Origin of the sequence: Skermanella rosea (assembly GCF_016806835.2) — a bacterium.
Lineage (GTDB): Bacteria > Pseudomonadota > Alphaproteobacteria > Azospirillales > Azospirillaceae > Skermanella > Skermanella rosea.
Genome location: NZ_CP086111.1, coordinates 5253177 through 5310031 on the forward strand (window position 1 = coordinate 5253177; position 56855 = coordinate 5310031).

The 56855-nt window shown below is 69.1% G+C and carries 51 protein-coding genes (2 of these 51 cut by a window edge); 15 read left to right on the top strand and 36 right to left on the bottom strand.

Annotation, left to right across the window (positions count from 1 at the left end; genetic code table 11):
• The 3 genes from JL101_RS24540 to JL101_RS24550 all read right to left on the bottom strand — a co-directional run.
• Positions 1-872: the 5' end (the start) of an SLC13 family permease gene (locus tag JL101_RS24540; RefSeq protein WP_203099633.1), read on the bottom strand. Its footprint begins 880 nt before the window's first position; 872 of the gene's 1752 nt are visible here — the first part of the coding sequence; the start codon lies at positions 870-872; its stop codon lies off the left edge, out of view.
• A 28-nt stretch (positions 873-900) separates the two neighbouring features.
• Positions 901-1350, bottom strand: a complete 450-nt coding sequence (locus tag JL101_RS24545) for an RrF2 family transcriptional regulator (protein ID WP_201075000.1) — start codon at positions 1348-1350, stop codon at positions 901-903.
• Positions 1351-1527: 177 nt separating this feature from the next.
• Positions 1528-2115, bottom strand: a complete 588-nt coding sequence (locus JL101_RS24550) for a LysE family translocator (RefSeq protein WP_203099634.1) — start codon at positions 2113-2115, stop codon at positions 1528-1530.
• Between the two features lie 180 nt (positions 2116-2295).
• On the opposite strand from JL101_RS24550, the gene JL101_RS24555 reads away from it, so the two are divergent.
• Positions 2296-2820: a septal ring lytic transglycosylase RlpA family protein gene (locus JL101_RS24555; protein ID WP_203099635.1), complete on the top strand. Its 525-nt coding sequence runs from the start codon at positions 2296-2298 to the stop codon at positions 2818-2820.
• A 25-nt stretch (positions 2821-2845) separates the two neighbouring features.
• Here JL101_RS24555 and JL101_RS24560 read toward each other — a convergent pair whose 3' ends face one another.
• From JL101_RS24560 to JL101_RS24570, 3 genes are read right to left on the bottom strand one after another with little or no spacing between them, the layout of a single operon-like run.
• Positions 2846-3778, bottom strand: a complete 933-nt coding sequence (locus JL101_RS24560) for a BKACE family enzyme (protein WP_201075013.1) — start codon at positions 3776-3778, stop codon at positions 2846-2848.
• Between the two features lie 12 nt (positions 3779-3790).
• Positions 3791-4741 (bottom strand): 3-hydroxyacyl-CoA dehydrogenase, encoded by a 951-nt coding sequence (locus tag JL101_RS24565; protein WP_203099636.1) that lies wholly within the window; start codon positions 4739-4741, stop codon positions 3791-3793.
• 10 nt (positions 4742-4751) lie between these two features.
• Positions 4752-5528, bottom strand: a complete 777-nt coding sequence (locus JL101_RS24570) for an SDR family oxidoreductase (RefSeq protein ID WP_203099637.1) — start codon at positions 5526-5528, stop codon at positions 4752-4754.
• A 135-nt stretch (positions 5529-5663) separates the two neighbouring features.
• On the opposite strand from JL101_RS24570, the gene JL101_RS24575 reads away from it, so the two are divergent.
• Together JL101_RS24575 and JL101_RS24580 are read left to right on the top strand one after the other, a co-directional pair.
• Positions 5664-6350: a GntR family transcriptional regulator gene (locus JL101_RS24575; RefSeq protein ID WP_203099638.1), complete on the top strand. Its 687-nt coding sequence runs from the start codon at positions 5664-5666 to the stop codon at positions 6348-6350.
• A gap of 66 nt (positions 6351-6416) precedes the next feature.
• Positions 6417-6773: a ComEA family DNA-binding protein gene (locus tag JL101_RS24580; protein WP_203099639.1), complete on the top strand. Its 357-nt coding sequence runs from the start codon at positions 6417-6419 to the stop codon at positions 6771-6773.
• A gap of 93 nt (positions 6774-6866) precedes the next feature.
• Here the strand turns inward: JL101_RS24580 and JL101_RS24585 are convergent, their stop codons facing one another.
• Positions 6867-10367 carry an FAD-dependent oxidoreductase gene (locus JL101_RS24585; RefSeq protein ID WP_203099640.1) on the bottom strand — a complete coding sequence of 1167 codons (3501 nt, stop codon included), beginning with the start codon at positions 10365-10367 and terminating at the stop codon, positions 6867-6869.
• 212 nt (positions 10368-10579) lie between these two features.
• Positions 10580-11089 (bottom strand): hypothetical protein, encoded by a 510-nt coding sequence (locus JL101_RS24590; protein ID WP_228435140.1) that lies wholly within the window; start codon positions 11087-11089, stop codon positions 10580-10582.
• A gap of 214 nt (positions 11090-11303) precedes the next feature.
• On the opposite strand from JL101_RS24590, the gene ispH reads away from it, so the two are divergent.
• Positions 11304-12254 carry a 4-hydroxy-3-methylbut-2-enyl diphosphate reductase gene (gene ispH, locus JL101_RS24595; RefSeq protein WP_203099641.1) on the top strand — a complete coding sequence of 317 codons (951 nt, stop codon included), beginning with the start codon at positions 11304-11306 and terminating at the stop codon, positions 12252-12254.
• Between the two features lie 31 nt (positions 12255-12285).
• Here ispH and JL101_RS24600 read toward each other — a convergent pair whose 3' ends face one another.
• The 4 genes from JL101_RS24600 to JL101_RS24615 all read right to left on the bottom strand — a co-directional run bounded on the left by JL101_RS24600 (position 12286) and on the right by JL101_RS24615 (position 15268).
• Entirely contained in the window at positions 12286-12651 is a 366-nt protein-coding gene (locus JL101_RS24600) for a hypothetical protein (protein WP_203099642.1), read from the bottom strand.
• A gap of 367 nt (positions 12652-13018) precedes the next feature.
• On the bottom strand, positions 13019-13759 hold the full coding sequence (locus JL101_RS24605) for a response regulator (protein WP_203099643.1): 741 nt from the start codon (positions 13757-13759) through the stop codon (positions 13019-13021).
• 131 nt (positions 13760-13890) lie between these two features.
• The gene (locus JL101_RS24610; RefSeq protein WP_203099644.1) at positions 13891-14388 is read right to left on the bottom strand and encodes a CBS domain-containing protein; all 498 of its coding nucleotides are present in this window, start codon (positions 14386-14388) and stop codon (positions 13891-13893) included.
• A 208-nt stretch (positions 14389-14596) separates the two neighbouring features.
• Positions 14597-15268, bottom strand: a complete 672-nt coding sequence (locus tag JL101_RS24615) for a DUF4351 domain-containing protein (protein ID WP_203099645.1) — start codon at positions 15266-15268, stop codon at positions 14597-14599.
• A 154-nt stretch (positions 15269-15422) separates the two neighbouring features.
• Here JL101_RS24615 and JL101_RS24620 point away from each other — a divergent pair, with 154 nt between their 5' ends.
• Together JL101_RS24620 and rnhA are read left to right on the top strand one after the other, a co-directional pair.
• Positions 15423-16400 carry a homoserine kinase gene (locus JL101_RS24620; protein ID WP_203099646.1) on the top strand — a complete coding sequence of 326 codons (978 nt, stop codon included), beginning with the start codon at positions 15423-15425 and terminating at the stop codon, positions 16398-16400.
• Positions 16401-16405: 5 nt separating this feature from the next.
• Positions 16406-16867 (top strand): ribonuclease HI, encoded by a 462-nt coding sequence (gene rnhA / locus JL101_RS24625; RefSeq protein ID WP_203099647.1) that lies wholly within the window; start codon positions 16406-16408, stop codon positions 16865-16867.
• A 16-nt stretch (positions 16868-16883) separates the two neighbouring features.
• Here rnhA and JL101_RS24630 read toward each other — a convergent pair whose 3' ends face one another.
• Together JL101_RS24630 and JL101_RS24635 are read right to left on the bottom strand one after the other, a co-directional pair.
• Positions 16884-17918: a porin gene (locus tag JL101_RS24630; RefSeq protein WP_203099648.1), complete on the bottom strand. Its 1035-nt coding sequence runs from the start codon at positions 17916-17918 to the stop codon at positions 16884-16886.
• 238 nt (positions 17919-18156) lie between these two features.
• Positions 18157-18366, bottom strand: a complete 210-nt coding sequence (locus tag JL101_RS24635; RefSeq protein WP_203099649.1) for a hypothetical protein — start codon at positions 18364-18366, stop codon at positions 18157-18159.
• Between the two features lie 232 nt (positions 18367-18598).
• On the opposite strand from JL101_RS24635, the gene JL101_RS24640 reads away from it, so the two are divergent.
• Positions 18599-19414: a peptidoglycan-binding domain-containing protein gene (locus tag JL101_RS24640; protein ID WP_203099650.1), complete on the top strand. Its 816-nt coding sequence runs from the start codon at positions 18599-18601 to the stop codon at positions 19412-19414.
• A gap of 140 nt (positions 19415-19554) precedes the next feature.
• Complete coding sequence (locus JL101_RS24645; RefSeq protein ID WP_203099651.1) at positions 19555-21234, top strand: putative transporter; 1680 nt, start codon at positions 19555-19557, stop codon at positions 21232-21234.
• Between the two features lie 3 nt (positions 21235-21237).
• On the opposite strand, the gene JL101_RS24650 is transcribed toward JL101_RS24645, so the two are convergent.
• Positions 21238-22092: an alpha/beta hydrolase family esterase gene (locus JL101_RS24650; RefSeq protein ID WP_203099652.1), complete on the bottom strand. Its 855-nt coding sequence runs from the start codon at positions 22090-22092 to the stop codon at positions 21238-21240.
• Between the two features lie 5 nt (positions 22093-22097).
• Positions 22098-22622 carry a DUF4142 domain-containing protein gene (locus JL101_RS24655; protein ID WP_203099653.1) on the bottom strand — a complete coding sequence of 175 codons (525 nt, stop codon included), beginning with the start codon at positions 22620-22622 and terminating at the stop codon, positions 22098-22100.
• Between the two features lie 188 nt (positions 22623-22810).
• Here JL101_RS24655 and JL101_RS24660 point away from each other — a divergent pair, with 188 nt between their 5' ends.
• Both JL101_RS24660 and JL101_RS24665 read left to right on the top strand, forming a co-directional pair.
• Positions 22811-24925: an ATP-binding protein gene (locus JL101_RS24660; RefSeq protein ID WP_203099654.1), complete on the top strand. Its 2115-nt coding sequence runs from the start codon at positions 22811-22813 to the stop codon at positions 24923-24925.
• 21 nt (positions 24926-24946) lie between these two features.
• Positions 24947-25381, top strand: coding sequence for a response regulator (locus JL101_RS24665; protein WP_211111238.1), 435 nt, complete (start codon positions 24947-24949; stop codon positions 25379-25381).
• Here JL101_RS24665 and choX read toward each other — a convergent pair.
• Together choX and betC are read right to left on the bottom strand one after the other, a co-directional pair.
• Positions 25356-26312: a choline ABC transporter substrate-binding protein gene (choX, locus tag JL101_RS24670; protein WP_203099655.1), complete on the bottom strand. Its 957-nt coding sequence runs from the start codon at positions 26310-26312 to the stop codon at positions 25356-25358. The genes JL101_RS24665 and choX overlap by 26 nt on opposite strands.
• A 37-nt stretch (positions 26313-26349) precedes the next feature.
• Positions 26350-27843, bottom strand: coding sequence for a choline-sulfatase (betC, locus tag JL101_RS24675; protein ID WP_407697354.1), 1494 nt, complete (start codon positions 27841-27843; stop codon positions 26350-26352).
• A 293-nt stretch (positions 27844-28136) separates the two neighbouring features.
• Between betC and JL101_RS24680 the strand changes: the two genes are divergently transcribed.
• Positions 28137-29087, top strand: coding sequence for a choline sulfate utilization transcriptional regulator (locus JL101_RS24680; RefSeq protein WP_203099657.1), 951 nt, complete (start codon positions 28137-28139; stop codon positions 29085-29087).
• Here the strand turns inward: JL101_RS24680 and JL101_RS24685 are convergent.
• The 3 genes from JL101_RS24685 to JL101_RS24695 form a co-directional block, all read right to left on the bottom strand.
• Positions 29069-30553 (bottom strand): DUF2264 domain-containing protein, encoded by a 1485-nt coding sequence (locus JL101_RS24685; protein WP_203099658.1) that lies wholly within the window; start codon positions 30551-30553, stop codon positions 29069-29071. The two genes, JL101_RS24680 and JL101_RS24685, sit on opposite strands and share 19 nt — an antisense overlap.
• Positions 30554-31428: 875 nt before the next feature.
• The gene (locus JL101_RS24690; RefSeq protein WP_203099659.1) at positions 31429-32571 is read right to left on the bottom strand and encodes a hybrid-cluster NAD(P)-dependent oxidoreductase; all 1143 of its coding nucleotides are present in this window, start codon (positions 32569-32571) and stop codon (positions 31429-31431) included.
• A gap of 27 nt (positions 32572-32598) precedes the next feature.
• The gene (locus JL101_RS24695; protein WP_203099660.1) at positions 32599-33882 is read right to left on the bottom strand and encodes an aromatic ring-hydroxylating oxygenase subunit alpha; all 1284 of its coding nucleotides are present in this window, start codon (positions 33880-33882) and stop codon (positions 32599-32601) included.
• 123 nt (positions 33883-34005) lie between these two features.
• On the opposite strand from JL101_RS24695, the gene pabB reads away from it, so the two are divergent.
• A complete protein-coding gene (pabB, locus tag JL101_RS24700) occupies positions 34006-35367 on the top strand; it encodes an aminodeoxychorismate synthase component I (RefSeq protein WP_203099661.1) in 1362 nt (453 codons plus the stop codon).
• On the top strand, positions 35364-36164 hold the full coding sequence (locus JL101_RS24705) for an aminotransferase class IV (protein WP_228435141.1): 801 nt from the start codon (positions 35364-35366) through the stop codon (positions 36162-36164). The genes pabB and JL101_RS24705 overlap by 4 nt, the downstream gene beginning before the upstream one ends.
• 128 nt (positions 36165-36292) lie before the next feature.
• Here JL101_RS24705 and JL101_RS24710 read toward each other — a convergent pair whose 3' ends face one another.
• From JL101_RS24710 to JL101_RS24740, 7 genes are all read right to left on the bottom strand, one after another.
• The gene (locus JL101_RS24710; RefSeq protein ID WP_203099663.1) at positions 36293-37189 is read right to left on the bottom strand and encodes a glycine betaine ABC transporter substrate-binding protein; all 897 of its coding nucleotides are present in this window, start codon (positions 37187-37189) and stop codon (positions 36293-36295) included.
• Between the two features lie 45 nt (positions 37190-37234).
• On the bottom strand, positions 37235-38143 hold the full coding sequence (locus JL101_RS24715; RefSeq protein ID WP_203099664.1) for an ABC transporter permease: 909 nt from the start codon (positions 38141-38143) through the stop codon (positions 37235-37237).
• 4 nt (positions 38144-38147) lie between these two features.
• Positions 38148-39386 (bottom strand): glycine betaine/L-proline ABC transporter ATP-binding protein ProV, encoded by a 1239-nt coding sequence (gene proV, locus JL101_RS24720; RefSeq protein WP_228435144.1) that lies wholly within the window; start codon positions 39384-39386, stop codon positions 38148-38150.
• Between the two features lie 160 nt (positions 39387-39546).
• Positions 39547-40320 carry an electron transfer flavoprotein subunit beta gene (locus tag JL101_RS24725; RefSeq protein ID WP_228435146.1) on the bottom strand — a complete coding sequence of 258 codons (774 nt, stop codon included), beginning with the start codon at positions 40318-40320 and terminating at the stop codon, positions 39547-39549.
• Complete coding sequence (locus tag JL101_RS24730; protein WP_203099667.1) at positions 40313-41530, bottom strand: electron transfer flavoprotein subunit alpha/FixB family protein; 1218 nt, start codon at positions 41528-41530, stop codon at positions 40313-40315. Before JL101_RS24730 ends, JL101_RS24725 begins: the two co-directional genes overlap by 8 nt.
• Positions 41527-43419, bottom strand: a complete 1893-nt coding sequence (locus JL101_RS24735; protein WP_203099668.1) for a DUF3483 domain-containing protein — start codon at positions 43417-43419, stop codon at positions 41527-41529. Before JL101_RS24735 ends, JL101_RS24730 begins: the two co-directional genes overlap by 4 nt.
• 8 nt (positions 43420-43427) lie before the next feature.
• Complete coding sequence (locus JL101_RS24740) at positions 43428-45464, bottom strand: NADH:flavin oxidoreductase (RefSeq protein WP_203099669.1); 2037 nt, start codon at positions 45462-45464, stop codon at positions 43428-43430.
• A gap of 187 nt (positions 45465-45651) precedes the next feature.
• Here JL101_RS24740 and JL101_RS24745 point away from each other — a divergent pair, with 187 nt between their 5' ends.
• Positions 45652-46206, top strand: coding sequence for a DUF4351 domain-containing protein (locus JL101_RS24745; protein WP_203099670.1), 555 nt, complete (start codon positions 45652-45654; stop codon positions 46204-46206).
• A 36-nt stretch (positions 46207-46242) separates the two neighbouring features.
• Here JL101_RS24745 and glyA read toward each other — a convergent pair whose 3' ends face one another.
• From glyA to JL101_RS24775, 6 genes are read right to left on the bottom strand one after another with little or no spacing between them, the layout of a single operon-like run.
• A complete protein-coding gene (gene glyA / locus JL101_RS24750) occupies positions 46243-47556 on the bottom strand; it encodes a serine hydroxymethyltransferase (RefSeq protein WP_203099671.1) in 1314 nt (437 codons plus the stop codon).
• Between the two features lie 11 nt (positions 47557-47567).
• Complete coding sequence (locus JL101_RS24755; RefSeq protein WP_203099672.1) at positions 47568-48947, bottom strand: L-serine ammonia-lyase; 1380 nt, start codon at positions 48945-48947, stop codon at positions 47568-47570.
• Positions 48948-48976: 29 nt separating this feature from the next.
• Complete coding sequence (locus tag JL101_RS24760; RefSeq protein WP_203099673.1) at positions 48977-49567, bottom strand: sarcosine oxidase subunit gamma; 591 nt, start codon at positions 49565-49567, stop codon at positions 48977-48979.
• A complete protein-coding gene (locus JL101_RS24765) occupies positions 49560-52583 on the bottom strand; it encodes a sarcosine oxidase subunit alpha (RefSeq protein WP_203099674.1) in 3024 nt (1007 codons plus the stop codon). Before JL101_RS24765 ends, JL101_RS24760 begins: the two co-directional genes overlap by 8 nt.
• On the bottom strand, positions 52580-52912 hold the full coding sequence (locus JL101_RS24770) for a sarcosine oxidase subunit delta (RefSeq protein WP_203099675.1): 333 nt from the start codon (positions 52910-52912) through the stop codon (positions 52580-52582). Before JL101_RS24770 ends, JL101_RS24765 begins: the two co-directional genes overlap by 4 nt.
• A gap of 17 nt (positions 52913-52929) precedes the next feature.
• On the bottom strand, positions 52930-54183 hold the full coding sequence (locus JL101_RS24775) for a sarcosine oxidase subunit beta family protein (RefSeq protein ID WP_203099676.1): 1254 nt from the start codon (positions 54181-54183) through the stop codon (positions 52930-52932).
• Between the two features lie 124 nt (positions 54184-54307).
• On the opposite strand from JL101_RS24775, the gene yddG reads away from it, so the two are divergent.
• Entirely contained in the window at positions 54308-55216 is a 909-nt protein-coding gene (yddG, locus tag JL101_RS24780; protein ID WP_203099677.1) for an aromatic amino acid exporter YddG, read from the top strand.
• 190 nt (positions 55217-55406) lie between these two features.
• Here the strand turns inward: yddG and JL101_RS24785 are convergent, their stop codons facing one another.
• Entirely contained in the window at positions 55407-56483 is a 1077-nt protein-coding gene (locus JL101_RS24785) for a GlxA family transcriptional regulator (protein WP_203099678.1), read from the bottom strand.
• Positions 56480-56855 carry the final stretch of a GlxA family transcriptional regulator gene (locus JL101_RS24790; protein ID WP_203099679.1) on the bottom strand. Its footprint extends 632 nt past the window's final position, so only the last 376 of its 1008 coding nucleotides appear in the window; its start codon lies off the right edge, out of view — the gene reads right to left on this strand; it ends in the stop codon at positions 56480-56482. Before JL101_RS24790 ends, JL101_RS24785 begins: the two co-directional genes overlap by 4 nt.

Genomic DNA, 56855 nt, shown 5'->3' on the forward strand with positions numbered 1-56855 from the left:
GCGAAGCCCTCAAGTTCGACCAGCTGCCGCAGGGTGGCGGTGTCGGTCTCCAGCAGCACCACGTCGCCGGATTGGAAGCTGACGGTCCCCGGCCGCGCGAACACCCGGCGGCGGTCGCGGATGATCCCGATCACGCTGGCGCCCCGCTCGGCCTCGAGCTGCTCGACCTTGCAACCGGCCCAGGGCGAGCCGGGGCGGACCAGGGCCTCGGTGACATAGTCGTTGACCCGGAACCGGTCGATGTCGTCGCGCGCCACGCCACGATCGCGCGGGATCAGCCGCCAGCCGGCCAGCGCCAGGTACGCCACGCCGGCGACGGCGAGGGCCAATCCCACCGGCAGGAAATCGAACATCAGGAAACGGGAGCCGGTGGCCTCCGCCCGGAAGGCGGAGATCAGGAGGTTCGGCGGGGTGCCGATCAGGGTGACCATGCCGCCCAGCAGGGTCGCGAAGGATAGCGGCATCAGCAGCATGCCGGCCGGATAGCCGTTCCGCCGGGTGGTGGACAGCGCGATCGGCATCAGCAGGGCCAGCGCCCCCACATTGTTCATGAAGGCCGACAGGCCGGCACCCAGGGTGCAGATCGCGGCGACATGCCCCATGGGGCCGCCGGCCAGCGCCGTGCAGCGGCGCGCCGCCTCGTCCACCACGCCGGTCCGGCCCAGCGTGCGGGTGATCACCAGGACCATCGCGACGGTGACGACCGCCGGGTTGCTGAATCCGGCGAAGGCATCCTCCGGCGCGATCAGGCCGGCCAGGACGCAGGTCATCAGGCTCGCCATGGCGACGATGTCGAAACGCCAGCGGTCGAGGATGAACACGCCGAGCGTCGCCCCCAGCACCGCCAGGAGCGTTCCCTGGTCCCACGTCATGGATGGGAAGTCCGTATGTCCGGGCCGGTTACCCGGCGCTGCGCAGCAGTTCCCGGACCTCTCCGGTGCCGCCCAGGGCACGCGCCAGGGTCATGCCGTCCAGGATCTCCGTGGTCGCGTCGTGCACCTTGGCGAAGACGCGCCGGACGGCGCACCGCTCCTCGTCCACGCATTCCTCGCAGCGGCGATAGGCCATGCGGCTGAGGCAGGGCAGCGGCGCCAGGGGACCGTCGATGATGCGGACGATCTCGCCGAAGGAGATCTTGTCCGCCGGCTTCAACAGGGCGTAGCCGCCATTCTTGCCGCGCCAACTCTGCACCACGCCCTGATGCTTGAGGTCCAGCAGGATCTGTTCGAGAAAGCGCTTGGGCAGGCGCTGCCGCTCGGCGATGTCGCCGATCATCAGGGACTCGCCCTCGTCCAGTTCGGCGAGCACCAGCAGGGCCTGCAAGGCGTACTTGGCTTTCTGGGACAGCAACTCCCGGTTCCTCTGACTTTGTCTGGACTGGCTGGGATCGGACGGAGACCGCCGCGACGTACGACATCCCTTTTTTCATTATGGAATATAGTGCAGTGCATGCAAGCCGGCAATTCCGGGAAACCTGCATTTTGCGTCGAAAGGATGCAGATGTGCCACGATGCCCGGGACCGGGGCTCATCCGGCGAAGGCGGATCCCGAGATGATGACGGCGAACAGGCCCAGGACGCCGGCGCTCACCCGTTGCACCCAGCGCTGCCGCGACCGGCCCGACGCTCCGGCGGTCAGCCGGGTCCCGACCGTGATCCAGCAGCTCGCGAGCAGGACGATCAGGCCGACCAGCCCCGCCAGGTAAGGAGCCGCCGCCGCGAAAGCGCCGCTTCCCAGGTGCGGGACGACGGTGAAGGCGAGCACCAGGGCCTTGGGGTTCAGCAGGGTCGTGACGTACACCCGCGCGAACGGGACGGGCCGTACCTCCATGCCGTCCATCACGGCGCTCCAGTGCCGCCAGGCCAGGTACGCCAGGTAGGCGCCGCACAGGATGCGCAGGGTCGCGTTGAACGACGGCCATGTCTGCGTGGCGGGTCCCAGCATCACCGCCAGCACCAGGATCGAGCAGAGATACCCCGCCGCCTCGGCGAGGATCAGGTGCAGCGAGCGCCGGAATCCTACCGCGGCGCCCGACGCGGCGAGCAGCGTGTTGGTCGGGCCGGGCGTGGCCAGCAGGCCGATGACCGCCAGGACGAAAGCGATCGGGTCCGTCATGCACCATACCTCTCCGGACGGTTGATTGTTCCCGCGGCGCAACATCCACGAATCCGGCTTTCCGGGCCAGGGGAATCGACAGGCGCCGGGCGGAGCGCCGACTACCCCCAAATCAAGTCGGAACCGCCGGTCGGGGCCGATGTTTATCTGCCACCCTTCATCAAAGGTCAGGACATCGGCATGCGGACGACTTTGGCTTCGCTTTTCGTTGCTTTCGGGATTACCGGGCCGCTGATCGGTGCCGCCCTATCCCCCGCCTTGGCCGAGGACAAGCCCGCGGACGGGGATTCGGTCGTGATCGAGGGCGAGGCGTCGTTCTACGGCGGCAAGTTCAACGGCCGCAAGACCGCCAACGGCGAGACCTTCAACGAGAACAAGATGACCGCCGCCTCCAAGGAGCTGCCGCTGGGATCCACGGCGACGGTGACCCACGAGGAGACCGGCAAGTCGGTCGACGTCAAGATCAACGACCGCGGACCCTATGTGGACGGACGGGTGCTCGACCTGTCCAAGGGGGCGGCGAAGAAGCTGGACATGATCGACGACGGCACCGCGCCCGTCCGGATCGAGGCCGACCCGGACAAGCAGCCCAACGACAAGGTCCGCGAGAAGGTCGAGGACCTGGCCGAGAAGAAGAACGGCCCCGGGGACAAGAAGACCGGGGACAAGGAAACCGGGGGCAAGGAAACCGCCAAGGCCGACTGATCGGCCGAGGCGGGTTCCCGCAGGGTCAGAACGCGACCTGGTCGCCGCCCTTGAGCGCCAGGATCTCGCGCGCCTCGGCGGCGGTCGCGACTTCCAGGCCAAGTCCCTCCAGGATGCCGCGGACACGGCGGACCTGGACGGCGTTGCTCTCCGCCAGCTTGCCCGGACCGTCCCACAGGCTGTCCTCCAGCCCGACCCGGACATTGGCCCCCATGGCGGCGGCCATCGCGGCGATGGGCATCTGGTTGCGCCCGGCGCCCAGCACCGACCAGCGGTAATCGTCGCCGAACAGCCGGTCCGCCGTCCGTTTCATGTGAAGCACGTCCTCGGGATGAGGCCCGATGCCGCCGAGCAGGCCGAATACGGTCTGGACGAACAGCGGCCCCTTGACCAGCCCCCGGTCCCGGAAATGGGCGAGGTTATAGAGGTGCGAGACGTCGTAGCACTCGAACTCGAACCGGGTGCCGTTCTCCATGCAGGTCCTCAGGACATACTCGATGTCGCTGAAGGTATTCTTGAACACCAGGTCGCGGCTGTTCTCCAGGTGCTGCCGCTCCCACTCGAACTTGAACTCCTTGAAGCGGTTCAGCATCGGGTACAGGCCGAAATTCATCGAGCCCATGTTGAGCGACGCCACCTCCGGCTGGAGCGTCGCCGCCGGCCGGACCCGCTCCTCCACCGTCATGTAGGGAGCGCCGCCGGTGGTCAGGTTGATCACGCAGTCGGTCCGCTGCTTGATCACCTTCAGGAAGGGCTGGAACGCCTCCGGACTCTGGTCGGGCTTGCCGGTCTCGGGGTTGCGGGCGTGCAGGTGGACGATCGCCGCCCCGGCCTCCGCCGCCCCGATCGCGGCATCGGCGATCTCCTCCGGCGTCACCGGCAGGTGCGGCGACATCGACGGGGTATGGATCGCGCCGGTGACGGCGCAGGTGATGATGACCTTGCGGGATTGTGCCATCTCGTTTCCTCCTCAGTTTCCGATGTCGGCCGCGGCCTTGCGCTTGTGCCGGCTCAACGCCATCAGGCGGCGGTCGCGCCAGCGCTGGCGGTCGGCCAGCTTGTCCGCGGGGGTCCGCTCGCGGCGCTGGCGTTCGACCGTGTCCAACACCTCGCCGGTCCAGTCGGCGCGGCGCTGCATCGACTTGTAGAGCCGTTCATAAAGCCCGCCGTAGCGGGAGACGTAGTCGCGCACGCCGCCGGGCGCGTTCAGGTCGATCGTCTCGAACGGCCCGATGAAGGACCAGCGCAGCGCCAGGCCCTCGCGCAGGCCGACATCGACGTCCTCGACCGTGCAGAAGCCGTCGGCGACCAGCCTGAACGCCTCCTCCAGAAGCGCGCCCTGGAGCCGGTTCATGACGAAGCCGTCCAGTTCGCGCGACATCACGATGGGCGACTGGCCGATCGCGCGCATGATCTCCTCGGCGCGCTTCATCGCCTCGGGCGTCGTCCAGGGGGCCGGCACCAGCTCGACCGCGGGGATCAGGTAGGGCGGGTTGATCGGGTGCGCGACCAGGCAACGGCCTCGCCCCTGCAGCGCCTCGGTGAAGGCCGACGGTACGATGCCGGAGGTCGAACTGGCGCAGACTGCCCCTTCAGGCGCCAGCGGATCGATGGTGGCCCAGACCTCGCGCTTGATCTCGACGATCTCGGGCGTGTTCTCCTGCACCCAGGAGGTGCCGTCGAGCGCCTCGGCCAGGGTCTTGGCGACGCCGACCCGCCCGCCGACCTCGGCGGCGGACTGGCCGTTCAGCAGGTCCTCGGACGCCAGGTCCTCCAGCAGGGCCAGGGTGGTGGCCCGGCTGGCCTCGGCGGCGCCATCGGCCTGGTCCCACAGGGCGACGTCCCAGCCGGCGCGGGCGAAGGCGATGGCCCAGGAACGGCCGATCAGGCCGGACCCGACGATGGATGCCCGTTGGTTCATCAGCTTGTCCTCACAGGTTTTCGACGTTGCCGCAGACGCTGAGCGACTGGCCTGAGACGTTGCGCCCCGCCGGCGACACCAGGAAGACGACCGTGGCGGCGATGTCCTCGGCCGTCACCATGCGGCGCAGCGAGACCTTCTGCAGGTACTCGTGCTCCATCTCGCCATAAGTCACGCCCAACTGGTCCGCCCGCGCGCCGATCACCTTCTCGATCCGCGGACCGGCGACGATGCCGGGCAGGATCGCGTTGACGGTGATGCCGGACGGCCCCAGCTCCTTGGCCAGGCTCTCGGTCAGCCCGATCACGCCCCACTTGGCGGCGGCGTAGGGGGTGCGGAACGCGTATCCCAGGCGCCCCGCGACCGAGGACATGTTGATGATGGCGCCGGATCCCGCCTGCTTCAGCATCGGCACGGCGCGCCGGGCGCACAGGAACTGGCCGGTCAGGTCGATGTCGATGCAGCGGCGCCAGTCCTGCGGGTCGATGTCCTCGATCGCGGCGGTCGGTCCGGCGATGCCGGCATTGTTGACCAGCACGTCCAGGCCGCCCAGGCCGGTCCGGATCTCGTCGAACAGCCGGTCCACGGCGGCCTCGTCCGACACGTCGGCGACCGTGGTCCCGACATCCGGCAGGGCCTCGCGGCAGCGGGCCAGCGCCGCCTCGTCCACGTCGCAGACATGGACCTTGGCCCCGGCCTCGACCAGCGCGCGGGCGATCGCCAGCCCGATGCCCGAAGCGCCGGCGGTGACCAGCGCCCTCCTTCCGTTGGCGCGGAAGTCCGTCATGTTTTTCCTCCCCAGGTTCGCGGCCGCGGGTGCGACCACGTCGACGGTTGACCGTCCGGTTCTTTTGATCATAAATCAAAGATCATGGATCGAGGCAAGGCCCTTCGAGGCGCCGAGGAAAAGAAAGCAACGCCGATGGCGGTCACGTCCAAGACCCTTCCCCTGCGTCCGGTACCCCGGGAAACCGTCCAGGACCATGTCTATCGCCAGCTCAAGGACCTGATCCTGAACGGCGGGATCGAGCCGGGCCGGACGGTGACGATCCAGAGCCTGGCCGACGCCTTCGGCGTCAGCGCCATGCCGGTGCGGGAGGCGCTTCACCGCCTCGTCGCGGAAAAGGCGCTGACCGTCGTCGCCGGACGCTCGGTCGGCATCCCGCCGCTAAGCGTCGAGCGGCTGGAGGATTTGAAGCGGGTCCGGATCGAGGTCGAGGGGGTGGCGACGGAATGGGCGGCGCGGTCGATCTCCACCGCCGACCTGGAACGGCTGGACGCCCTGATCGCCGAGATGGAAGCTGCCCACGCGGAGCGCGACGGCCGCCGCTACGTCCCGGCCAACCGGGAATTCCACTTCACGATCTACCGGGCCGCGGGGTCGGAGTCGATGCTGTCGATCATCGAGTCCCTGTGGCTGCGGATCGGCCCCTATTTCGACCTGCTGAACTCCGCCGGCAACCTGGGCGCCTCCAACGCCGAGCACAGGGCGATCCGCGACGCGCTGCTGCGCGGCGACGGCCCGGCGGCCCGGGCGGCGCTCAAGGCGGACATCGAGGGCGCGGCGAAGGCGCTGACCTGCATCCTGAAGCGGCAGACCCCGGTCTGACCTCGCGTACGGAACCCTGCCCGTTCCGGTCCCGTTATAGGATCGGAACCATCAGGAGACCCGAGAGTGGAATTGGACAAGAAGACCGTCGCCGGAACCGTCGCCGCGGTTGCGGCGGGCGCCGTCGGTGCCGCCGTCGCCTACAACGCCCTTGCCGGCAGCGCAGGAAACGCGGAGGCCAGGCAGCCGAAGCAACCCGGTCCCGAGGCCAAGCCGGCCGGACAGGACGAGGCCGCGCCGACCGGGGCGATCAACATCAACCAGGCTCCGCCCAGCCACCTGACGAGCCTGAAGCATATCGGGAAGGCGCGCGCCAAGCGCATCCTGGCGAACAGGCCCTTCAGGTCGGTGGACGAACTGGTCAGCCGCGGGCTGGTCCCGGAGGAGGTGCTGGCCCGGCACCGCGACCGGCTGACGGTCTGACATCAGGGCCGGGAAAACAGGGTTGCCGGCGCAGGTCGGCCTTGGCCCTGCGGGCCAAGGCCGACCTGCGAGACGCCGGTTTCGACATATGGCCTACCCCGCCCTCCGGCGGACCTGAAGGGCCTTGAGGCAGCGGTCGATCCACTGGGCCGTCAGCTTCTCCTGGACGCCGTTCTGGCGCAGGCGCTCGTTGAGGCTCGGGAAATCGACGCGGTCGAGGTCCTGGTCCTGGTCGAAGCAGGAGAAGACCACAGTCTCGGCGCCGGTCTCCGGGTCCTTGTGGGCCTGGAGGCACTGGGCGCAGATCTCCTTCATCATGCATTGCATGGGGCTGTTGATCGAGCCGATCGCCACGTGCCCTGGCTTCAGGTACGGCGCCAGGACGGTGTGCCGGGCCAGCGCCACCGCGTGCATCATCCGGTCCGAGCCGATCGCGACGATGCGGTCCACCTGGTCCAGGGGAATGGCGGGTTCGCCCAGCTCGCCGTCGGCATAGGCCTGCATCGCGCGGACGATGTTGCCGACGAAGCGGCGGTCGCCGGGCCGGCCCGGCTCGAAGCCGGGCGCCTCGTCGGAGCACCAGACCACCAGGTCGGCCGCCGCCTCGATCTGGTCGACCTTGTAGCGGTCGATCAGCTTCTTGTAGCCGGCGAAATAGACCACCCGGTTGCCCCTGGCCCGGCACGCCTGCCCGATCGAGAACAGCACGGCGTTGCCCAGGCCGCCGCCGACCAGGCAGACGGTCTCGCCCTCCGGAATCTCGGTCGCGGTCCCGGTCGGCCCCATCAGGACCACCGGATCGCCCGCCTTCAGCAGTGCGCAGAGGTCCGACGAGCCGCCCATCTCCAGCACGATGGTGGACAGCAGCCCCTGCTTCCGGTCGACCGACGCGCCGGTCAGGGCCAGCCCCTCCATCGCGAGGGTGGTGCCGTCCACCTGATGGGCCAGGGTCTCGAAATTCTGCAGACGGTAGAACTGGCCGGGCCGGAACCGCCCGGCGGCGCGCGGCGCCTTGACGACGACCTCCACGATGTTGGGGGTCAGCCGGACCACGTGGTGGACCGTGGCCCTCAGGTCGTGGTTCGCCATGTCGATCACGGCGTCCGCCGGCACCGCCGTGGGCTGGCGGCGGGCGAGCACGCGCGAGACGACCGGATAGCCCTGCTTCGCCCCGCCCATGGCCTTGACCACGTTGCCGGCGAAGGACGGGTGCAGGTCGCCGAAGAACGAGACCGAGCGTCCGTCGGAATGGCGGCTCATCAGCACATGGACCGCCTCCGGCTTGCACAGCCGCTCCGGCACGGCGGGGTCGCCGTTCTCGTCCAGCGCGCGGAAATAGCGGCCGTCCAACTCGACCCACTCCGGCTCCTCGCGCGCCAGGACCGTGTTGGGCTGGGTGCCCGCCGCGATCAGGATCGTGCGGGCGGGCAGCAGCACGTCCTCGGCGGCCGGCGCCACCACGCCGTCCGGCCCGGCCGCCTCGTGGCGGAGATGCAATCCCGAGGCATGGCCGAACCGGTCCACCTCGACCGCGCGCGGGCTGACGCCCTCGACGAAGCGGATGCCCTCGGCCAGGCCGTGCTCGACCTCCTCGTGGTTCAGGGTATAGCTCGGCGAGTCGATCAGGCGGCGCCGGTAGGCGATCGTCGCCCCACCCCACCCGTCGAGCAGTCGCTGGAGCTTCGGCGGATGGCCTTCGACCCGCGCCCGCTCGCGCTCCGCCCGGATCGCCCGGGCGTGTGCGATGAACTCGTCGGCGACCAGGGCTTCCTCCTCCGACCAGGCCCGGCGGACCGCCTCCTCGCCCCGCTCGGCCGACAGGATCTCGTAGCGGCGCAGGAACTTCTCGACCTGGACCGGGTAATAGGCCAGCGACTCGGTCGCCGTGTCGATCGCGGTCAGGCCGCCGCCGACCACCACGATGGGCAGGCGGACCTCCAGGTTCGCGACCGACTCCTCCTTCGCGGCGCCGGTGAGCTGGAGCCCCATCAGGAAGTCCGACGCCTGCCGGACGCCGCGCGCCAAGCCGTTGCGCATCGGGATCACGGTCGGTTTCCCGGCGCCGGCGCACAGCGCGATATGGTCGAAGCCGGCGTCGAAGGCGTCCTCGATGGTCAGGGTGCCGCCGAAGCGCACGCCGCCGACCATCACGAACCGGCGCCGCCGCTCCAGCAGCAGGCGGATCAGCTTCAGGAAGTTCTTGTCCCAGCGGACGGTGATGCCGTACTCGGCGACGCCGCCGAACCCGGCCATGATCCGCTCGTCCAGATGGTCGCGCAGGTCGGCGATCTGGCGGATCGGCCGGAAAGGGACCCGCCGGCCCATGGGCAGGACGCCCGACAGGTCGGCCGGCAGCGGCTCGATCTTCAGCCCGTCGATCGCGACGACCGTGTGCCCGTCGTTCAGCAGATGGTGCGCCAGGGTGAACCCCGCCGGCCCCAGCCCGACCACCAGCACCTTGTAGCCGCTGTCGGGCCGCGCCAGCGGGCGCCTTATGTCCAGCGGGTTCCAGCGGGTCAGCAGGCTGTAGATCTCGAACCCCCAGGGCAGTTCGAGCACGTCCTTCAGGGTGCGCGTCTCGGCCTGCGGGATGTCCACCGGCTCCTGCTTCTGGTAGATGCAGGCCTTCATGCAGTCGTTGCAGATACGGTGGCCGGTCGCGGCGCACATGGGATTGTCGGTGACGATCATCGCGAGCGCCCCCACGGCATGGCCCTGGGCCTTGACCGTGTGCATCTCCGAGATCTTCTCCTCCAGCGGGCAACCGGCCAGCGTCACGCCGAACGGGCTCTTCTGGTACCGGCCGGTCTTGCGGTCGCGCAGGCCCTTGGAGCAGCTGTCCTTGCCCTGGTGATGGCACCAGATGCAGTAGTTCGCCTCGTCCAGCGCGCCGATCAGGTCGGTGCCCGGATCGGTCAGGCCGAACCCCTGGCGCAGCCGGCGCCGGTCCTCGGGCAGCCGCATCATGGTGACGCCGGCTGTCTCCACCGTTTCCAGCGGCACCAGATGCTCGGGATCGGACTTGTGCGGCACCTGGAACAGCACGCCATGCCCGTGCCGCGCCTGTCCGGGTCCGGAGTGGAGCGCCCAGGCGGCGTAGCGGACGGCCAGGTCGAGTTCGGCGGCATGGGCCGCCTCGTCCTCGCCCCAGGCGAGGACCGCACCGGCGAAGGTCAGCTCGTCGAACTGGATGCCGAGATGCGCTTCGAGCGCCGCCGTCAGCGCGTCGCCGTCAAGCCCGGCGGCCTGCTCCGGCCGATAGGCCTTGGCGGCCCGGCGCTGGACGAACAGGCGCTTGGCGGCGTAGAGCGGCGCCAGCTGGTGATGGCGCGCGGCGAGGTCGCGCAACGCCCCGCCGATGCCGAACAGCAGGCCGACGAAATCGTCGAGATGGGGCGCCAGCTCGATCAGGACGGCGCTTTCGGCCGCGGCGTCCAGCGCCCCGGGCTCCGCCCGGGCGGCCAGCAGCCGGTCCGCCAGGGCGGCGTCGGCCTGACGGAGATGGTCCGTGAACCGGCGGTCGAGCCCGGAAAGCCCGGCATGTTCGTACAGGTCGGTGAACGCGAGGCCGAAGCCGAGACTGAGTTCCGTCATGACAGGCGTGGCGCCCCTGTGCTGGCCTTCACTCGCCGGCCGGCACTCACCGGCCGGTTTCCGGATCGGGCTGCCGGCGGTCTCCAGGGCAGGCCCGCGTCGTCAATAAACCGATACCTGGATTTGTAACACGCCCCCGCCATCACGCCACGCCGAAACCCCGGCCGCCGGGAACCCCGCGACCAGCGGACGCACCCCCGGAAATTCCGTCGTCAGAAGCTCCTCTGCGGATTCCGGTTGAATTCCAGTTCGGCCGGGTCGAGTTGGAAGCCCACGACCACGCCGTAGTTGGCCGCGCTGACGCCTTCGGCCAGGGGGATCTGCTGCTGCAGCTCCTCGATCGAGCCGCCGCGGCCCACGTTGGGCGAGAAGTCGATCGTGGTGTCGAACTCGCGCTTCGCGATGATCCGGCCGGCCGGATCGGTGATGGCGACGAAGTAGCGGTACGCTCCCTGGGTATCGCGGGTCGCCGGTCCGCGCTCGGCCCCCAGGACCAGATTGAGGTTGACGGTCACGCCGTCGCGGCCATATTCGCACCCGCCGGTATAGTCCAGCACCGCGGCCCGCGACGTGACGTCCGTCAGGTCGCGGCCGCCGCTGGCGCGGAAGCGGGTCACCTCGCGGGTCTCCTCCGGAATCGTCACGCGGGGGCAGGCCAGCGGGACGGCGTTCGCTTCCGCCGCCGCGGGAGGCTGGCCGCCGGCGCCGGAGCAGGCAGCCATCAGGGGTATGACGGCTGCCAGCGATGCGCCGCGGGCTTTCCTGCCAAGCGTTCCTATATTACGGTCGGGTCCGAAAAACATCGCCACTTGATGACTCGCTTGTAGGTTCGTGCGGTGCGACTGTAGAGCAAGGTATCGGCACCGCACAAGCCGGCCACACCATCCCTACCCCGGCGGGACGCCCCGCCGGGGGTACCAAGTGCAAGGTTGAACTATGTCCAGGCCTCTGACCATCCTGCTGGCCAGCCCGCGGGGCTTCTGCGCCGGGGTTGACCGCGCGATCCAGATCGTCGAAGTCGCGTTGGAAAAGTACGGCGCACCGGTCTATGTCCGCCACGAGATCGTCCACAACCGTTTCGTCGTCGAGGGATTGGAGGCCAAGGGCGCCGTCTTCGTCGACGAGCTGGACGAGATTCCCGACGACGTTCCGGTCGTCTTCTCCGCCCACGGCGTGCCCAAGGCGGTCCCGGCCGAGGCCGAGCGGCGCCGGATGTTCTATCTGGACGCCACCTGCCCGCTGGTCAGCAAGGTCCACATCGAGGCGGAACGCCACCACGAGCAGGGCAGGCAGGTGATCCTGATCGGCCATGCCGGGCATCCGGAGGTGGTCGGCACCATGGGCCAGCTTCCCGAAGGAAGCGTGGTGCTGGTCGAGAGCGTCGGCGATGTCTCCAGGATCGAGGTCGAGGATCCGGAAAACCTGGCCTTCGTGACCCAGACGACCCTGTCGGTGGACGACACCGCCGCCATCGTGGCAGCGCTCCAGGCCCGCTTCCCGGCGATCGAGAAGCCGCGCAAGGAGGATATCTGCTATGCCACGACCAACAGGCAGCAGGCCGTCAAGGCGATAGCGCCGCGCGCCGACATGGTGCTGGTGGTGGGGGCGCCCAATTCGTCCAACTCCATGCGTCTGGTCGAGGTCGCCCGGACCCATGGCTGCGAGCGCGCCATGCTGGTCCAGCGCGCGACGGACATCGACTGGAGCGCGCTGGAGGACGTCCGGACGCTGGGGGTCACCGCCGGCGCCTCCGCCCCCGACGTCCTGATCCAGGAAGTCATCCAGGGCGCCCGCGACCGGTTCGACGTCACCATCGAGGAGGTGACGCTGACCCGGGAGGACGTCGTGTTCAAGCTGCCGAGGGTTCTGACGACGGCGGCGGAATAGCGCCGCGGACCGGGGTCCCTGGCCCTGGGATTCAGGGGCCGGCGCCCTTCTCGGCGCTGCGGCGGAACAGGCGCGCCAGCCCGATGGCCTCGCCGATCCCCGCAAACCCGAACCGGAACCCCGGTTCGGGCGGACGGCCGTTGGGAAACTCCGCCGCCTCCGCCCAGAGGTCGCCGACATAGGCGGCGTAATCCAGGGGCATCCGCCCGATCAGGCCGGACAGCACGCCGGCGGGGACGTCGGGTCCGGTCGCCAGGGTGATCCGCCGGCCCAGCCCCATGATGAAGTCGTGGTTCTCGTCCGTGTCGAAATCCGCCATCCGCCCGATCTCCAGCAGCCTGGCGATCTGGTCGGTGATGTCGAGTTCGACACCCGTGTCTTCGTTGACGAGAATCATGCTTCGTGGCTCCGGAGTTGAACGGCAAACAATGCTGACGATTTCACGTACCCGTGCGGGGTGTATCCCGCACTTGAGGTCGCCACAAAGTAATCGTCGGATTGTGACATTTCTCCGTGCCTTTTTGTGCATCGCAAAGGCAAGCGGCATTGAGGTGATGATAGCCGCGAGCGGAGTGGGAATCCCGGATTAGTGCCTCGGCATGGTGTTTTCGATTGATTTGTCGTAGGTCGGCCTCGGCCGAAGGCCGACGCCGACAGCTTGGCTGGAGCGTCGATGCAGGGTGTCGGCGTTCGCCCTGACGGGCGAAGGCCGGCCTGCGGCACTCCGCTCCGCCGAACGTCATCAAGAACACTGTGCGGGACCGCTATTCCCGGATCCAGACATGTTCTAGCACGATACTGAGATCCGCCAGGTCCTTCAGCCGCTGGATCAGCCTCTTGCTCATCAACGTTCCCTTGCCGACGATGACCAGGCCGGACGGGATGATCACGTCCTGGGCCGGCACGCTTCCCGGGGGCACGTCGGCCAGCGCCCTCCTGACCATCCCGGCGTCCGGCGCCTCGGGAGGAACCGGCAGCGGCCGGGTCGGCAGCCCGGCCTTCTCCGGGGACCCGGCCCGTTCCGCCGGCGGCTCGCCGAAGCCAAGCCGCACGTCCACCTTGGCGTATTCGGTCCCGGAGCGGATAGTGCGGATCTCCTCGCCGAAAACCCGGGCCAGCCGCGAGGCAAGGGCGCCCTGGGATACCGGCTTGACGATGAAACCGTTGATGTCCAGCGCCATGGCGCGGCTGACCAGTTCCATGTCGGAATGTCCGGTCAGCATGATCACGGGCAGGTCGCGGCGGCAGCCGTTGGCTCCCGAGCGGATCGCCTTCAGCATCTCCAGGCCGTTGATCCGCGGCATGTTCAGGTCGGCGATGACCGCGTCGAACTCCATCCTGCCGCCTTCCAGCATCCACAGCGCGTCGGCCCCGTTTTCCGCCTGGTGGACGCCCTTGGCGCCGAGATATCCCAGCAGACGGCCGCCCAGGGCGCGCGTGAAGCGCTCGTCGTCGACGACCAGGATGGAGCGTTCCGCCAGCAGCGTGTCGGGTTTGGGCTGCATGGCATCTACGCCGCGTGGATGTAGCGGAATATGAAGTCCTGGACAGCGTAGGCCGCATCGCGGAGATCGGCACCGATCCGGCGTCACCGCGTCGTCGGTCACGACCAGCACCCGCAAGCCTTCGGTGTCGGTCAGTTCCGGCAGCACGGGCGGGGCCAGGATCTCGACCGGGATGGTGAACCAGAAGCACGCGCCCTCTCCCGGCACGCCGCGCGGAGCGCCATGTCCAGGTCGCGCCCGCGGCGCTGGGCCTGCTCGACGTGCCGCTTCATGTAGTCGATCGCGGTGCCGAGCCCGGCATGGCGGCCCGCCTCCGCGATGACGAAGCCGTTGACCAGCGCGTCCGGCGCCTCGTTCGCGATGCACAGGCCGATCTCGTCCAGGCTGGCCCCGGCATCGACCACCAGCGGCGTCCGATGCATCAGCGACTCGATCGGCCGGCGCTGATAGAGGTCGCGCATGAAGGGCTTGGCCAGGATGGAGAGCAGGTCGGTCCGGCTGACCAGTCCGACGACCCGGTCGTCGTCGCCGACCACAGCCAGGGCCGGCCACTCCGCATGGTCGACCAGATGCTGGACGACCGCCTCGCAGGCGGTCTGGAAATGGATCGGCGTCAGCGGCACCAGCATGTCCGCCGCGCGGAGATCGCGCCCGCGGGCGACCGGCTCCGGGAATGGCTTCGTCGGGGGCGGCGGTCCGGAGGTCTGGCACGATCATTCTCTGGTAGTAGCGCAGATGCACTTTTAGACAAAAGCGCTGCGTCTGCGTGACGCCAGCGTGAATTTCTTTCGTGCCGGACCGAGGCTCGGCGCGTGCCCTCGTATGCCGCCGGCGAGCCTAGCGGCAATCCCCCAGCATCGCCTCGAGCGACGGCGCGTCGAAGATATCGTCGGCCAAACGGTCGAGTTCCGCGAGGGAGGCCCCGCGCACCCGCCGGACCGCCCCCTCCGGGAGCGGACCGAACCGGCGCCCCAGCTGCCGGAGCAGCATCTCCGCCATGGCTTCGGCCCGGCCCTCGACCAATGCAGCGGCACGTGCCTCCGCCCTCGCCTCGTCCAGATATTCGCGGAGCGCCATCGACGCCACTTTCTCATCCTCCTTCGGCACGACACGGCCCAGCATGGCCTTCAACCGCTCCCGGTCCAGGGCTTCGGCCGCCCCGAACAGATACCTGACCACCGACACGATCACCGTCAAGCCGGCGCCCGCCGCGACGGACAGCAGGCGCTCCAGCGTCTCCTGCGGGTCGGCGTCGCGGCCGGCGTATTTCAGCACCAGCAACCCGGCCTGCAACTCGGGATGCCGGGACAGCTCATGGTCGGCGATCGCCCCCAGGTCGACCAGGACATAACCGAAATCCAGCAGCCCGGCGTCCACCAGCCCGGCCGGCAACCGTTCCCGAAGGAACGCGTCGGCCACCCCGGGCTGGTCGAGCAGCTGCCTGGCGAACTGGTCGTGCTGCCGGATCAGACGCCGGCCGCCGCCTCCATCGTCGCTCCCATCGGTCATTCGGGCACCACCTCGGTCGGACGGCTGTCCACACTTTCGTATGACGGTACCTGCGCCCGCTCAAGGACGGCGATGTCGCAGGCGGAAGGCTCGATGCCCCGCCCCCAAGCGGAGCTTGACCCCCGATCCGAAAAGGGTTAGTTGCCGAACCGCCATGGCCGTCTATACAGAAGTTTCCGACGAGGACCTGAACGCCTTCACCGCCCAGTATCCGCTGGGCGCGGTGCTGTCGTGCAAGGGCATCGCGGAAGGGGTGGAGAACTCCAACTACCTGCTGGTGACGGAATCGGGCCCGTACATCCTGACCCTGTACGAGAAGCGGGTGAACCGCGCCGACCTGCCGTTCTTCCTGGGCCTGATGGAGCATCTGGCGGCCAAGGGCGTCGGCTGCCCCGTGCCGCTGCACGGCCATGACGGGGAGGCGCTCCGGGAGCTGTGCGGCCGGCCCGCCGTGCTGGTGACCTTCCTGAACGGCATGTGGCCCCGGCGGATCGACCCGTACCATTGCGCGGCGCTGGGCGAGGCGATGGCCGCCATGCACCTGGCCGGGGCCGATTTCGCGATGAGCCGGGCCAACAACCTGTCCGTCTCCGGCTGGCGGCCCCTGTTCGAGGCCTGCGCCGACCGCGCGCACGAGGTCAAGCCGGGCCTGGCGGAAGCCCTGGCGGCGGAACTGGACCTGCTGGAGGTGCGCTGGCCCACGGCCGAGGGGCCGGACGCCCTGCCCTCCGGCGTGATCCATGCCGACCTTTTCCCCGACAACGTGTTCTTCCGCGGGCGCGACCTGTCGGGACTGATCGACTTCTATTTCGCCTGCACCGACCTGCTGGCCTACGACGTGGCGATCTGCCTGAACGCCTGGTGCTTCGAGCCCGACGGCGCGTTCAACGCGACCAAGGCGCGGCTGCTGCTGTCGAGCTATCGCAAGGTCCGGCCGCTGTCAGACGCTGAACTGGCGGCCCTGCCGCTGCTGGCCCGCGGCAGCGCCCTGCGGTTCCTGCTGACCCGCCTGTACGACCTGCTGAACCACCCCGCCGGGGCCTTCGTCAAGCCCAAGAACCCGCTGGAATACTGGAACAAGCTGCGCTTCCACCAGCAGGTGCGCGGCCCCGGCGACTACGGGCTGGAGTGACCGGAATGGGCACCGAATCGAATGGCCCCAAGGTCGTCGACATCTATACCGACGGTGCCTGCAGCGGCAATCCGGGGCCGGGCGGCTGGGGCGCCATCCTGCGCTACGGCGCCGTCGAGAAGGAAATGTGCGGCGGCGAGCCGAACACGACCAACAACCGGATGGAGCTGATGGCGGCGATCCAGGCCCTGGAGGCGCTGAAGCGCCCGGTCAAGGTCAGGCTCCACACCGACAGCCAGTACGTCAAGGACGGGATCACCAAGTGGATCCATGGCTGGAAATCCCGCGGCTGGCAGACCGCCGACAAGAAGCCGGTCAAGAACGTCGAGCTGTGGCAGCGCTTGGACGCCGCCAAGGCCGGCCACGAGATCGAGTTCCACTGGGTCCGCGGCCATGCCGGCCACCCGGAGAACGAGCGCGCCGACGAGCTGGCGCGCAAGGGTCTCCAGGAGGCGCGGCGTCGGTGAACCGCGCCCGCCCGAGTCAGAATTCCAGGTTGACCGCGATCAGGGCCACGTAGCCGTCCCCGACCTCCGGATCCTCGTCGTCGAAGAAGATCAGGTCGGGGCCGACGGTCAGGCCGGAAGCGACCTGGTAGGCAGCACCCACGGCATAGATGTCGATGCCCCGGCCGGGCAGGTCGACCTTCTGGTACTGCGCCGCCACGCCCCAGGCATCCGCCTCGTAGCTGACGCCGACGTTCCAGGACTTGGCGTCCGGGTCGTCGGTCTCGATCAGGCTGTCGCCGTTGTCGTTGTAGGCGCCGCCGACCTTGAAGCCCTGGTAGCCGACCTGGGCGCCGACGCCCCAGGCGTCGAAATCCTCCGCCTCGGTCCCATCGTTGGCGTCGCCGTGGACATAGCCGGCGCCGATCTCCAGCGAGAAGCCGGCGACCTCCCGCTCGTAGCCGATGCCGGCCTCGATCAGGTCCTTGTAAAGGTTGTCCGTGTCAGGGTCCGTCGGATCCAGGCCGACGACGTTCTGGCCTTCGCTGTCGAGCTGCGGCGTGTAGGAGACGCCGGCCCGCAGGCCGCCGATCTCCGGGGTCATGTAGGTGACCTTGGTCGAGTCGGAGGTGTCGGTCGGCAGCAGCAGGTCGTCGGTATCGATGTCCGGCCCGGCGAAGTCGAACCAGTCCTCGTCGATCTGGCCGTTGCCCACGGTGGGCGCGAAGACGAACAGCTGGTCGGCGGCGCCGTCCTGGTCGCCGAATTCCAGCCGCCCCCAGGCGCCGCCGAGATAGACCGACGCCTCGTCGGTGACGATGCCGCCGCCGGCGCCCTCGTTCTCCAGCTCGATCCGCGCGCCGTAGAGCAGGCCGTTGTCGGCCTTGCCGTCGGCGGCGACATGGATCTCGACCTCGTTCTGGAACTCCCGGGTGGTCGCGCCGGGGGCGTCGCCGTCGAAGGTGGCACCCCGGAAGGTCGTGAAACCACCGAGCTTCACCGTGAGCTGCGCCTCGGCCGGCTGGGGCTGCATCACCGCCAGTGCCGCTCCGGCAAGCAAGGCAGCACTCAAGGACCTCGATCTGGACAACATCGAACCGCTCCGAAACACATGAACCCTGGAGCGGATTTCTAAGGATAAATCAATGCATCACAAAAAGAGCAAAGGTCTAATTCCGACCGAATCCTCTTGCTGTGCCATATAGGTGACACCTTCATTGCAGGAAGAATCCATTACTCCTTGCATGATGGAGATCTTTGCGAAACATGACTGCAACGATACTGAAACATCAAATTATATGCTTCGACATTCAATCCGGACTGCCGAAGCGTTCAACGGCCGGAGAACCTCCGAGCGGATCGGCAGGCTTGTCGGCCTCCCGGGTCTTCCGCATCTTGAGATTGGCTTCCTGCGCCTCCTGCCCCGATTCGTCGTCGAACAGTCTCTCGACAGTCCGAGCGTTCTCCGCGGGATCGCTCTTCAGGGCATCGGAAAGATCGGGAACCGGCTTCCTTTCCACGGCGCTGCTCCTTGGATGGATCGCAGCGTGAACACCCCGGCGGGGGCTCGGGTTCCAGGCCGCCCCTCCGTTATCCGCTACTGATTGTTGCGCCAACGTATCACACCCGAACTTCCCGGCGGCGGGTGCCAAAAAAACTGCGGCGCGCCCGGGGCATGGCCTGATATGAAAGATAGGGTTACTCTGCCAGGGAGTTTTTGGAATGGGGTTCCGGGGGCATTGGCTCGCGGTATTGAGCGTTGCGGTCTGCCTGTCGGTATCGGCTCCCGGGGCCGGTCCGGCCCGTGCCGCCGATCCGAAGAGCGCCGACGTGCAGTGGGCGCAGACGATCCTGAAGGACAAGGGTTTCTTCAAGGGCCGTCCCAACGGCGACATGAACGATCCGACCCGCACGGCCCTGCGCGCCTATCAGAAATCGGCCGGGCTGAAGCAGACGGGAGAACTCGACCAAGCGACCACCAACCATATGCTCGCGGCACGCCAGGCCGCGGCGGCGCCGACCATGGGCAATCTCGCCGGGCCGAACGGCCGTCCCCAGCCGAGCCAGGCCCCCCGCGGCGAAGCGCCCAAGCCGATGGCGGCGCCGAGGACCCAGGTCGACTCCCACGGCGCGCCCGAGGGCGTGCAGGCCCTCGGCGTGGTCGGCCGGTCCTCCGGCCAGTCCGAGACCGCCGGGAACTCCAGCTACACCGCGCCCGCTCCGGCGAGGCGCGCCGCGGCGCCCGGTGAACCGGTTCCCCAGGCCGCCCCCCGCACCGCCGTCGACTCCGTCGGGCAAGCCCCGCCGGAAGGCATGCGCGAAGCGCCGGACCCGGCGGGCAGCGGGATCATCGTGCCGGAATGGGTGCGGACCGGCGTGATCGGCATCCTGGCCGGGACCTTCGGCATCGCCGGCCTGACCTTCTGGCTGAGCGGACGGCGGCCGTCGCGCAGGCGCACCGCCGCCGGTGCGGCCGACCCGGCGACCCAGCGGCGGGAACCCAGCTTCGACGGCGGCAAAGCGGCGGCGGGCGGCGCTCCGGTGCTGCGCGCGAGCCGGCCCTCCTGACCGGATCGCAGCCCGAAACGGTTCGGCGTCGGGACAAATTGTTGCATTGCAGCAAAAGCTGTGGGCAGGGATGGCCGTCCCGGCGTAGCATCCCTGCCGCCGTACGTACCCTCCCCTGACCGACCGGGATATCCCCGCCCATGGAACTTCTGACCGGCCTGATCGGCGACTTGCCGGCCGTCGCCCAGGTCATGCTGATGCTGTGCCTCGTCGCCGTGCTGGGTCTGGCCCTGGGCGAGATCAGGTTGGGCGGCGTCGGACTCGGGATCGGCGGCGTCCTGTTCGCCGGGATCGCGGTCGGGCACGCCGCCAAGCTGGCGGGGGTGTCGCTTGACCACGCCATGCTCGACTTCGCGCGGGAGTTCGGGCTGATCCTGTTCGTCTACAGCATCGGCATCCAGGTCGGCCCCGGCTTCTTCTCCGCGCTGAAGCGGTCCGGCCTGGCGCTCAACCTGATGGCGGCGGCGATGGTCGGGCTCGGCGCCGCGACGGCGGTCGCGATCCATCTGGCGGGCGGGCTGCCGCTGCCGGTCGTGCTGGGCCTGTTCTCCGGCGCCGTGACCAACACGCCGTCGCTGGGCGCCGCGCAGCAAGTGCTGAAGGAGGTCGGCGCCGCGCCGGAGATGCTGGCCCTGCCCAGCCTGGGCTACGCCATGGCCTATCCCTTCGGCATCGCCGGCATCCTGATCACCATGCTGGCGGTGAAGGCCCTGTTCCGGCTCGACCCGGCCGAAGCGGCCCGAGCCTTCGAGGAGCGGCGGCGGTCGGAGGTGGCGGCGCTGGAGACCATGAACGTGGCGGTCCGAAACGAGGCGCTGGGCGGCCGGGCGATCGGCGACCTGCCCGGACTGGCGGGCTGCGGCGTGATCGTCTCGCGCATGATGCGGGACGGCAGGCTGCGGGTGCCCCACGACGGCACCCTGCTCCAGGCGGGCGACGTGCTGCACCTCGTCGGGCCGAAGCCCGGCCTGCTCAGAATGCGGTCGGTGCTGGGGCCGGAGAGCGACCTCGAGCTCACCACCAAGGGAACCGACCTCGCCTGGGCGCGGGTGGTGGTGACCAACTCCCAGGTGCTGGGCAGGTCGATCGCGGCCTTGAACGTCCAGGACACCTACGACGTCCGCATCTCGCGCGTGGTCCGGTCGGGGGTCGAGCTGGTGCCCGATCCCGCCTTCAGGCTCCAGTTCGGCGACATCGTCAACGTCATCGGCACGCCGGAGCATATCCGGCAGGTCGCGGGCGTGCTGGGCAATTCGGAACGCCGGCTCCAGCAGGTCCATCTGGTGCCGATGTTCCTCGGCATCCTGCTGGGGCTGCTGCTGGGCAGCGTGCCCCTGGCGGTGCCGGGACTGCCCGCGCCGCTGAAGCTGGGGCTCGCCGGCGGGCCGCTGATCGCGGCGATCCTGCTGGCCCGCGTGGGCCATGTCGGGCCGCTGGTCTGGTTCATGCCGCCGGTCGCCAACACGGCGCTGCGCGAGCTGGGCATCGTGCTGTTCCTGGCTGTCGTGGGGTTCCGGTCGGGGGACCGCTTCGTCGATACCCTGGTCCACGGCGACGGGCTGGCCTGGATGGCCTGCGGCGCGCTGATCACCATCGTCCCGCTCATGGCCGTGGCGCTGTTCGCCCATCTGGCGATGCGGCTCAATTATCTGAGCCTGTGCGGCCTGCTGGCGGGATCCATGACCGACCCGCCCGCTCTGGCCTTCGCCGGTGCCATGGCCCGGAGCGAGGCGCCCGCCCTCGCCTACGCGACCGTCTACCCCCTGGTGATGTGCCTGCGCATCCTGGCGCCCCAGGTGATGGTGCTGCTCCTCGCCTGACGCTCAGCGGAGACCCTGGAAGAAGTCCATGATCGCCTCCGCGGTCCCCGGCGGCCACTGGTGCGGATAATAGCGTCCGCGGGCATTGAGGTCGCGGTCGTGCGGGCACCACAGCACCGGGTTGGCGGGATCGCGGTCGGCGAACCGCTCGCACCGGAAGGCGCCGGCCCCGGCCGGCTCCGGGGAGGCCGCGTCCTGGCCGTTCTGGGCCACCAGCGTGTCGCGGGCCCGCTCGCCTTCGGAGATCGGGACCAGCTCGTCCGCCGGGTTGTGCAGCATCAGCGCCGCGACGCTGCCCCGGCAGCGGGACGGCACGATCCCCCCGGCGACGCTGCCGACGCCGCGGATCCGGTCGCCGCGGGCGCAGGCCAGGCTGTTGACGAACGACGCCCCAAGCGAATGCCCGACCACGAAGATGCGGTCGGGATCGACGCAGTAGCTCCCGGCGAAGCGGGCCACGACGGCGTCGAACAGGGCATAGTCCCGCAGGCTCCCCGACCGGTCTCCGGGATCGGACCAGCTGAAGGTGCCGTCGGCCTGCCGCAGGGCCTGGGGATAGACGAACAGGGTCGGCTCGCGGGCCGCCTTGTCCAGGCCGTAATAGCCCCTGACCTGGGCATTGTCGTTGGTCCGCCCGTGGAAGGCCACGACCAGCCGGTGCGGCCGGCCCGGCTCGTAGCCGGCCGGGATATCGGCGATCAGCGCGCGCTCCCGCCCGTCCACCACGACGCTGTCCGGCGGCGTGGCCGGCGGCGGGCGGCCGCAGCCGACCGACGACCCCGCCCCTTCCGCGGTGGCGCAGGCCGACAGCAGGAACAGCGGGACCGGCAGCAGGGCGAGCCATCGGGCGGCGGTCATGACGCCTATTCCCCGGCCGCCGCGGGCGGCAGCTCGTCGCCGAGCGAGCGGGCGATCTCCAGGTGGTCGCGCAGCGACAGCAGGTGGTTCGCCGCGAAAGTGCGGAGCGCCGGATCGGCGCCCTCCCGCGACTGCCGGTCGAACAGGTCGATCAGCGTCTCCTGCGTCGCCGTCTCGGTCTCCAGGTAGGCCCGGTCGAAGGCGGCACCCGTCAGGTCCAGCAGGCCGTTCGGCGCCGGGTCCGGCGATGCCCCGGCGGGTGCCGGAGCGATCCCCGCGTCACCGGCGAGCACGGTGAGTTCCTGGTTGATCGGCCCCTGGTCCTCGACGACCCGCTCCGCCAGGGTCCGGACCCGCCCGTCATGGGCCTTGGCCAGCGCCTGCTCCGCGGTTTCCAGCCGGACGAGGCCGGCGCGCGACGCCTGCTCGACGAACCGGCGGTCCTGCGCCGCGGGTTCGGCGGCAGGGGCGGGAACGGGATGTCCCACCGCCCAGGCGAGCAGGAGAAGAACGGCGGCTGGCAGCTTCATCGCGTCTGGTCCATGGCATTGCGCCCCGGGTATCGGGGCTTCCAGCTTGCTGAACAACATTGATGCCCGGTTGCTCCGGACCGGGCGCTTCAGCATACCGGGCCGCGCATAAAATATTAATACTTACTGAGCATACAATCCTTTCTGTCCGCAGGGACATCCTACCGCCAGACAGGGAATACTTCCGCATGGGACCGCGCGACAGGTCCGGAGGATTGCGCAGGTCCGACCGAAAGCGCTGGGCCGCCCAGGCATTCGGCCTCGGGATCGTCAGCTTGCTCAGCTTCATGCTGCTGCTCCAGCTGCGGCAGGACCGGGCCGCGGCCCTGGCCAGCGCGACGGCGACCGCCGACCGGCTTTCCCGGGTGCTCGAGGCGCACACGCGGGAGACCGCCTCCGCCGTCGGGGCCGTGCTGGCCGCCACCGCCTTCCACCTGCGCATGAGCACCCGGGCCGACACGCTGCAGCCGGACCGGGTACGCCGGGTGCTGCTGGAGAACGCGAACAGCCTGCCCTACCTGGGCGCCCTGTCGTTCATCGGGGCCGACGGGCTGCTGGTCGCCTCGACGCGAAGGGAACTGCCCCCCTCGGCCGACATCTCGTCCCGCGACTATTTCCGCCGCCACGCCGCCGGCGAAACCGGCCTGCTGATGGGATCGGCGGTGCCGAGCCTGGTTTCCCAGAACGTGGTCCTGCCGATCAGCCAGCGGGTCGAGACGGTCGAGGGTGCCTTTGCCGGCGTGCTCGTGGCGGTGATCGACTTCCGGCACTTCCAGGCGTTCTACCGGACCCTCAGGATCGGGGACCTGGGGCTCGTGGCACTCTATTCCGGCGAGCGCGTGATGACGCTCGAACTTCCGGACGGCCGGTCCGGCGCCTATGGCGACGTATCGACCGGGATGCTGTTCCGCGACGTCCTGCCCGACGCCGGGGTCGGAACATTCCACGCGGAAACGCCGCTCGACGGCGTCGACCGGATCATGGGCATCCGCACCATCGACGGCCTGTCGCTCGGCGCCGTGGTCGGCGTCTCGGTCGAGGAGGCGCTGGCCGACTGGCGCCTCGGCGCCCGCAGCCACGCCCTGGTCTGGCTGGCGGCGGGGCTGGGCGTGGTCGGGCTGACCGTCATGCTTCTGGGCCAGATGCACCGCCGGGACCGGGCGACCGAGGCCCTGCGCGCGGCGGGAGAGCGGCTCTGCCGCGACGAGCAGCACCTGACCCGGGCCCAGACCGTGTCGCGCATGGGCAGCTGGGAGCTGGACCTGGTATCCGGCCGGGTCCTCTGGTCGCCCATGATGTACCGGATCTTCGGCCAGCCGATGGCGTACCGTCCGACGGTCGCCAACATCTTCGAACTGGTGGGCGAGGAGATCCGCGGCGACCTGCGGCGCTTCCTGGACGAGGCGGTCGCCGGCTCGTCGCCCCCCGGCATCGAGTTCGACATCACCCGGCCGGACGGCGGTACGCGGCGCTGCCGCTGCAAGTGCGAGCCCGTCCTGTCCGGCGGCCGGACCGTCGCGATCATCGGGACCCTGCAGGACGTCACCGAGCAGCGCCGGGCCGAGGCCAAGCGGCTGGAGCTCGAACGGCAGCTGCAGCAGGCGATGAAGATGGAAGCGCTGGGCACCCTGGCCGGCGGCATCGCCCACGACCTGAACAACGCCCTGGTGCCCGTACTCGGCTTGACCGAATGCGTGCTGGAAAGCCTTCCCCCCGGCAGCGCGGAGCGCGCCGACCTGGAGGTGGTGGTCCATGGCGCCGCCCGGGCCCGCGACCTGGTGCGCCAGATCCTCGCCTTCAGCCGCAAGGAAACGCCGGAGCGCAGGCCCGTCGATGTCGGGGCCCTGCTCGGCTCCGCCTGGGAACTGCTGCGCCACGCGCTGCCGCCCACCGTCACGGTCGACTTCCGCTGCGCTTCCGGAGCGCAGGTCATGGCCGATCCGTCGCAGCTCCACCAGGTGGTCGTCAACCTGGTGACCAACGCCGCGCAGGCGATCGGGGACCGTGCCGGAACCGTCACCGTGACCGTGGCCGCCGCCGGCGGAGAGGTCCGCCTGAGCGTCGCCGACACCGGATCCGGCATGGACGAGGCGGTCCTGGCGCGCGTCTTCGAACCCTTCTTCACGACCAAGCCGGTCGGCGAAGGCACGGGCCTCGGCCTTGCCGTCGTCCACGGCATCGTGACCGGCCATGGCGGCCGCATCGAGTGCCGGAGCCGGCCCGGCGAAGGCACGGTGTTCGATATCCACCTGCCCGCCCTCGAGGCGGCCGGCCTGGAACCCGTCCCCTGCGACTTCATCTGACGAACAGCGACAGGTATTCGAATGGATTCCCTTCCCGACCCCGCCCAGGCGAAGACGATCGTCGTGATCGACGACGAGAAGCTGGTCCGGCTGACACTGTCCCGCATCCTGACCCGGGCCGGCTACCGCGTCGCCGAGGCCGCCAACGGCGAGGAAGGACTCGGCGAGGTCGCCCGCTGCCGGCCGGACCTCGTGATCTGCGACATCCTGATGCCGACCAAGGAGGGGATCGAGACGATCCGGGAACTGCGGCGCATTCTCCCGGACCTGCCGATCATGGCGATCTCGGGCGGCGGACGGCTCGGCAGCTGCGATTTCCTGCGACATGCCGAACAGTTCGGCGCCCGGGCGACGCTCCGGAAGCCGTTCCTGCCGGAAGAGGTGATCCGGACGGTGGGCCGGCTGCTTCCCGGACCGGCCCTGCCGTCGGTCAGTCCAGCTTCAGCGCCTGCCTGACCGCCGGGAGCGCCGGCTCGCCGCCCAGGGTGGTGACGCCGTCGAGCCAGGCGGCGATCGGCTCGGGATCGGCCTTCAGGACTTCCGCCGCGGCCACGGTGGGATCCTGCCGCTTGTCCTCGATCCCCTGCATGATCGCGTTCTCCATGTCGGTGGTGAAGGCGAGCTGGCTGAACAGCTTGCCGGCGTTCGGGCAGTCCTGGGCATAGCCGCGGCGCGCCAGGGTGTTGATCGTGGTGCCGCCGTAGTTGGCCCCGAAATACTCGTCGCCGCCGCTGAGATAGGTGATGTCGAACTTCTCGTTCATCGGATGCGGCTCCCAGGCGAGGAACACGATCCAGTCGTCCCGCCGGGCCTTGCGGTTGACCTGGGCCAGCATGCCCTGCTCGCTCGACGGCACAAGCGACCAGTCGCCCAGCCCGAAGGCGTCGGCCCCGATCATCCGGTCGATGTTCTGGTTGGCGGGAGCCCCGGGATCGATGCCGTAAATCTTGCTTTCGAACTTGTCGGCGAACTTGTCCAGGTCGGCGAAGCTGCGGACGCCGGCCTCCGCGACATAGTTGGGCACCGCCAGCGTGAACTTGGCGTTCTCCAGGTTGGCGCGCAGCAGGTCGGCCTCCTTGTTCTCCAGCAGGGGGCCGGCGAGGTGGCTCTGGGCCGGCATCCAGTTGCCGAGGAAGACGTCGATCTGGCCGGTCTTCAGGCCCTGGAAGGTGATCGGCACCGCCACCGTCTCGACCTTCTGCTCGTAGCCCAGCGCCTTCAGCAGGATGCCGGCGACCGCGTTGGTCGCGGTGATGTCGGTCCAGCCCGGATCGGACATGCGGACCAGCTTGCAGGAGGCCGGGTCCGCCGCCTCGGCCCGGGCCACCGGCAGCGCCGCCAGGAAGCCGGCAAGCGCCATGCCTGCCGCCACGCTCATTGCCTTCATCGTCGGTCCTTTCGCATCTGTTCCCAAGATCGGCGGCTCAGGGTCGTTGAACCGCCGGGAAGCGGGCCATCGCCTCCAGCTCGTCGAGATCGATATGGTTGCGCATGTATTTCCGCGAGGCGTCGTTCGGCGGATGGTGGTCCCAGGACCGGCGCTCGCCGTGGCAGAGCGCGTCATAGACCAGGTGCCGCCGCCGCTGGCTTTCCAGCACCCGGGCGTGCAGCGCCGGCAGGTCCCAGCGCCGGGCGACCTCCGCCCGGTAGGCGGCGACGGTGTCGGCCGCCTCAGGCCGCTCCGCCAGGTTGACCAGCTCGTCCGGATCGTCGGCCAGGTCGTAGAGCTGGTCGGGGTCGGCCGGGCAGTGGACGAACTTCTCGGTCCCGCGCCGGATCATGACGACAGGCGCCACGGCACCCTCCGCAAGGTATTCGCCGATCGCCTCGTCGTGGCCGCCGGTCCCCTGGAGGTGGGGAAGCAGGCTGCGGCCCTCGATCGGCGTAGCAAAGGACGGGGCGGCGCCGTCATGGGCGATCTCCGTCAGGGTGGGCAGAAGGTCGACGGAGGAGACGGAGGACGCCACCCGCCGCGCCTGGAAGCGCCCGGGCGCATGGACGATCAGCGGGATGCGGCAGGACGGCTCGAAGAAGCTCATCTTGTACCAGAGCCCGCGCTCGCCCAGCATCTCGCCATGGTCGGACAGCAGCACGACGATGGTGTTCTCCGCTTGGCCGCTGTCGCGCAGGGACCGCATCACCAGCCCGATCTGGTCGTCGATGAAGGAGACGGACCCGTAATAGGCCCGCCGCGCGTTGCGGACGTGCCGCTCCGTGATCTCCGCGTTGTCCATGTCATAGACATGCCGCAGCCGGCGGGAATGGGGATCGAGCCGGTCGGGCGGGATCGTGATGCGCGGCGGCGCGATCTCGTCGTCGCGGTACCGGTTCCAGTACTCCTCGGTGATCGCGTAGGGATCATGGGGATGGGTCATCGACACGACCATGCAGAACGGCCGGTCGTCGCGCCCGCGGGCGATGTCGAACAGCTTGCGCCGCGCCTCGAACACCACCTCCTCGTCGAAATCGAGCTGGTTGGTCCGCACGCACAGCCCGGCGTCGATGACGGAGCCCATGTTGTGGTACCAGGACGGCCGGTGGTCGAAATCGCTCCAGTCCGGAGTCCAGCCGAAATCGGCGGGATAGATGTCGGTGGTCAGACGCTGCTCGAACCCGTGGAGCTGGTCCGGCCCGCAGAAATGCATCTTGCCGGACAGGATGGTCTGGTACCCGGCATGGCGCAGGTAATGGGCGAAGGTCGGGACGTCGGACGGGAACTCCGCCGAATTGTCGTAGGCGCCGATCGCCGACGGCAGCCGGCCGGACATGAAGACGTAGCGCGACGGCGCGCACAGGGGGCTGTTGCAATAGGCGGATTCGAAGGTGACCCCGCCGGCCGCCAGCGCGTCGATATGCGGCGTCTTCGCCGGTCCGCCGCCATAGGCCGCCAGCACCCCCGGTGTCAGTTGATCGGCCATGAGGATCAGTATGTTCGGCCGGCCCGCAGTGCGCCCTGACATTCAATCCACCCTTCTCTGCTGTGCCTGCTCACCGCACGTCGGACGATGACCGGGTCAAGCCCGGTCATCGTCCGACGTCGAGGTAAGTCCCCGGCCGGGCGAAACGTTCCATCCGGCGATGCCATTCCGCCCGATGATCCGCGCCCGCGCATCCCCTGGAATTCCGTTCCGGAACTTCCTGTGCGTAGAATTCCAGGCGAATGCGGTCGATGTGAAGCCGCTCGTTGATCATGATGGTATGAGGACCGCTCATGTCGAACCGCCGCCCGCCGCTCCAGCCCCTGGCCTTCTTCGAGGCCGCCGGACGCCACCTGAACTTCAGCGCGGCGGCGCGCGAATTGGGCGTGACCCAATCGGCGGTCAGCCATCAGGTCGCCTGGCTCGAAGCGGACCTGGGCGTGCCGCTGTTCCGTCGGCTCCACCGGGGCGTGGCCCTGACCGCCGAGGGCGGCCGCCTTTTCGAAGTGGTGCGCCGGGGACTGGACGAGATCGGCGCCGTGCTGGCCGCGATCCGGGCCGGGCGCGGCCGCCGGGTCCTGAACGTGGCGACCGATTTCGGTTTCGCGGCGTGGTGGCTGATGCCCCGCTTGGCGGAACTGCGCGAACGGATGCCCGACCTGGACGTCCGCATCGTCACCTCGCAGGACGCGATCGACATCCGGCGTGAGGCGATCGACGTGGCCGTGAGTTTCGGCACCGGCGCCTGGCCCGGCTGCACCGCCCGCCGCCTGTTCCCGGAGATCGTGGTCCCGATCTGCAGCCCGGGCTTCCTCGACGGATCAGGCCTTTCCGCCCCCCCGGAACTGCTGGCGTCCCTGCCCCTCCTCCACCTGGAAAGCTCGGATGCGGCGCCCTGGCTGTCCTGGCGCGACTGGTTCGAGCTTCGCGGGGTGGCGGGCCGCCGGCCGGCCGGCCTAGACCTGACCTTCAACAACTATCCCCTGGTGCTGCAGGCGGCGCTGATGGGCCAGGGCGTGGCGCTGGGCTGGTCGCCGCTGATCGACTCGCTGGTGAAGGGCGGCCAGCTGGCCACGCTCGGCGCCCCAGTCGAGCGCGCCGACCGCGGCTACTTCATCGTCGAGGCGGGAGAAGGCGCGCCGGTTCCGGGACCGGCCGGCGAAAGCCGCGAGGTGTTCAGGAAGTGGATCCTGGAGGAGGCGGGAAGCCAGCCGGTCGCCCTCTCCTACTGCCGCGTCGGATAGGGTTCGGCGGTCGAGTAGAACCTGCCGTCGTACTTGACCGCGTGGTTGTAGGGCCGGTACAGGCGCATCGTGAGGTGCTCCATCGTCCGGCGCAGCAGCGTGTGGCCGCCGACCGGATGCTCGACGTCCGGGTTGGCGGGGATCTCGATCGTGATGTCGCCGGTCGCCTGCCGCCCGGAGACCTTCCAGCCGATCTTCTCCAGATCCAGGTCGTAGTCGGCGACCTCGACGGGCAGGGGCTGCTCAGGCTCGGTCCAGAAGGGCGAGCCGGGCGGCTGGAGGAAGGCCATGACGAGCGACCGCAAGCCCCAGTGGCAGCTTCCGGTGCCGGTATAGGGCTCGACGAAGCGGAGATCCTGGCCGTAATAGCCCTGGGTCAGCTGCCCGCCCCGGAGGGCGCCCCGCTCCACGAAGTGCCGCCACACCGCGTCCAGCGCCCGGCGCGCCCGTCCCGGCGCCACGTTCTCGGGCGCTGCGGCGGCCTCCGCCACGACGGCGGCCGGGATCGCCGTACGGTAGCAGATGCTGCGCCCCATGATCGGAACGCCTTTGGGGCTGATCAGGTGGAGGATGTTGGAGGTGGACGCCTGGAGGGCATCCGCGTTGAAGTCGGCGTCGAAGTCGGGATCGACCATCCGGATCCAGGCCAGTTCGTAGCTGATGCCCCACGCATTGTAGAAGTCGATGCCTTCCGGGTTGTCGAAGAACCAGCCATGCCCGCGGTAATGCCCCATGAAGGTCTTGTAGTGGTGCAGCGGAACCTCGGCGCCAGGGACGCCGAGGTCCTTCAGCACGATGCCGACCATCAGGGGGAAGAAGTGCCAATTGTTGTCGCGGACCTTCACGGTCAGGGCCGGGGACAGCCAAGCGCCGATCCGGTCCCGCTCGGCGGGGGTCAGGCGGTCCCAGATGCGCTCCCGGGTCATCCACAGGATGCGGGCGACATCGGCGGCCTCGACGGTGCGCTGGTTGTAATCCCGCAGGTCGCCCCAGTAGGCGTCGCCTTCCCTGTCCGTCCCGGCCAGCACCCCGGCCCGCAGGACCTCGACCAGATCCACCTCGCCGATGCCGCCGCCGAGCCGGACCACGGGATCGCGGCCGGAATGGATCCAGGCCGCCGCGAGGACCGCCGTCCTGGCGAACCCTTCGAAACCGTTGATCGCATACCCCGCCCCGCTCGGCGCGCCGGGGTACTGGACCCGTTCGCCCCCGGGCGAGCGGTACGTCATGTATCCTTCCATGAAGTAGGTGAACAAAGCCTCGTACCGCTCCTCCACCCCGGCCGCGGGATCGAGAAACGCCGACCGGAGCGCCTCGTCCCGCCGCGTCGGCTCGGATTCGGCCGCCTCGTAGCTCAACCAGCCCGGAATGCCGCGCATCTTGAGATAACCTGCATAGACGCCGCCGAGAAGGAACAGACCTGTGACGAGGAAAAGGAACCACTTACGCGAAAAACGCGACTTCATTCAGAGCCAAACCTCAACGTGCCAGACAAACAAAAGCCGCGGCATCCGGTGCGGACGCGAGTTGCCGAGGCCACGAACCCGGATTGTCTATGCTCCGGGCCGGAATATCTGTGAGTTGTATCTCAGGGATGGCACGAAGGCGAAGCTTTAGGTTGAGAAAATACGGATGCCTTCAAAGTTTTCATGACAATCCCGGGGCTCTCCATAAGCCAGGAAAAGGGGTCGGAGTGGATATGCCGGGGCAACCAGATCCTTGCCCGCCTGATTGGATCGCCCCGGCACCGGCGAATGGCCGGGCGGCAATCAACCTGACGGTTTCACGCCGGAAGAAACCCCACCCCGATGAACGGGATGGAAATCTCATGATAATAGGTGTAAAAGCCTATCATCCAACTCTCCCGAAGGGTCCCGCCATGCCCGACACCGCCGTCCCGGCACACGCCCGCCACCCGGAAACTTCCGGCCGGGCATGCCAGCGATCCGGGCCTGCTTGGCCTTCCCAGGCGTACCCGCGAGAAAACCGGAAGACGGATGGGGCATCGTGCCGGGTTCGGCGACGGACGGCGGCCGATGGAGGAGCCGGGCCCGGGTGCTCGCAGGAGGTTACGGCGAGTGATGACGGATCATGACATTCACGGCCTTACCCCAGGGGTGCCGACGATCGCGCCGGCGGACTCCGAAACCGTGCTTCATGTCCACGCAGCCCGCGGCCAGCCGCCCGTGCCGGTGCCGCGCGACCCACCGGCACGGGAAGAAGTGGGACCCACGCCCGCGCCCCGAACTCGCCGACGGAGCCGCGGTGCATGACGACAGATGATGACGTTTCCGGCCTTACCCCGGGGCGACAGCACCCGATCCGCCGACCGGTTCCCCGCCTACCGGTCCACCACCACGTCGCTGGTCGGCTTGGAGCAGCACAGCAGCACCTGCCCGGCGTCGATCTCGCGCTGGCGGATGCCGCCGCCGTGCTGCATGTCCACGGTGCCGGCGACCAGCTTGCTCTTGCAGGTGCCGCACAATCCCTTGGTGCAGGAGGACGGCAGGCGCATGCCCGCCATCCGCGCGGCGCTCAGGATGGACGTCCCGGCATCACACTCGATCACCCGCCCGGTCTTGGCGAACTCCACCCGGAAGGTGCGCGCGACCGCCTCGGGGGGCGGCACCGGCACCACAGCAGAAGCCGCCGCCGCATCAGGCTGGACCTCGGCCAGGGTCGCGAAGTCGAAGCTCTCCTCGTGATAGCGCCGCATGTCGAAGCCGGCCTCGGCCAGCATCGCCCGTACCGCCGCCATGTAGGGCGCCGGGCCGCAGGTGAAGACGGTGCGTTCCTCCAGGTCCGGCGCGATCAGCCGCAGCATCGGCAGGGTCAGCCGCCCCCGGAAGCCGCTCCAGGCGCGCTCGGTGCCCGTCGTCTCGCAGACATAGGCGGTCGAGAACCGGGGCAGGTTGCGCGCCATCAGGTCCAGCTCGGTCCGGAAGATGATGTCGGCCGGGCTGCGGGCGCTGTGGACGAACACGATGTCCCGGTCCTGGGCAAGGTCGTGGTACGTCCGCGCCATCGACATCAGCGGCGTGATTCCGCTGCCGCCGGACAGGAACAGGTATTTCGGTGCCGGATGGTCGATCGCCGTGAAGTCCCCCAGCGGGCCGACCGCGCGCAGCTCCATCCCCGGCTTAAGGGTGTCGTGCAGCCAGTTGGAGACGGGGCCGCCCGGCACCCGCTTGACCGTGATGGAGATCAGGTGGCCGCGGGTCGGCGCGGAGGAGATCGTGTAGCAGCGGTTGATCACCTGCCCGCCGATCGGCAGGTCCAGGGTGATGAACTGGCCGGGCTTGTAGCGGAACAGGCGCGGCTCCCGCGCCGAGAAGACGAAGGTCCTGACGTCATGGGTCTCGTCCCGGACCTGCCGGCAGACCAGGACGTCGTCGATCTCCGGGTCCCATCCCGGCAGCTCCCGGGTGACCTGGGAGGCCAGGGCGTCTTCCGCGGAGGTCTCCAGGACAGGTGCGTCACTCATCAGCATCACCGGTTTCCTGCTCTCATCTCAGCGTGCGCCGTCGCCCGGACCGCGGGCGGCGTTATGGGCCGACATGCGGCCGACATACCAGTTGGTGAATTTCTCGACGAGCATCTCGGTATGGACCGAATAGGGGCCGGGCTCGTAGGCCGGGCTGCGGGCACCCGCCTGGGCATAGCCGACCAGCTCGCCGTCCTGGTTGTTGGTCGCGGCCCAGACCGAGATCAGGTTGCGCAGGTCGTAGTCCACGCCCTCGACCGCGTCCTTGTGGACCAGCCACTTGGTGCGCAGCAGCGTGCGCTCCGGGCTGAGCGGCAGCACCGAGAAGGTCACGATGTGGTCGCTCATGAAATGGTGCCAGGAGTTCGGCTGGGTCCAGACCGACAGCCCGCCGAGCTTGGCGTCGTTCAACCCGCCCAGCAGCTTCTTGCAGGCCACCTGCGTGTTCATGGTCTGGGACTCGCCGTGCTGGTCGATCGGCAGGCGCTGGGCGCGGTAGCCGGTCACCCGGTCGTCCAGATGGTCCACCTCCCGCGCGCCGATGCCCCGCGCCTCGCACCGGGCCTCCAGGTCGCGGACCAAGCCGTCGTAGCGGGCGATCTGCTCGCGCCCCACGTCGTCCACCTCGTCCGGCGCAAAGCCGAAGCCGTAGGCGAACAGCGGGATCGTCAGTTCGGGATGATTGACCGAGCAGTGGTAGCATTCACGGTTGTTCTCCATCGTGAGCTTCCAATTGCCCTCCTCGATGAGGTCGATCTGCTGCACCACCTTCGCGTTGGCGATGTCGTGGGGTGCGATGTAGGGCTCCAGGTCGCGCGCCATGTCCTCGATGTCGGCCGGCGGCTCGGCGGCCAGGCAGATGAAGATCAGGCCGGCGACGTTGCGCAGATGGACCTTCTTCAGGCCATGGCACGCGGTGTCGAAGCCCGGCCCCATGTGCTCGGCGAACAGCAGCGAGCCGTCCAGGCCGTAGGTCCATTGATGGTAGCGGCAGACGATGTTGCCGACCGTCGTCTTCTCGTCCAGCACCAGCCGGGCGCCCCGATGCCGGCAGACATTGTGGAAGGCCCGCAGGCCCATGTCGTCGTCGCGGGCGATGATGACCGAGGCGGCGCCGATATCCACCACCATGCAGTCGCCCGGCTCCGGCACGTCGGGCTCGACGCCCACATAGATCCAGTGCCGCCGGAAGATGATGTCGAGGTCCGCTTCGAAGATCTCGCCGCTGGTATAGAACGGCGCTTCCAGGCTATAGCCCGGCTTGCGCCGCCGGAGCAGGCTTTCCAAAGAGGATGCAACCATCGTCGACATGCAAAGGCTCTCCCGCGGCAATCGGGCGCTCGTCCCGCCCGAAGCCGATGGTGCGACGGACGGACTGGCCGGGCCTCCGCAAATGCGTCATTTTTCTCTCAAAGCGCGACATCGTCCGAGACCATGATCATCCGAGAGATCGACTGGCGCGACCCCGTCCCGGCCTTCGCCCCCTGGGCGTCGGACTCCTTCGCCGTGCTGTTCGACAGCGCCGCGGACGGGGATGCCCGCAGCCGATGGAGCTACCTCGCGGTCGAGCCCTTCCGCACGATCCTGGCCGGCCCGGGCGGCGTCGATGTGGACGGGCTGCCGGCAACGGGCGATCCCTTCGCCGTGCTGGAGGCCGAGCTGGGGCGGACCCCGATGGCTCCCGGCGCTGGGCCGGCGCCCTGGTGCGGCGGCGCGGCCGGCTTCCTGGGCTACGGCCTGGGCCGCCATCTGGAGCGCCTGCCCTGCCGCCACGGCGACGACCTCGGCATCCCGGACATGGCGATCGGCCTCTACGACGTGGTCGTCGCCTTCGACCACCGGGAGCGGCGCTGCTGGATCACCTCGATCGGCGGGACCGGAAAGCTGGACGCGGTGGCCGCCCGGCTTGAAGCCGCACCTCCCGCCCCGGCGGAGCCGTCCCCTTCCGCCGGGCCGTGGCGGGCGGAGCTGACGCGGGCCGAATACGAGCGGCGGGTCGGCCGGGTGCTGGACTATATCCGGGCCGGCGACATCTTCCAGGCGAACTTCACCGGCCGCTTCACCGCCGGCCGGCCGGCGGCACTGGGCGGTTTCGACCTCTACCGGCGCCTGCGCGCCTTGAGTCCCGCGCCGTTCGCGGCCTATGCCGCCTGCGGCTCCCGGCTCGGCCTCGCGAGCGCGTCGCCGGAACGGTTCCTGAAGCTGTCGGCCGATGGCCATGTCGAGACCCGGCCGATCAAGGGCACCCTGCCGCGCGGCGCCACGGCCGAGGAGGACGCGCGCAATGCCCGCACCCTCGCCGCCAGCGCCAAGGACCGCGCCGAGAACCTGATGATCGTGGACCTGATGCGCAACGACCTGGGGCGCGTCGCCCGGACCGGCAGCGTCACGGTGCCCAGCCTGTACGCGCTGGAGAGCTTCGCCAGCGTCCATCACCTGGTCTCGGTGGTGGAGGCGGAGCTTCGCCCCGGCGTCGGCCCGGTCGGCCTGCTGCGCGCCACCTTTCCCGGCGGATCGGTCACCGGCGCGCCGAAGATCCGCGCCATGGAGATCATCGACGAGCTGGAGGCCTGCCGACGCGGCCCCTATTGCGGCGCGCTGGCCTGGATCGGGTTCGACGGCGCCATGGACAGCAGCATCCTGATCCGCACTCTGATGGTGATGCCGGACCGCATCGCCGCCCATGCCGGCGGCGGCATCGTCTCCGACAGCGACCCGGCGCGGGAGTACGAGGAAATGCTGGTCAAGATCACGCCGCTGCTGCGCGCGGCGGATCCGGAATGGAGGGCGGAGTGAAAATCTGGCTGAACGGTGCGCTGACCGAAGCGGATGTGGCGCGGATCGACCCGGCCGACCGGGGCTTCACGCTGGGCGACGGTCTGTTCGAGACGATCCGGGTCGCGGCCGGGCGCCCCTGCCACCTGGATCGCCACTTGGCGCGGCTGGCCGACGGGGCGGCGGTGTTGGGCATTCCGCTGCCGATGGAGACACCGGAAATCGCCGCCGGGATCGCTTCCCTGCTGGCGGAGACGGAATGGGCGGAAGCGGCGGTACGGCTGACCCTGACGCGGGGACCGGCGCCGCGCGGCCTGCCGCCGCCCGACACGCCCCGGCCGACGCTGCTGGCGACGGCGGCTCCGGCCTCCCCGCCCCCGGCGCCGGCCCGCGCGGTGATCGCCCGCTCGACCTGCCGGAACGAGCTGTCACCGCTCTCCCGGCTCAAGAGCCTGAACTATCTCGACGGCATCCTGGCCCGGCGCGAGGCGGTCGACCGCCGCGCCGACGACGCGCTGCTTCTGAACACCCGCGGCCGCCTGGCCGAGGCCACCGTCGGCAACGTCTTCGCCGTGATCGACGGCGTGCTGATGACTCCGCCCGCCACCGAGGGAGCGCTGCCGGGCATCGCGCGCGGCTTGGCGATCGAGCGCCTGGCGGTGGTCGAGCGCCCCGTGACGGTCGAGGAACTGCTGCATGCCACGGAGATCGCCGTCACCAACAGCCTGGGCGTCAGGCCGGTAGCCACTCTGGAAGGCCGGCCTCTGGAGAGCCGCACCGCGGCCTCCGAACTGGCCCGCGTGATTTTTTCTGCGTAGGTCGGCCTTCGCCCGCAGGGCGAACGCCGACACCATGCGGGAACGTCGGAGTCCGCCGTCGGCGTTCGCCCTGCGGGCGAAAGCCGACCTACGGTGTTTCGAACTCGGCGATCGATGTCAGTGGCCGCTCAGCCGGCCTTCAACTGGCCGGTGACCCAGTATTCGATCCGCTCCGGGTTCTTCTTGATGTAGTTGTCAACCGCCTGCTCGTAGCTGCTGCTCTGGGCCTCGAACATGATCGCCTCGACGTCAGCCAGCGGCAGCACCATGCGGCCCAGGAACTCGTAGGCCTCCGGCTGGTCCTGGTAGAACCCCTTGCGGACCAGCTTGTTGACGCTCTCCAGCCCGCCCAGCGATCCCTTGGGATCGTCCAGGTAGCGCAGCTCGTGCTTGGCGAACATCCAATGCGGGCTCCAGCTGGTGGCCACGATCCAGTCCTTGCGGCGCTCCGCCCGTTCGACGCCGGCGAGCATAGCGGCGTCGCTGGCCGAGATCAGCTGGTAGTCCGTCAGGCCGTAGTCCTTCAGCGCCTGTTCGGACGCCTGCATCAGCCCCGCGCCGGGGTCGATGCCCTGGATCTTGCTGCCGAGCTTCTGCTTCACCTCGGGCTTGCTCAGGTCCTCGATGCTCTTCAGCTCGGACTCCGGGATGTAGGCCGGAACCACCCAGCCCAGCTTGGCGCGGGTATACATCGGGCCGAGATCGTCCACGTCCTGACCGACCTTGTCCAGGTAGGGCTTGTGGGTCAGCGGTTGCCACGACATCAGCATGGCGTCGAGGTTGCCCGACGCGATGCCCTGGTACTGGATGCCGATATCGGCCATGGTCAGCTGGACCGTGTAGCCCATGCGGTCTTCCATGACCTTCTTCGCCAGCTTGGTCACCGCCTCGGCGTCGGACCAAGCCGTCCAGCCGATGTTGATCTTCTTCTCGGCGGCCAGCGCGGGACCGGCCAGTGCGGCCACCATCACGGCGGCGGCGGCCGAGGTTGCGGCGACGCTCAAAGCCCTGGAAAAAATTCCCATCTTCTGTTAGCCTCCTGTATCATCATTCTGATTTTTGCCCGACGCTTAATGCGTCGGGTTCGAACGGGCCGGCGACGGCATCAGCCGTTGCAGGAATGCCGGCATCACGAAGCGGCCCTTGGAGGGTGCCGCGGCCTTGGCCCCGAAGCTCTGGGTGATGCGGTCAAGGATGATCGCGAGTAGCACGACGGCCAGGCCGCTCTTGAAGCCCAGCCCGATGTCGAGCCGCTGGATGCCCTGGAGCACCACGTTGCCGAGCCCGCCGGCGCCGATCATCGAGGCGATCACGACCATCGACAGCGCCAGCATCATGGTCTGGTTGATGCCGGCCATGATCGACGGCCGGGCGTTGGGAAGCTGGACCCGGAACAGCAGCTGGCGGTCGGTGCAGCCGAAGGCGCGGGCGGCCTCCACGATCTCGACCGGGACCTGCTGGATGCCCAGCGCGGTCAGGCGGACCGCCGGGGGCATCGCGAAGATCACGGTGGCGATGATGCCCGGGACCCGGCCCAGGCCGAAGAACATGACGGCCGGGATCAGGTACACGAAGGCCGGCATGGTCTGCATGAAGTCCAGCGTCGTCTTGGAGATGCCCTCGACCAGCTTGCTCCGCGCCATCCAGACGCCGAGCGGCACGCCCAGGATCAGGCTGAGCATGGTAGCCGCCAGCACAAGGCCCAGCGTCGAGATCGTCTCGGTCCACAGGCCCATGGAGACGATCAGCAACAGCGCCACCAGCGTGAACAGCCCGAAGCGCAGGCTGACCCGCCAGCCGGAGAAGGCGGTCAGCAGGGCGATCATCAGCCAGACCGGCAGGGCCAGCAGCGCCCCGTCGATCGTGGCGCCGAATCCGTCCACCACGGCGGCGATGCCGTCCAGGAACGGCTGGAAATTGTCGAGGATATAGTTGACGAGGTCTTCGACCCAGATGTCGAGCGGGATCTGGAAATCCATCGGGTCAGCCCTCCCGGTCCAGGGTCTTCAGCAGGGACGAGGGCGAGATCGAGCCGACCAGCTTGTTCTCGCCGTCCACCACGGGGACCGGGCATTCGGTCGAGGCGACGGTGCGCATCACCTCGTGCAGCGGAGTCTCGGCCGAGATCGGATCGACGTCGGGCAGAAAGGCGTGGACGAAGCGGGGCTGGTCCTCCGCCGCCAGCGCGCGCTCCAGCGAGCTGCGCGACACGGTGCCCTGGTAGCGCTGGTCCTGGTCGTGGACATAGCCGTATTCCTGGTTGCCCCCGGCCAGCTTCTCCAGCGCCGGCTGGAGCACGCCCGGCGTGCGGACGACGGCCGTCGCCTCCTGGAAATGCGCCACGTCGCCGGCGCGCAGCACGCGCGACACGTCCACGTTGCGGAAGAAGGAGCGGACATAATCGTCGGCCGGGTTGCGCAGGATCTCGAAGGGCGTGCCGACCTGGACGATGCTGCCGCCCTCCATGATCGCGATCCGGTCGCCGATCCGCATGGCCTCGTCAAGGTCGTGGGAGATGAAGATGATGGTCCGCTTGTGCTCGCGCTGGAGGCGCAGCAGCTCGTCCTGCATCTCGGTCCGGATCAGCGGGTCGAGGGCGGAGAAGGCCTCGTCCATCAGCATGATGGTCGGGTTGTTGGCGAGCGCCCGGGCAAGGCCGACACGCTGCTGCATGCCGCCCGACATCTCGCGCGGATAGCGCTGGGCGTACTGGCCCAGCCCGACCTGCTCCAGCGCCTCCAGGGCAGCCTCGTGGCGCTTCTGCTTGGGCACGCCTGCGATCTCGAGCCCGAAGGCGGCATTGTCCAGCGCGGTCAGGTGGGGCATCAGCGCGAAGGACTGGAACACCATGCTCATGTCCTTGCGGCGGACGCCGATCAGTTCCTTCTTCGACATCTGCACGAGGTCGCGCCCGTCGAACACGATCTTGCCGGCGCTCGGCTCGATCAGGCGGTTGAGCAGGCGGATCATGGTAGACTTGCCCGAGCCGGACAGGCCCATGATCACGAAGATCTCGCCGCTGCGGACCTGGAAGCTCGCATCCTTGACGCCGACGGTGACGCCCAGCTTCTTGAACACCTCGTCCTTGGTGGCGCCCGCGTTCAGCATGTCGAGCGCCGGCTTCGGATCGTCGGCGAAGATCTTGTAGACGTTGGAGACGTCGAGCCGGACATCGCCGGCGGCATCCTTGGATTTCGTGCCGGCCGGTCGAGCTACGGCCACAGGCGCCGATGCCGCGCCGGAGGCCGCCGGAAATGAGCGCAGCGGAGCCGATTGAACGGAGTCTTTGCTCGTTATGCCCTCGAACGCTGCTTTCATCTCATGGTCCTCTTCCCTGTTTTTACATCGGTTACCTGCAACTGTACCCGCATGCTTATTTCATTCAACGAATCATTCCCTGTTCGATCAGGCATTCGTAGATCGCCGACGCCGCGTCTTCAGGCGACGGACGGACCATCAGCCTGCCCTGTCCGGTCCTGGTCTCGGTCGCCGCCTTCAGGCGGTCGAGCGCCGAGCCGCCCCGCCGGGACACCATCAGCCTGGGCTTGGCCCGCCACGGCCGGACGGTGCAATCCGCGAGGAAGTCATCGGCGACGCCCTCGGCCGGCAGGACGTCGACGACGCCGCGCCGGGCGCGGGCGAATGCGCTCTGGCGCGCCGCCGGCGCCGATCCATGCAAAGTCGCGACCAGTGGCAGCCCGGCACCGACCAGCCGGCGCCGTCCGCGCGGCAGTGCCTGGGTCAGTTCGGCGCCGCCGCCGGAAAGCTCCAGCGCGACAACGTCCGGAACGAGCGGACGTTCCAGCGATCGTGCCACCAGATAAGGCACCATGCCGCTGTCTTCGCCACCTTCGGCGACCGCCCCGGCCAGGACGAGCGCCGGCGCCAGCGCCCGCAGGCGGGTCGCGAGGGCCGGGACCGGGTCGGCGCCGGACGCCAGTTCCAGCACCTCCAGCCGGTCCAGGCCCATGCCGAGGTAATCGCGGAGCGCCGGGTTCGCCGGGTCCCCGGCATGGAGCGCATGGACGCGGGCGGCATGGCCGCCTTCGACCAGCCGAAGCGCCAGTTCCAGCGCCTGGGCGTCGAGCGGCGCGCGCCTGGGGCGGCCCGACGCCGGATGGCGCCCGACGGAGAGCAGGACGGCCACGTCAATCATGACCACCCCGCTCGCGGCGGCGTTCGCGCGCATGCCGGATCAGGGCCGGCATGACCGCCTGGGCGTCGGCCACGATCGCGAGGTCGGCGCGCTTGATCATCTCGGCGTGAAGGTCGGTGTTGACGGCGATGACGTGCTTTACCTCCGATATGCCTTGCAGATGCTGGGGCGCTCCCGCGATCCCCAGCGCGAAATAGCAGCGCGCCGTCACCAGCGTTCCGGACGCGCCGATCTGGCGGTCCCTGGGCAGATGCCCGGCGTCGCAGACGACGCGGCTGCCGCCGCGCGTGGCCCCCAGCACCTCCGCCAGTTCGGCGAACGACACCCAGTCGGTCAGGCCGTTGCCGGCGCTGACGATGAAATCCGCTTCGGCCAGCGAGAGCCGGTCAGGGTCGGTCTCCAGCAGGCGCGCGAAGCGGATGCCCGCCGATACCGGGAAGGCCGGATCCGGAGCCGGGATCGGCCGCGCCTCGTGGCGGACATCGTCGAGCGGCGGAACGGCATCGGGAGCGATGCTCATCAGCCGCGCCGGGGCACGGCTCAGTTCCGATGAGCCACCGCAGGCACGCCGGCCCGCCTGGGTCGGTGTCAGTGTCTGGACACCCGGAAACAGCCGTTCGCCGGTTGCCGCCGCGACGCGGCGCGCCAGATCGGCACCGCCGGAAGCACTTTCGGCAAACAGCACGTGTCGCGGCTTCAGACTGTCCACCGCGGCGAGCACCAGGGCGGTGCGTCGCTCCGGGCAATAGCCGGCAAATAGTTCGAAGTCAACCTTCATAACCCGATCGATACCGGCGGCGCCAAGGTCCGGCGCGGCGGCAAGCGCCACCACGGCCCCCCCGCCGGCATCGGCGAGGACGCGTCCGGCGGCGATTACCTGGCGGTCATGGTCGGTGATCTCGCCATCGGGCTGGTCCAGGACGACCAGCACCAGGAACGCCGGGTCGTCGATGATCCGGACGGAAGGCCCGGCCGCGGCTGCGGTCTCTAGGCGACCCTGCTGCCCCGGATGGGCCAGGGCGGCGCCGCTCCAGTCGAAGCGGCGCCGCGCTCCGACCTGGACGGCGGCCCCGGCGCGCTCGGCCCGGGGATCGCGGCGCCGCCGGCCGCCCGGTGCCGGTACGGCTCCCCGGGCGATGCGCCGGCGCGGCTGCTCCGACACCGTCAGGGCCAGCAGTTCGGCCCGGGGATCGCGCCGCTTGCGGGTCATGGCCGCGGCTCCGTGGCGGCCAGGACCAGTTCGGCGATCTCGGCGACCTGCGGCCTCGGTCCGACCACGCCTTCCAGCATCAGCGCGCAGTTGGGACAGGCCACCGCCACCGTCGCGGCGCCGGTCGCGCGGGCATGGTCCATGCGGACGTCGGGAATGCGCCGCTCGCCCGCCACGTCGGTCAGCGGCGCCCCGCCGCCGCCGCCGCAGCAGCTCGACCGCAGGCCGGAGCGCTCCATCTCGACGCGGGCGACGCCGATCGCGTCGAGAAGATCCCGGGGTGCCTCGATCTCGCCGTTGTAGCGGCCGAGATAGCAGGGATCATGGTATGTCACGGACTCCGAAAGCCGGGTCTCCGCCTTCAGTCGACCGTCCCGCAGCAGGTCCAGCAGGAAGGCGGTGTGGTGGACCACCGGAACGTCGAGCCCGAACGGCCGGTACTCGTTCCGAAGGGTATGGAGCGCGTGGGGATCGGCGGTGACGATTCGGTCGAAACGATAACGGCGCAACGTGGTGACGTTGCGCCGTGCCAGATCCTGGAATGTCGCCTCGTCGCCGAGCCGCCGGGCGACGTCGCCGCAGTCCAGCTCTTCCGCCCCCAGCACCGCGAAATCGACCCCGGCGCGGCGGAGCAGCTTCACCAGCGCCCTCAGGGACCGCTGGGTCCGCAGCTCGAACGCCCCGTCGCCCAGCCACAGCAGTACGTCGCACCCGCCCCGGTCGGCAAGGAGCGGCAGGTCCAGGTCCACCGCCCAGTCCAACCGCCGGGACAGCGGCCGTCCGCCCGGATTGTCGGTCGCCCGAAGCTCCTCCAGCATGCCGGCCGCCTTGCCCGGGGTGGCGCCCAGTTCCAGGGTCTGGAAGCGCCGCAGGTCGACCACGGCATCGACATGCTCGATCATCATCGGGCACTCCTGCACGCAGGCGCGGCAGGTGGTGCAGGCCCACAGGGTATCCGGATGCACCGTCGGGCCGATGACGGGTTCGGCGGGGCCGCCCTGGGCACTGCCGACGGGGCGCCCGGGATGGCCATGGCCGGCATAGTTCCGATCCGATCCATCCTCGTCCAGCGCCGTCACCAGGTCCTGGATCAGCTTCTTGGGGTTCAGCGGCAGGCCGGCGGCATAGGCCGGGCAGGCCGTCTCGCACCGGCCGCACTGGACGCAGGCGTCGAACCCGAGCAGCCGGTTCCAGTCGAAATCCACCGGACGCTCGGCCCCCAGCCTCGGCGCCTCCAGGTCGAGCGGCCGGATCGCGCTGTCGCGGCCGGCGCCGTCCCGGAACCGCAGGGGGCGGGGATGGGCGACCAGATGGAGGGCGCCGTGAATCGCGTGCTTCAGGGGTCCCTTCCAGACGCCCAGCACCAGTTCCGCGCAGCCCCAGGCGCCGGCCAGCACCAGCGCCAGGGCCAGCCATACCGGCAGGACACCCCCGGCGGCCTGGTCCAGCGCCACCGCCAGGAAGGCCGCGGCATAGGCCAGCAGCGCGAAGGGCAGCCGGCTGAAGCGTCCGCCGGACAGTTCCGCCGGCCGCTCGACCCGGCGGCGCCAGCCGACCATCAGGCCGCCCGCCAGCATGGCCGCCAGCGCCAGGCTCAGCAGGCCCCAGACGGCGCCGTGCCGTAGCGGCGGCAGGGCCAACGCCACGATCAGCACCAGCGAGGCGAGGAAGCCGCCGGCCGTCAGCGCGTGGAACCGGGAATTGAAACTGTTGCGCGCCACGACCTCGTGGACATCGACCAGGTAGCGGCGCGGCAGCGCCTTCAGCCCGGCGACGATATCCACGTCGGCCGCGCGGCCCGCGCGCCAACGCCGGGCCTGGACCAGGGCCAGCAGCAGGCCTGCGGCCAGAGTGGCGATGACGATGGCGGAGAGCGTCGTCGCGATCATGCCGGCACTCACAGATCCTTGCACAGGCGGGCGGCGTCGTAGATCGCCGCATGGATATTGCGCCCGGCGACCCCGTCGCCGATGCGGTAGAGGACCGCGTGCCCGTTGCTCCGATGGGGTTGCGGCCGGCCCTCGACCAGGGCCCGCAGGTCCATCTCGCCCCGATTGACCGAGCGCTCCTTCAGGTCGAAATACAGGCCCTCGTTGGGCAGGGTGCCGAACTCGACCACGACCTGGTCGACCAGCCGCTCCTCCTCCTCGTGGGTGAACTCGTTGCGCAGCACCGCGACCAGCTTGTTGCCTTCCCTGTAGATCTCGGTGAGCTGGAGGTTGGGCGACATGACGACGCCCAGCTTGTACAGCTCGCGCAGGTGGATCGGCTGGTTGGTGGCCCCGACCTCCTCGGCGATCATGCGGTCCTGGGTCGCGATCTCCACCAGGGCGCCGCGCTTCGCCAGGAACTCGGCGCAGGACGAGGCGTGGTGCTGGCCGGTGCCGTCGTACAGCAGGATATTGTCGGCGGGCTCCACGGTGCCGGACAGCATGTCCCAGGTGGTGACGGCCAGTTCGGCGCCCTTGACGTCGCCCCGGCTGGGATGGCCGCCGGTCGCCAGGATGATCACGTCGGGCTTCTCCGCCTCGATCAGGTCGGGTGTCGCCTCGACGCCGAGGCGCATGTCGGTGCCGAGCCTCGCCGCCTGCTGGGTCAGCCAGCGGGTGATGCCGGTCAGGGCCTCCCGCCAGGTCGCCTTGGCGGCGATGGTGATCTGGCCGCCGGTCGCGGCGTTCTTCTCGAACAACACCACGGAATGGCCGCGCTCGGCGCAGACCCGCGCCGCCTCCAGCCCGCCGGGGCCGCCGCCGACCACCACCACGCGCTTCTTCGCGTCGGCCTTGGGAATGACGTGCGGCATCGTCCGCTCGCGGCCGGTGGCCGCGTTCTGGATGCACAGGGCGTCGCCACCCGCATAGATCCGGTCGATGCAGTAGCCCGCCCCGACGCATTGCCGGATATCGTCCATCCGCCCTTCCATCAGCTTCCGCACCAGATGCGGGTCGGCGATGTGGGCGCGGGTCATGGCGACCATGTCCACGTGCCCCTCCGCCACGGCGCGGCCGGCGGTGTTCAGGTCGGTCACCCGCTGGGCGTGGAAGACGGGGATGTCCACCTCGCGCTTGATGGCGCTGGGCAGGAACAGGAAAGGGGCCACCGGGAACGACATGTTGGGCAGCACGATCGCGTGGGCCAGATGGTCCCGCGCCTGCCCGCCCAGCACGTTGGCGAAGTCGATCAGGCCGCGCCCGGCATAGGTGCGGGCGATGGCGACGCAGTCCTCGTGGGTCAGGCCGTCGTCGATCAGCTCGTCGCCGGACATGCGGATGCCGATGACGTAGTCGTCGCCGACCGCCTCTCGGCAGGCCTCCAGCACCTCGATGCCGAACCGCATCCGGTTCTCCAGGCTGCCGCCGTACTTGTCGGTGCGCCGGTTGACCGAGGGGCTCCAGAACTGGTCGATCAGGTGGCCGTGGGCGGCCGACAACTCGAACCCGTCGAGCCCGCCCTCCTTGCAGCGGCGCGCCGCGGCGGCGTAATCGGCGACGATGCGCCGGATGTCGGTGTCCTCCATCTCCTTCGGGATGGTCCGGCTGGCCGGCTCCCGCCGGGGCGAAGCCGACACGGTGGGCAGCCAATTCTCGGTATCCCACTTGGTCCGGCGGCCCATATGGGTGAGCTGGACCATCAATGCCGCGCCATGGGCGTGGATGCGGTCGGAGAACTCCCGGAAGAAGGGGACGACGCTGTCGTCGGCGACCGAGATCTGGTTCCACGGGGCCGCCGGGCTGTCGAGCGCCACCGACGACGAGCCCCCGAACATGGTCAGGCCGATGCCGCCTTTCGCCTTCTCCTCGTGATAGAGCTGGTAGCGCTCCTTGGGCTTGCCGTCCGAACCGTAGGACGGCGCGTGCGACGTGCTCATCACCCGGTTGCGGATGGTCAGGTGCTTGATTTTCAAGGGGCGGAGAAGCGCTTCGACGGGAGACATTTGACCTCGGTTCCCCATCATTGTGACAGTCCCAAGAATTCGCTGGCGTCGGCAGGGGCACCTGCCCTAGCGCGACAAATTTCCGTCAAGTTGCGACAAGGTGTCCGATACCCCTTCTGCGGCATCCGGCAGCTATCATAGGACCCGGCCACGGTCACTGCCGACCCGGCTTCGGGACGCCTATGGCGTGCCGGCCGGGATGGTTGAAGCGGGGCTGCTCGATTTCGGTTATGTCCTGATCGACCTGGAGACGATCGCCGATGACGAACTGTCCCGGCATCCCGATCTTCAGGCGGGCCTGCTGGTGCTGAAATACGCGGGCAGCGACGCCGACCCGCGAGAAACCCTGGAACGGCTGCTGACGATCGGGGCGGCAGCCGGCCTGGCGGTGATCGTATCGGTGGTGAGATACTTGTTCAGCGCGGCGGAAACCCTGGACCGCCAGCATTTGAGGACGATCTTGGGCCGCATCGTGCCGGAGGAGAGTGAATTGATCATGTCGAACGCGCTTCGCGAAGTCATGGCCGAGGCCCGCGCCGAAGGCGTGATCCTTAGCGAAGCCAAGGGCCACGCCAGGGGCAAGGCCGAGATGTTGCTTCGCCTGCTCGGCCGACGCTTCGGACCGGTGCCGGAGGAGACGGCCCAACGGGTGCGCGCGGCATCGATCGAAGATCTGGACAGCTGGGCCGAAACCATTTTCGACGCGCCGACGCTCGACGCGGTTTTCAACGATCTTCATTGAAGAATGGCGGTGCGGCCCCCTCCGCGTCGCCGGGCTTCACTCCGCCGCGGCCGCCAAGGGCGCTCCCGAATAGATCGGGAAGCGGGCGCACAAGGCCTGCACCCGCTCCCGAACCTTGGCCTCGACCGCTGCGTTGTCGCCGGAACCGCCGGCGGCGGCCAGCCCGTCCAGGACCTGGGTGATCATCTCGCCGACCTGGGTGAACTCCGCCGTGCCGAAGCCCCGCGTCGTGGCGGCCGGGGTGCCGAGACGCACGCCCGAGGTCACCATCGGCTTCTCCGGGTCGAACGGGATGCCGTTCTTGTTGCAGGTCATCCCGGCGCGCTCCAGGCTCGCCTCGGCGGCCTTGCCGGTCAGGCCCTTGGGCCGCAGGTCGACCAGCACGATGTGGCTGTCGGTTCCGCCCGACACGATATCCACCCCGCCCTCGACCAGCCTTGAAGCCAGCGCGCGGGCATTATCCACGACCGACCGGGCATAGGTCTTGAACTCCGGCCGCAGCGCCTCGCCGAACGACACCGCCTTCGCGGCGATCACATGCATCAGCGGACCGCCCTGCAATCCCGGGAAAACGGCGGAGTTGATCTTCTTGCCCAGGTCGGTGTCGTTGGACAGCACCATGCCGCCGCGCGGACCGCGGAGCGTCTTGTGCGTCGTCGTCGTGGTGACATGGGCGTGCGGGACCGGATTGGGATAGACGCCGCCCGCGATCAGGCCGGCATAGTGGGCCATGTCCACCATCAGGTATGCCCCGACCTCGTCGGCGATCTCCCGGAACGCGGCGAAGTCGATCACCCGGGGATAGGCCGAGCCGCCGGCGACGATCAGCTTCGGCCTGTGCTCGCGCGCGAAGTCGCGGATCTGGTCATAGTCGATCAGCGCATCGTCGCGCCGGACGCCGTACTGCACGGCGTTGAACCACTTGCCGGACTGGTTGACCGAGGCGCCATGGGTCAGATGGCCTCCGGCCGCCAGCGACATGCCGAGGATGGTGTCGCCCGGCTGGAGCAGCGCCATGAAGACCGCCTGGTTGGCCTGGGCGCCCGAGTGCGGCTGGACGTTGGCGTAAGTGCAGCCGAACAGCGCCTTGGCCCGGTCGATCGCGATCTGTTCGGCGACATCGACGAACTCGCAGCCGCCATAGTATCGGCGGCCGGGATAGCCCTCCGCGTACTTGTTGGTCAGGACGGACCCCTGGGCCTCCAGCACGGCGGAGGAGACGATGTTCTCCGACGCGATCAGCTCGATCTGGTCCTGCTGCCGGTGCAGTTCCCGGGCAAGCGAGTCCGACAGCTCGGGATCGCTGTCGGCGAGGCGGGCGGTGAAGAACCGTTCGATGGAGTGCGACATGTCAAAGCCCTTCAGCATTCGATAAAGTTGACGGCGAGGCCGCCAAGCGAGGTTTCCTTGTATTTCGTCTGCATGTCGGCGCCGGTCTCGCGCATGGTGCGGATCACCTTATCGAGCGAGACATGGTGCCGGCCGTCGCTGCGCAACGCCAGCCGCGCGGCGTTGATCGCCTTGGTGGCGCCGATCGCATTGCGCTCGATGCAGGGGATCTGGACCAGGCCGCCGATCGGGTCGCAGGTCAGGCCCAGATTGTGCTCCATCCCGATCTCGGCGGCGTTCTCGACCTGCTCCGGCGTGCCGCCCTGGGCGGCGGCGAGGCCGGCGGCGGCCATGGAACAGGCGACGCCGACCTCCCCCTGGCAGCCGACCTCAGCACCCGAGATCGAGGCGTTGCGCTTGTAGAGGCCGCCGATGGCGCCGGCGGTCAGCAGGAAGGTGAAGACACCCTGCTCGCTGCGGCCGAAGCAGAAGCGGTCGTAGTAGTGAAGCACCGCCGGGATCAGGCCGGCCGCCCCGTTGGTCGGCGCCGTGACGACGCGCCCGCCCGCCGCGTTCTCCTCGTTGACCGCGATGGCATAGAGGCTGACCCAGTCCATGATCGCCATGGGATCGCGGAGCGACGCCTCCGCCCTGCCGTTCAGCTCGCGGTGCAACGCCGCGGCGCGGCGGCGGACGTCGAGGCCGCCGGGCAGCTTGCCCTCCTGCGTCAGGCCCCGGGCGACGCAGGCCTGCATGGCATCCCAGATGCGGCGCAGGCCGGCGTCGATCTCGGCATCCGTGCGCCGGACCCGCTCGTTGGCCCGCATCATCTCGGCGATCGACAGGCCGGAGGTGCGGGCCGCCTCCAGCATCTGGCTGCCGCTGACGAAGTCGTAGGGCACTGGAGGGGCATCGGCCACGCGCTCGTTGCGGAACATCTCCTCCTCCGTCACGACGAAGCCGCCACCGATCGAGTAAAAGATCCGGGTGTCCAGCACCGCCCCGTCGGCGTCGAACGCCGTGAAACGCATGCCGTTGGGATGACCCGGCAAGGTTTCGTCGCGGTGAAGGACAAGGTCCCCGCCTTCATCGAACGCGACCTCGTGACGGTCCTTGAGCGAGATCCGGCGGTCGGACCTGATGCCCTCCAGGATCCCCGCAATCCGGTCCGGATCGACGGCATCGGGTTCCGCCCCGGACAGCCCCAGCAAGACCGCCCGGTCGGTACCGTGGCCGACACCGGTCAGGGCCAGCGAGCCGAACAATTCGGCGGTGACGCGATGCGTACCGGCGAGGAGGCCACGCTCGTCCAGCGCGCCGATGAAAGCGGCGGCCGCCTTCATCGGTCCGACGGTGTGGGAGCTGGACGGCCCGATGCCGATCTTGAAGATGTCGAACACGCTGACCGACATGACCACCCCCGTTGGATGTGAGAAAGCCGTTAGCGCCGGTACTCCGCCATGGCGTCGCTCAGCCACATCCAGGTGTATTCCGTGAAGGACCGGCGCGGGTAGACGTCGTAGGTGGGCGCGTCGTCGATCTGGTGCAGGATGATGCCGGCGCGGGCGAGCAGGGTCTGGGCGCACTGGCCCGGCTTGAAACAGGACGGATGCAGGTCGAGGCTGCATCCCTTCATCAGCGTCTCGCGGGCACCGGGACCGGAGAGGCGCAGGCGGGTGCGGTTACCGGTCACGTCGGTAACCGCGGCGTGCAGGTCGCCCAAGGCTTCGCGCAGCCGGGCGACCAGCGCGGTCTCCTCTCCCGGAGGAGTCACGAGAAGCCACTCGTCGGGACCGAGCCACAGCACGGTCACGTCGGCGGCGGACGTCACCGTGTTCGCGCTGAGCGGAAGGACGCAGCCCAGCACGGCGCCGACCGTGCGGACGAACCTGGGATCGGATGGCCGGCCGCGCAGGTTGATCTGGCCGGGCGGCGTCAGCTCGACCAGCCCGAGGCCGGGACCGCCGACCAGCGTCGCGACGGCCTGGGTGAAGCGCTCGGCGCCGCCGCGCCGGAGCAGGGTGTCAGCCATGGAGACGCACTCCCTCGGGATCGTAGAACACGGGCTTTGTGACGGCGCATTTGACGGTCTTGCCGCCCTCCAGCGGCGCATAGACATCCTGGCCCATCCGGTTGAAGCCGTCGGAGACCAGCGCCAAGGCGATCGAGCGGCCCAGCGTGTCGCTGGAATAGCTGGACGTGACATGGCCCAGCATCCGCACCGGCGGATGGCCGCCGGCCGTCGCGGTCAGCTGCGCCCCCTCCGGCAGCACCTCGTTCGGATCCTCGGTCAGGAGGCCCACCAGCTGCTTGCGATCGCTCCGCGCCGTGTCCTCGCGGGTGAAGGACCGCTTGCCGATGAAGTCGGCCTTCTGCTTGGACACCACCCAGCCCATGCCGAGGTCCTGGGGGGTCACCGTCGCGTCCGTCTCCTGGCCGACGATGATGTAGCCCTTCTCGGCCCGAAGCACGTGCATGGTCTCGGTGCCGTAGGGCGTGATGCCGTGCTTCTCGCCGACCCGCATGATCTCTTCCCAGAGATGCAGGCCGTGCTGGGCCGGCACGTTGATCTCGTAGGACAGCTCGCCGGTGAAGCTGATGCGGAAGATCCGGGCCGGGACGCCCGCCACCGCGGCCTCCCGATACGACATGAAGGGAAATGCATCGGCGCTCAGGTCCAGCCCGGGCGCCAGTTCCGCCACCACCTCGCGGGCCTTCGGGCCGGCAACCGAGGCCGTCGCCCAGTGCTCGGTGACGGAGGTCAGGAACACGCGTAGGTCCGGCCACTCGGTCTGGATGTAGTCCTCCAGCCAGTCCAGCACCTTGGCGGCGTTGCCGGTGGTGGTGGTCATCAGGAAATGGTTGGGGCCGAGGCGCGTGGTGACGCCGTCGTCCATCACCATCCCGTCCTCCTTGCACATCACGCCGTAGCGGCAGCGCCCCACCTCCAGTTTCAGGAAGGCGTTGGTGTAGACGCGGTTGAGAAGCTGCGCCGCGTCGGGTCCCTGGATGTCGATCTTGCCCAGGGTCGAGGCGTCGAGCACGCCGACCGCGTTCCGAACCGCCCTGCATTCGCGCCGGACGGCGGCATGCATGTCCTCGCCGCCCTGCGGGAAGTACCAGGGCCGCTTCCACTGGCCGACATCCTCGAACGCGGCCTTGCGGGCGACGTGCCAGGAATGCATCGGCGTGACGCGGGCGGCGTCGGCCAGTTCGCCGACGTCGCGGCCGGCCAGCACGCCGTATGTCGTCGGCGTATAGGGCGGGCGGAAGGTGGTGGTGCCGACCTGCGGGATAGGCGAGGCCAGCGACTTCGCCAGGATCGCCAGGGCATTGACGTTGGAGGTCTTGCCCTGGTCGGTGCCCATGCCGGTGGTCGTGTATCGCTTCAGGTGCTCGACCGACTGGTAGCCTTCGCGGGACGCCAGCAGCACGTCGGCGGCGGACACGTCGTTCTGGAAATCGACGAAGTGCTTGGCCTTGCCATGGCCGACCGGGGCCGTCGTCGGAACGATCCAGAGCGGCCGGATCGGCTGGTGCGGCACCGACGCCGCGGCCGGGACCGCAGGAGCCGAACCGTCGCCATGGCCGGCCGCCCGGGCCGCCTCCGCGCCGGCGGCGGCACCCTCCGCGAGGCACCCGGGAAGGTCGAAAGTTCCCTTGCAGGACCCCGCCGACCGCTCGGCCTGGACCGACACGCCCGGAACGAAGCAGGCCAGCGCATCGTCGTAGCGCAACTTGCCGGTAGACTGCGAGAACAGGTGGACCGCCGGGTTCCAGCCGCCCGACATGGCGACGAGGTCGCACTCGATCCTGGTCGGAGCGCCGATCACGCCTTCGCCGGGACCGTTCATCATCATGACCTCGACGCCGGTCACCCGCTTGCTCCCCTGCGTCGCCGTGACCGCCGTGTTCGCCAGGATGCGCATGCCGCGCCGCTTCGCTTCGGCCGCCAGCGGGCCGCCGGCCTGGGTGCGGAGGTCGACGATGGCGGCGATCTCGATGCCGGCATCGTTCATGTCGAGGGCGGCGGCGTAGGCGCTGTCGTTGTTGGTCAACACCACGGCGCGGCGGCCCGGCAGGGTTCCGAAGCGGTTGACATAGGTCCGGGCGGCGCCCGCCAGCATGACGCCGGGACGGTCGTTGTCGGCGAACACCAGCGGGCGTTCGTGCGCCCCGGTCGCCAGCACGACCTGCTTGGCGCGGACCTTCCAGAGGCGCTGGCGGGAAATCCCGGGCGCCGAGCCGCGCGGCAGGTGGTCGGTCCGCCGCTCCGCCAGGATCAGGTAGTTGTGGTCGTAGTAGCCGGTCACGGTGGTGCGCGGCAGCAGGCGCACCTCGGGGAAGGTCTTCAGCTCGGCGACCGCATCGCGCACCCAGTCGGCGGCGGGCCGGCCGTCGATCGTCTCGTGCGTGCCGAGCAAGGAACCGCCGAACTCGTTCTGCTCGTCCGCCAGGATGACGCGGGCACCCGTCCGGGCGGCGGCCAGCGCCGCCATCAGGCCGGACGGACCGGCGCCGGCGACCAGCACGTCGGCGTGGACATGCATCTTGTCGTAGAAGTCGGGATCCGGCTCGGCCGGGGCCTTGCCCAGGCCCGCCGCCCGGCGGATCACCGGCTCGTAGACCTTCATCCAGAAGCTCTGCGGATGCATGAAGGTCTTGTAGTAGAAGCCGGCGACGAAGATCTTGGACAGCACGTTGTTGATGGCGCCCACGTCGGTCTCTACCGACGGCCAGGCGTTCTGGCTTCCGGCGACCAGACCTTCGTAGATCTCGATCTGGGTGGCGCGCAGGTTCGGTTCGGTCCGGCCGCCGCGCTCCAGCTGGATCAGCGCGTTGGGCTCCTCCGATCCGGCGGACAGGATGCCGCGCGGCCGGTGGTACTTGAAGCTGCGGCCGACGAGATGGACGCCGTTGGCGAGCAGGGCCGAGGCCAGCGTGTCGCCCTCGAAGCCCCTGTATCGGCGGCCGTTGAAGGTGAAGCCGACGGGCCGGCCACGGTCGATACGGCCGCCTGAAGAAGTGCGGAAAGCGTTGTTGGTCATGACCCGCTCCCCTGCTTGGGTTCCTTCGTCTCGACCACCTGTTCCACCGGCCGCTCCGCGACGGCATCGGTGCCGCCGATCGGATAGACCCGCAGGATCTGGTTGGTCACGGTATGGCGCTCGACGTTGAACCAGCGGCGGCAGCCATGGCTGTGAACCCAGCGTTCGCGGTGGGCGCCCTTGGGGTTGGTGCGCATGAACAGGAACTCGGCCCATTCGGCATCGCCGAGGGAAGACGGGTCGGCCGGGCGGGCGCGGTGGGCTTCGCCGCCGTAGCCGAATTCGGTCTCGTCGCGCGGGCCGCACCAGGGGCAGTTGATCAGGAGCATCCGGGAGTCCTCGAGTATCAGTGGGCGACGGCGGCGGCGCCGTGCTCGTCGATCAGGTGGCCGGTGGTGAAGCGTTCCAGGCCGAAGGCGGCGTTCAGCGCGTGCGGCTCGCCCCGGGCTATGGTATGGGCGAAGACGAAGCCGGACCCCGGCGTCGCCTTGAAGCCGCCGGTTCCCCAGCCGCAGTTGATGAACAGGTTCTCCACCGGCGTCTTCGAGATGATCGGGCTGGCGTCGGGACAGACATCGACGATGCCGCCCCACTGGCGCAGCATGCGCAGCCGGCTGAAGATCGGGAACAGCTCCAGCAGCGCACCCATCTGGTGCTCGATCACGTGGAAGCTGCCGCGCTGGCCATAGCCGGTATAGGCGTCGATGCCGGCGCCCATGACCAACTCGCCCTTGTCGGACTGGCTGACATAGACGTGGACGGTGTTGGACATCACGACGCAGTCGATAACCGGCTTGACCGGCTCCGACACCAGCGCCTGGAGCGGATGGCTCTCCACCGGAAGCCGCAGGTCGGCCATGCCGGCCACGACGCTGGAATGGCCGGCGGCGACGATGCCGACCTTACCGGCCTTGACGAAGCCCATGGAGGTCTCGACGCCGACCACCTTGCCGTTCTCGCGGCGGATGCCGGTGACCTCGCAGTTCTGGATGATATCGACGCCCCGGGCGCTGGCGGCCCGCGCGAAGCCCCAGGCGACCGCGTCGTGGCGGGCGGTGCCGGCGCGGCGCTGCAGGGTGCCGCCCATGATCGGGTAGCGGACATCCTTGGAGATGTTGATGATCGGGCAGAATTCCTTGACCTGCTCCGCCGTCAGCCACTCGCTGTCGATGCCGTTGAGGCGCAGGGCGTTGACCCGGCGCATTCCCTCGCGCACGTCGCCCAGGTTATGGGCGAGGTTGAGCACGCCGCGCTGGCTGAACATGATGTTGTAGTTCAGCTCCTGGCTCAGCCCCTCGTAGAGCTGGAGCGACTTCTCGTAGAGCGCCGCGCTCTCGTCCCACAGGTAGTTCGACCGGATGATGGTGGTGTTGCGGCCGGTGTTGCCGCCGCCCAGCCAGCTCCGCTCGATTACGGCCACGTTGGTGATGCCGTGCTCCTTGGCGAGGTAGTAGGCCGTCGCCAGCCCGTGCCCGCCGCCGCCGATGATCACGACGTCGTAGCCGTCGGCTTTCGGCCGGTTGTCGCGCCAGGCGCGGTCCCAATTCTGATGGTGGGACGCCGCGTTCTTCACGAGGGAGAAAATCGAGTATTTCGCCATGCCAGCCTCACCCTGTACCGTGGGCCAACGCTATCGCGGAATCACTGCCGGCTGCTAGAATGCAGCAGCCGATTCGGCATAACGGAAGCGACACGCCCCCGTCCCGACACGTCAGAAATCTACAATGAGCACGTCCTCCCCCATCATGGCCCCCGGGCGCTCCGCCACCACCGGCCGCGCCACGCTGATCGGCATCTCCGCGATCCTGATGTGGGCCCTGCTGGCTCCGCTCACGGCGCTGACCGGCGCGCTGCCGCCGTTCCAGACGGTGGCCGTCGCCTTCGCGATCGGGGGACTGACGGGGATCTGCGGCACCCTGGCGGGCGGCCGAAGCCCGGTGCGGGCCATGCGCCAGCCGGCCGCCGCCTGGGCCTTGAGCGTCGGCGGCCTGTTCGGCTTCCACTTCCTGTATTTCCTGTCGCTGAAATCGGCCCCGCCGGTCGAGGCCAACCTGATCAATTACCTGTGGCCGCTGTTCATCGTGCTGTTCTCGGCCCTGCTGCCCGGCGAGCGCCTGCGCTGGTGGCACATCGCCGGCGCCTTCGCCGGCTTGGCGGGAACGGCCCTGCTGGTGACCCGGGGCGGCGGCTTGGCGGTCCGCACCGAGTACCTGCCGGGCTACGTCGCGGCGCTGGGCAGCGCCCTGATCTGGACGACCTATTCGCTGCTGAACCGGCGTTTCGGGCAGGTGCCGACGGATGCGGTCGCGGGCTTCTGCCTCGCGACGGCGGTACTGGCGCTGGCGTGCCATCTGGCCTGGGAGACGACGGTCTGGCCGGACGACGCGGTCGGCTGGGCGGCGTTGATCGGGTTGGGGATCGGCCCGGTGGGCGCCGCCTTCTTCGCCTGGGACCATGGCGTCAAGCGCGGCGACATCCGCGCGCTGGGCGCCTTGTCATACGGGGCGCCGCTGATATCGACGCTGCTGATGATCACCTTCGGGCTGGCCGAGGGGCACTGGACGGTATGGGCTGCCTGCGCGCTGATCGTCGGTGGTGCCCTGCTGGCAAGCCGGGAGATGCTGCGGCGGTAGCACGCCGGCCGTTGAGTCGCCAGGTTGGCAGCGTAGTTGTCTTTTTCTGGCCACAGATAAACACAGATAAACTCAGATGAGTGTTGGTTTGGCACCGCGCCTTTCGCCAAAAAGACCTATCTGTGTTTATCTGCGTGCATCTGTGGCCCAAAAATTAGAGTTTCCCACACTTGAAGGCTGACGGCCGCCCTCACTCGAACAAGCGCCGGTCCGGCGGTACCATGTCCCGGTCCAGCGCCAGCGCCGTCACCGCCCGCAGTCCCTCCGCCAGCACCGCCGGTTCCGGTGCCGGCCCGTCCCGCCGCAGTTCGCTCGGGCTGACGCCGTAGACTTCGCGGAACTGGCGGGAGAAGTGGGCACAGTCGGCGAAGCCTGTCTCCTGGGCGATGTCGGTCACCGACCGGGCGGAGTTGCGCAGCAGCCAGTGGCCGTAGCGCAGGCGAAGCAGGCGGTAGAAGCCGGTCGGGCTCATCGCCGTGGCATCGCGGAACAGCCGCTCGAACTGGCGGGTGCTGACGCTCAGGCGGGATGCTATCTGCTCGACCGTCAGCGGATCGCTCAGGTTCTGCTCCATCAGAAGCAGCGCGCGGCGGACGCGGTCGTTGACGACGGCGGCCGCTCCCTCCATCGAGGCCGTCGGAGGCTGCGGCTGCGACTGGCCGGGCGGGCGGGCCTTGTCGATCAGCATGATGTGCATCGTCTTCTGGGCGCAGGCGGAGCCCAGGTGCCGCTCGATCAGGAAGGCGGCGAGGTCGGCGACACCCGCCCCGCCGGCGCAGGTGATGCGGTCGCGGTCCACGACGTAGAGCTGCTCCGCGACCGGCTGATGATCGGGAAACTCCTCCAGGTAGTCGCGGTAATGGTACCAGCTCACGCAGCAGCGCCGGTTGCGCATCAGCCCGGCGCGGCTGAGCACGAAGCTGCCGGTGCAGACCCCGACCAGCCCGACGCCTTGCGCCGCGGCGGTGCGCAGGTATTCGACCGCCTGCGCGTCCAGCTGGGGGCCGGCGTGGAGCAAGCCTCCGACCACCACGATGTAATCGAACTGGCGCGGGTCCTGGAACGCTTCCCAGCGGGCGACCGGGATGCCGCAGCTCGACCTGACCGGTTCGGGGGAGGAGCCCATGATGGTCCAGCGGCAGCGGATCTGCCGGCTGCCGTCGCCGTCGTCGGCGGCCAGCCGCAGCGCGTCCATGAAGGTCGACAGCGCCGTCAGCGTGAAGTTGTTGGTCAGGACGAACCCGACGGAAAGCCCGGTGCAGCTCATTTCGCCACCTCGGGCTGGCGGGCCGGCTCGACCAGGGGGCGGACCCGGTGACTGCTCTGGTCGGCCCTGGGCGCCACGCCGAAATAGTCGCGGTAACATTTGCTGAAATGCGTCGCCGAGACGAAGCCGCAGCTGATCGCCACTTCCATCACCGACATCCGGGTCTGGCACAGCAGCTGGCGCGCCCGCTGGAGCCGGAGCCCCAGGTAATGGCGCGCGGGAGAGCAGTTCATGAACTTGCGGAACAGCCGCTCGACGTTGCGCCGCGACTGGCCCAGCCGGCTGGACAGGGTCAGCAGGTCCAGCGGCTCCTCGATGTTCTCCAGCATCAGCTTGACGGCGGCGGCAAGTTCCTGCCGTTCGATGGCGGGA

Bases quoted from the DNA above. Each gene is read 5' to 3' on its own strand.
- JL101_RS24755 (WP_203099672.1), bottom strand. From the start codon at position 48,947: ATGTCGGTCAGCGTGTTCGACATCTTCAAGATCGGCATCGGGCCGTCC.
- JL101_RS24760 (WP_203099673.1), bottom strand. From the start codon at position 49,567: ATGGCTGACACCCTGCTCCGGCGCGGCGGCGCCGAGCGCTTCACCCAG.
- JL101_RS24740 (WP_203099669.1), bottom strand. From the start codon at position 45,464: ATGTCTCCCGTCGAAGCGCTTCTCCGCCCCTTGAAAATCAAGCACCTG.
- choX (WP_203099655.1), bottom strand. From the start codon at position 26,312: ATGAAGGCAATGAGCGTGGCGGCAGGCATGGCGCTTGCCGGCTTCCTG.
- JL101_RS24660 (WP_203099654.1), top strand. From the start codon at position 22,811: ATGGGACCGCGCGACAGGTCCGGAGGATTGCGCAGGTCCGACCGAAAG.
- pabB (WP_203099661.1), top strand. From the start codon at position 34,006: ATGATCATCCGAGAGATCGACTGGCGCGACCCCGTCCCGGCCTTCGCC.
- JL101_RS24715 (WP_203099664.1), bottom strand. From the start codon at position 38,143: ATGGATTTCCAGATCCCGCTCGACATCTGGGTCGAAGACCTCGTCAAC.
- rnhA (WP_203099647.1), top strand. From the start codon at position 16,406: ATGGGCACCGAATCGAATGGCCCCAAGGTCGTCGACATCTATACCGAC.
- JL101_RS24765 (WP_203099674.1), bottom strand. From the start codon at position 52,583: ATGACCAACAACGCTTTCCGCACTTCTTCAGGCGGCCGTATCGACCGT.
- JL101_RS24585 (WP_203099640.1), bottom strand. From the start codon at position 10,367: ATGACGGAACTCAGTCTCGGCTTCGGCCTCGCGTTCACCGACCTGTAC.
- JL101_RS24730 (WP_203099667.1), bottom strand. From the start codon at position 41,530: ATGACCCGCAAGCGGCGCGATCCCCGGGCCGAACTGCTGGCCCTGACG.
- JL101_RS24665 (WP_211111238.1), top strand. From the start codon at position 24,947: ATGGATTCCCTTCCCGACCCCGCCCAGGCGAAGACGATCGTCGTGATC.
- JL101_RS24785 (WP_203099678.1), bottom strand. From the start codon at position 56,483: ATGAGCTGCACCGGGCTTTCCGTCGGGTTCGTCCTGACCAACAACTTC.
- JL101_RS24690 (WP_203099659.1), bottom strand. From the start codon at position 32,571: ATGAGTGACGCACCTGTCCTGGAGACCTCCGCGGAAGACGCCCTGGCC.
- JL101_RS24735 (WP_203099668.1), bottom strand. From the start codon at position 43,419: ATGATCGCGACGACGCTCTCCGCCATCGTCATCGCCACTCTGGCCGCA.
- JL101_RS24560 (WP_201075013.1), bottom strand. From the start codon at position 3,778: ATGGCACAATCCCGCAAGGTCATCATCACCTGCGCCGTCACCGGCGCG.
- JL101_RS24650 (WP_203099652.1), bottom strand. From the start codon at position 22,092: ATGACCGCCGCCCGATGGCTCGCCCTGCTGCCGGTCCCGCTGTTCCTG.
- JL101_RS24600 (WP_203099642.1), bottom strand. From the start codon at position 12,651: ATGATTCTCGTCAACGAAGACACGGGTGTCGAACTCGACATCACCGAC.
- JL101_RS24680 (WP_203099657.1), top strand. From the start codon at position 28,137: ATGTCGAACCGCCGCCCGCCGCTCCAGCCCCTGGCCTTCTTCGAGGCC.
- JL101_RS24555 (WP_203099635.1), top strand. From the start codon at position 2,296: ATGCGGACGACTTTGGCTTCGCTTTTCGTTGCTTTCGGGATTACCGGG.
- JL101_RS24645 (WP_203099651.1), top strand. From the start codon at position 19,555: ATGGAACTTCTGACCGGCCTGATCGGCGACTTGCCGGCCGTCGCCCAG.
- JL101_RS24620 (WP_203099646.1), top strand. From the start codon at position 15,423: ATGGCCGTCTATACAGAAGTTTCCGACGAGGACCTGAACGCCTTCACC.
- ispH (WP_203099641.1), top strand. From the start codon at position 11,304: ATGTCCAGGCCTCTGACCATCCTGCTGGCCAGCCCGCGGGGCTTCTGC.
- betC (WP_407697354.1), bottom strand. From the start codon at position 27,843: ATGGCCGATCAACTGACACCGGGGGTGCTGGCGGCCTATGGCGGCGGA.
- yddG (WP_203099677.1), top strand. From the start codon at position 54,308: ATGAGCACGTCCTCCCCCATCATGGCCCCCGGGCGCTCCGCCACCACC.
- JL101_RS24770 (WP_203099675.1), bottom strand. From the start codon at position 52,912: ATGCTCCTGATCAACTGCCCCTGGTGCGGCCCGCGCGACGAGACCGAA.
- JL101_RS24590 (WP_228435140.1), bottom strand. From the start codon at position 11,089: ATGGCTGCCTGCTCCGGCGCCGGCGGCCAGCCTCCCGCGGCGGCGGAA.
- glyA (WP_203099671.1), bottom strand. From the start codon at position 47,556: ATGTCGCACTCCATCGAACGGTTCTTCACCGCCCGCCTCGCCGACAGC.
- JL101_RS24550 (WP_203099634.1), bottom strand. From the start codon at position 2,115: ATGACGGACCCGATCGCTTTCGTCCTGGCGGTCATCGGCCTGCTGGCC.
- JL101_RS24615 (WP_203099645.1), bottom strand. From the start codon at position 15,268: ATGACCGATGGGAGCGACGATGGAGGCGGCGGCCGGCGTCTGATCCGG.
- JL101_RS24725 (WP_228435146.1), bottom strand. From the start codon at position 40,320: ATGATTGACGTGGCCGTCCTGCTCTCCGTCGGGCGCCATCCGGCGTCG.
- JL101_RS24570 (WP_203099637.1), bottom strand. From the start codon at position 5,528: ATGACGGACTTCCGCGCCAACGGAAGGAGGGCGCTGGTCACCGCCGGC.
- JL101_RS24710 (WP_203099663.1), bottom strand. From the start codon at position 37,189: ATGGGAATTTTTTCCAGGGCTTTGAGCGTCGCCGCAACCTCGGCCGCC.
- JL101_RS24565 (WP_203099636.1), bottom strand. From the start codon at position 4,741: ATGAACCAACGGGCATCCATCGTCGGGTCCGGCCTGATCGGCCGTTCC.
- JL101_RS24775 (WP_203099676.1), bottom strand. From the start codon at position 54,183: ATGGCGAAATACTCGATTTTCTCCCTCGTGAAGAACGCGGCGTCCCAC.
- JL101_RS24610 (WP_203099644.1), bottom strand. From the start codon at position 14,388: ATGCTGGTGCCGCTGACGCCGATCCATTTCCAGACCGCCTGCGAGGCG.
- JL101_RS24575 (WP_203099638.1), top strand. From the start codon at position 5,664: ATGGCGGTCACGTCCAAGACCCTTCCCCTGCGTCCGGTACCCCGGGAA.
- JL101_RS24655 (WP_203099653.1), bottom strand. From the start codon at position 22,622: ATGAAGCTGCCAGCCGCCGTTCTTCTCCTGCTCGCCTGGGCGGTGGGA.
- JL101_RS24685 (WP_203099658.1), bottom strand. From the start codon at position 30,553: ATGAAGTCGCGTTTTTCGCGTAAGTGGTTCCTTTTCCTCGTCACAGGT.
- JL101_RS24605 (WP_203099643.1), bottom strand. From the start codon at position 13,759: ATGCAGCCCAAACCCGACACGCTGCTGGCGGAACGCTCCATCCTGGTC.
- JL101_RS24695 (WP_203099660.1), bottom strand. From the start codon at position 33,882: ATGTCGACGATGGTTGCATCCTCTTTGGAAAGCCTGCTCCGGCGGCGC.